This window comes from Variovorax sp. V35 (assembly GCF_041154465.1).
GTDB classification, from domain to species: domain Bacteria; phylum Pseudomonadota; class Gammaproteobacteria; order Burkholderiales; family Burkholderiaceae_C; genus Variovorax; species Variovorax boronicumulans.
In genome coordinates, this window is the sequence record NZ_AP028666.1 from 2,499,251 (window position 1) to 2,552,838 (window position 53,588).

Below are 53,588 nucleotides of genomic sequence, written 5' to 3' on the forward strand. Positions count from 1 at the left end.
ACTACACGACCGTGCTGTCGTGTACCGCCGACGGCGGCGCCACGGCCAACGCATTGAGCGGCACCAGCGGCCAGGCCAGCAACACGCTGGTGATCGGCGCGGGTGACGCCGGCAAGGCCATCGTCTGTACCTACAGCAACAACCGCCTGCCGACGGTGCAGATCCGCAAGCAGGCGCTGGGCGGCACGGGCACCTTCGCGTTCAGCGGCACCAACGGCTTCGGCTCGGACAGCATCAACGTCTCGGTGTCGGGCTCGACGGTGGTGGGCACGATCAAGACACTCACCACGGCCAACACCCAGACGGTGCTGACCGAAGTCGCGGCCTCGATGCCCGGCGGCTTTGCGTTCTCGGGCGCGACCTGCACGGGCCTGGCGGGCGGGGCGACGGCAGCCGTCGACCTGGTGGCGGGCACCGTCACGCTGCCCGCGGCCGGGCTGACGAACGGCACGGCGGTGGTCTGTACCTTCACCAACACGCTCGCAGCCATCGTGAGCGGCCGCGTGTTCCTGGACAACGGCGTGGGTGGCGGCACGGCCAACGACGGCCTCGTCAACGGCGGCGAGGGTCCGCTGTCGGGCGTGAGCGTGCGGCTGACCAACTGCGGCGCCACCGTGTACGCGAGCGCGCTCACGGACGCGTCGGGTGCCTACAGCCTGAGCGTGCCCGCCGGCACGGCCACAGGCTCGGCGATGTGCGTGGAAGAAACCAACCCGGGCACGCGCGTGTCCACGGGCGCCTCGGTGGGCAACGTCGCGCTGCCCTCGGGCTCGGCGGTTGCCGCGGCCGGTGGCACCTACACCTACACGCGCACCGGCACGCCCGACCGCATCGCCTTCAGCTGGAACGGCACAGGCCACGCCAATCTGAACTTCGGCGACGTCGACAACAGCGCCTTCGCGACCGACGGCGCCAAGACCGGCCTGCCGGGCAGCACCGTGACCTACGCCCACACCTTCACGGCGGGCACGGCAGGGCAGGTGCGCTTCAGCGTGGCGAACGAGACGGCCACGCCGGCCATCACCGGCTGGACGACGAAGGTCTTCGCGGATGTGGGTTGCACCGGCAGCCTGCAGGCCGGCGCGGCGCAGCTGTACCCGCCGAGCGCGGCGGCCACGCCCGTGGCCTTCGCGGGCAAGGTCTGCGTGATCGTGCAGGAGTTCATTCCCGCCACGGCCCCGCTGGGCTCGAACAACAAGGCGACGATCCGCGCCGACTTCACCTACACCAACGCGAGCCCGTCGCTCAGCGGCAGCTTCACGCTGGACGACCTCACGACGGTGTCGGGCGTGGCGCTGGAGCTGAAGAAGGAAGTGCGCAACATCACGCAAAGCGGCACCTTCGGCGTCAACAACCAGGCCAAGTCGGGCGAGACGCTCGAGTACCGCATCACCTACACGAACAACGGCGACGCGCCGATCCGCAGCATGGTGGTGAACGACATGACGCCGGGCTACACCACCTTCGTGAGCGCAACCACCGGAACCACGCCGGCGTCGCTCACGGGCTGCGTCAAGACCACGCCGGCGAACGCGCCGCCTGCGGGCGCGGTGGCCTGCACCACGGTTCAGCCCGCAGGCGGCACGGGTGCGATCGACTGGCGCTTCACAGGCACGGTCGAGCCGGGCGGCACGGGCTTCGTGCTGTTCCAGGTGAAGGTGGACTGAAGACCTGGCAGGGCCTTCAGGCCCGGCGCTTGAACAGTGCGGACGCGCCGCTGGCCCGCGCCACGTCGTCCGCCGCGGCCAGCAGCTGCGGGCCCAGCGCGAGCATGCGTTCTTCCGTGAGCCGCACCAGCGGCCCCGCGATGGTGATGACGCCGATCACGCCGCCGTGCGCACCGCGCACCGGCGCGGCCATGGCCGTCATCGCGGGGGCGAACACCTCGTTGATCATCGAGAAGCCGCGTTTGCGCGTGGCGCGCAGGAACACGAGCAGCGCCTTCACGGTGGTCGGCGCTTTCGGGCCGAAGTCTTCCGGCTGGCCGAAGCCCTGCTTCGCGACGAGTTGCAGCGCCTGTTCGTCCGTCATGGTCGAGAGCCAGGCGTGGCCCGCGGAGCTGCATGAGAGGTTCACCGACAGGCCCATGTCCGGGTCGTAGCGCAGCCCGCGCGTGGCGCCTTGCGCCTTCGCGACGAAGGTGAGCTCGTCGCCGTCGACCACCGCCAGCCGCACCAGCTCGCCCGACGCGACCGCGAGTCGGTCGAGCAGCGGCTGTGCCACGTCGACGATGCCGCTGTTGCTCAAGAAGCTCAGGCCCAGCGACACCAGCTTGATGGTCAGCATGTAGTCGCCATGGCTCTGGTCCTGCCGCACATAGCCGTAGCGCACCAGTTCGCTCAGCAGGCGGTGGGTGGCGCTCAACGGCATTTCCAGCTCGGCAGAAAGCGCGGAAAGCGCACGGCCCTCGGGGTGGCCGGAGAGGTGTTCGAGCACCTTGAAGCTGCGTTCGAGTATGGCTGTCATGAGACGACTCTAGCATTTTGCCAAGTGTTTTCACTAGTAGAAAGATTTTCCACTAAATCGATAAGATCGCGCCGCCAGGAGTCGGGGCGCGTGTGAAGCGCCCCGGCATGGACCGCTCAATCGCACGCTGGAGAACAACTTTGAGAACGCTTTACCGCTCGCTGGCCACCGCCGGCCTTGCCCTCGCCCTGGTCGTTCCTGCTGTTGCGCAGGCGCAGCAGGAGCGCGTGATCCGCTTCGGCCACCTGAACAACGCCGACCACCCCGTGAGCTTCGGCGTCAAGCGCTTTGCCGAACTCCTGTCGGCCAAGAGCGGCGGCAAGATGAAGGTCCAGGAGTTCCCTGCCTCCCAGTTGGGCAATGAGATGCAGCAGCAGTCGGCGCTGCAAGGTGGCGTGCAGCAGATGTCGGCGCCGGCCACCACGTCGCTCGCAGGCATCGTCAAGGAGTTCGGCCTCGTCGACTTCCCCTTCTCGGTGAACAACTTCGCGCAGGCCGATGCACTGCTCGACGGCCCGTTGGGTCAGGCCCTGATTGCCAAGCTCCCCGAGAAGGGCCTCGTCGCGCTCGGCTACTGGGACCTCGGGTTTCGCAACGTCACCAACAGCAAGCGTCCCATCACCAAGCCTGAAGACCTCGAGGGCTTGAAGATCCGCGTGATCCCCAACCCTGTGTTCCTCGAGACCTTCAAGGCCTTCAAGGCCAACCCGGTGCCGATGCCCTTTGCCGAGCTGTACGGCGCCCTCGAAGCCAAGGCGGTCGATGGCCAGGAGAACCCCTATGCGGTGATCCTGTCGAACAAGTTCTACGAAGTGCAGAAGTTCGTCAGCGCCACGAACCACGTGTACGCCGCCAACATCGTGCTGGTGAGCAAGAAGTTCTGGGACTCGCTCACGCCCGCCGAGCAGAAGATGATGAACGACGCGGCCAACGAGGCGCGCGGCTACCAGCGCCAGGTCAGCCGCGCCGCCGCGCAGAAGGCCGTGGGCGACCTGCAGGCCAAGGGCGCGCAGTTCAACGAACTCTCACCAGCTGAACAGAAGCGCATGCGCGACATCGCCAAGCCCGTCGTCGACAAGTTCGCCGCCCAGTACGACCCCGCCATCGTCAAGCTCTACAACGACGAGCTCGTGCGCATCCGCAAGTAGCGCGCCCCCACGGCTGACGACGAATTCCTTCTTCGTTCCCGCCGGCAATTTCCGTCACTCCCACGTCTGCGCCTGCCGCCACCCGCGGCGCAGCGACACGTGCTGGGCGCGTGCGCCCGTCCGATTCCGCCATTGACCACCAAGAGGAGACTCCGTTGACACATCCCAGATCCATTCCCTTCGGACTTGCATCGGCCGCCGCGCTCGCGCTGGCATTGACTGCCTGCGGCGGAGGCGACGGCGGAGGTGGCACGGCCTTGCCGTTCCTGCCCGTGGCGCCCGCGCCCGCTGCATCGGCGCCGCCGCCCGCACCGACGGACGAGGTGCCGGCAACGCCCACCGAACCGGTGGCCGAGGTCGACGACAGCTTCGACGAGTACTACAACGTCTGCCGCGGCACCAACCCCAAGTGCTACAACGACTGGGGCGCCTTCGCCACCACGCCCGACCGCGTGCTGATCTATTCGCGCACAGCCGGCCCGCGCCATGCCGTGCTCGGCACGCCGATGGCGGCCGGCCTGAACCCGACGATGAATACCGACAACGTGATGCAGGCAGGCCTCGTGCGCATGTTGTCCGCCGAGGGCATCACGGTCGACTGGACCGAGGACGTGGCCGTGCTGGGTAGCCGCATCAACAACTACAAGGCGATCATCTTCGCGAGCTCGAACCGCGACACCTTGTGGAACGGCGCCGTGAGCACCAGCCAGGACGCCGCGCGCACCGCACTGCGCAACTACATGCGCCGCGGCGGCGGCTTCGTCGGCCTGCACAACGCCTTCGGCGCCGAATACAACTGGCCTTACTACGAAGGCCTGCTGGGCAACGCGAACTTCTACAACCACGGACCGAACCGCGCGGGCGATGTCGAGATCGTCTCGGACGACCCTTCGACGAAGGACGTGCCCAAGCGCTTCTCGTTCCAGGACGAGTGGTACAACCTGATGCCCTTCCCGACGAAGGTGAAGTTCCTGGCCAAGGTCGACACCTCGACGCTGAAGCCGCTCACCTCCGCGCCGCATCCCGGCCACGCCGACTTCCATCCGGTCGCCTGGTGCCAGTACTACGACGGCGGTCGCGCATGGCTCACGACCCTCGGGCACAACGCGCACTCGTTCACCGCCGACCTGTCGGGCGTGGGCGCCATCGAGTTCCAGAAGCTCGTCGTGCAAGGCGTGAAGTCGGCGATGGGCCTGACGCCTTTCTGCACCACTGAATAACCACGACCTCCCGGGGCCGGTGCGGCGCCGTGTGCGCGCCACCGGTCGTTTCGAACACCCCTGTTCCAACGTTCACCGAGTAGAGACATCCATGAAGAAAAAATCATTGGTCACGCTGCTGATCTCGTGCGGCGTGCTTGCATCGCCGTTGCTGATCACCGCCTGCGGCGGCTCCAGCGGCGGTGGCGGCACGCCCGTGCTGCCCGTGGTGCCGGCCCCCGCGCCGCCGCCGTCTGCCGGCACACCGCCGCCCGCATCGCCACCGGCCGCCGCCGCACCCGCGGCCGACCTGTCGGACTGCTGCACCGCCGGCGACAAGGACTTTCCGAAGGTCGGCGGCAACCTGGGCAACCAGAACTATTCGAGCCTGCGCAAGATCAACAAGGGCCTGGTCACGCAACTGGGCGGCGCCTGGGTCAACCAGATCGAAGGCGGCATGACCACCGGCAACAACCAGAGCACCACCGTCGTCGTCGACGGCGTGCTCTACATCGAGTCCGCACTGGGCAACGTGGTCGCGGTGGACGGCAAGACCGGTGTCACGAAGTGGAAGTGGACCACGCCCTACGGCAGCATCACCCGCCGCGGCGTGGCCGTCGCCAAGGACCTGGGCCTGGTGTTCACCGTCGCCACCGGCAACCGCCTCGTGGCGCTGCGCACCGACACCGGCGCCGTCGAGTGGATCAAGCAGTACCCGACCAGCAGCACCGATCCCGACTACAAGGGCGCGCTGCAGAAGGTCGCGCTGGTCTACCACGACAAGCGCCTGTACCTGGGCACCAACGATGGCAACCGCGGCGCCGCGTTCTCGGCCGACGCGCTCACCGGCAAGGTGCTGACCACCTTCTGGGGCGTGCCCCGCGCGGGCGAACTCGGCTACGACACCTGGGGCGGTGCACCCGACACGGCACGCACCGGCGCCACGCCGTGGATCCATCCCGCGGTCGATCCCGAGCTGGGCCTGGTGTACTGGACCTTCGGCAACGTGCGCGGCGGCTCGTCGCAGGACGGTTCCTCGCGCCCGGGCCAGAACCTGTTCGCCAATTCCATCGTCGCGCTCGACCTGAAGAGCGGCGAATACAAGTGGCACTTCCAGTCGGTGCACCACGACATCTGGGACATGGACAACGTGATGTCGCCGGTGCTCGCCGATGTGAAGATCGACGGCAAGGACCGCAAGGTCGTCATCTACGGCAGCAAGACGGGCATGTACTACATCCTCGATCGCAAGGACGGCAGCGCGCCGCTGGGCATCGACGAAGTGCCCGTGAAGCAGGACGCCCGCCAGGCCAGCTGGCCCACGCAGCCCCTGCCGCGCCAGGGCGCCTGGACCGAGACCTGCATCGTCGACCAGCCGCTGGGCACGGCCATTCCGGGCGACCCCAACCGCGCGGTGCCCAACTACACCAAGGGCTGCCTGTACGACGCGCACTGGGACGTGCCGATTCTTTCCATCCCGGGCCACGGCGGCGGTGCCAACTGGAACCACCAGTCCTTCAGCCAGCGCACGGGCCTGGTCTACACGGGCATGGGCTACGTGTCGGCGGCGCACTCGCTCAGCGAGTCGAGCAACGGCCTGCGCCCGCCGGGCACCTACATGACCGGGGCGGTCGTGGCGGTGGACCCGAGCACCAACCTCGTCAAGTGGAAGAAGCCACTGCCGTACTCGGTGGCGCACGGCAACGGCATCCTGAGCACGGCCTCCGACCTGCTGTTCATCGGGCAGCCCGACGGCAACCTGCTGGCGCTCGATGCGCAGGACGGCACCGAGCTGTGGCGCTTCCAGACCGGCGCGGCGATCAGCGCGAGCCCGGTCTCCTACGAGATCGACGGCGAGCAGTACATCGCGGTGTTCTCGGGCGGCACCAGCATTCCGTACGGCGACTCGGCCCCGCGCGGCGACCGGCTGTGGGCATTCAAGGTCGGCGGCGCGGTGACCGCGGCCGCCACGCCGACACCGCCCGTGGTGCGTCGGCCCGTGTCGGGCGCGGCGGTGGAGGGCGCGGCACTGCCGACGCCGAACACCGTGTTCCTGGCGCGCGTGCAAACGGCGGCGAACGAGCCGGGTGCGACCGAATCGACGGCCGTCAACGCCATGACGCCGACCTTCATGCGCGTACCTGTCAACACCGCCGTGACCTTCACCAACCCCGCAGCCAACGCCAACACCCACTGCGCCACGCAGTTCTTCGAAGGGCGGTTCAATTTCAGGCTGAACCCGGGCCAGTCGCAGACCCACACCTTTGACACGCCGGGCGAATACTTTTACAACGACTGCCATAGCCCGCGCCCGACGGGAAAGATCGTCGTCTATTGATATGTCCTCAACCCCAACCACTGAAGGAGCAATGCGATGAAATGGTGCAAGCCTGAGTTCGAAGAAATGCGTTTCGGTTTCGAAATCACGATGTACATCTCCGCTCGCTGAGCGCGCAGACCCACGGCACCGGCCTTGCGCCGGTGCCGTGTTTTTTTGTTGGGCCCCCATGAAGATTCTGGTGCTGGGTTCGGGAGCGGGCGGTGGCTTCCCTCAATGGAATTGCAATTGCCGCCTGTGCGCCGGCCAGCGAAGCGGGCAGGTGCGGGCCACGCCCCGCACGCAGAGTTCGATCGCCGTGTCGGCTGATGGCGAACGCTGGATTCTGCTGAATGCCTCCCCCGACCTCGGCGCGCAACTGCGCGCCTCGCCGGCCCTGTGGCCGCGCCACGGACTGCGCCATTCGCCGATCGAGGCGGTGGTGCTGATGGACTCTCAAATCGACCACGTCGCAGGCCTGCTGAGCCTGCGCGAAGGGCAGCGGCTGCAGCTGTACTGCACGCCCGAGGCCCATGACGACCTCAGCGGCAGCCTGCCGCTGCTGCGCACGCTCGACAGCTACTGCGGCGTGACCTGGCACCCGTTGTCGCTCGAGCCCGGCGGCGGTGCCTGGCACGACATCGCCGGGCTGCGGCTGCAGGCCGTGCCGGTGCCCGGCAAGGCGCCGCCGTATTCGCCGCGCCGCCAGACCGAGGCGCGCAGCGAGAACGCCGCGGTGCTCATCGAAGACCCCGCCACCGGCAAGCGCGTGCTCTACGCGCCGGGCCTGGCGCAGGTCGGCGAGGCCGAGCGCCGCAGCCTCGACGCCTGCGACTGCGTGCTCGTCGACGGCACCTTCTGGACCGAGGACGAGATGGTCGCGGCCGGGCTCGGCAAGAAGCACGCGGCCGACATGGGCCACCTGCCGCAGTGCGACGGGCCGCACGGCCCCGGCATGCTGCAGGCGCTCGACGCCTGCGCGGCGCGGCGCAAGGTGCTCATCCACATCAACAACAGCAACCCCATCCTGGATGAAGACGGGCCACAGCGTGCGCAGCTCGTGCGCCGCGGCATCGAGGTCGCGTTCGACGGCATGGTCCTGGAGATCTGAACACGTGACACAAGAGACACAAGAGACACAAGGCCCATGGTCCCCGCAGGAGTTCGAAGCGAGGTTGCGCGCCATGGAGTCGCGCTACCACAGCCACCACCCGTTCAATCGCCGGCTCAACGCGGGCGAGCTGCAGCCCTTCCAGGTGCGCGGCTGGGTGGCGAACCGCTTCTACTACCAGTGCCGCATCCCAGTGAAGGACGCCGCCGTTCTGTCCAACTGCGACGACCGCGCCACGCGCCGGCGCTGGGTGGTGCGCATGCTCGACCACGACGGGCATGGCGACCATGAAGGCGCCAACGCGGGCGGCATCGAGATCTGGACCCGGCTGGGCATCGCCACCGGCCTGGCGCGCGAGGTGCTCGAGTCGCACGCGCTCGTCGTGCCCGGCGTGCGCTTCGCGGTCGATGCCTACGTCAACTTCGCGCGCACGGCGCCGTGGCAGGAGGCGGTGATTTCGTCGCTCACCGAGATGTTCGCGCCGCGCATCCACAAGGACCGGCTCGCGGGATGGCCCACGCACTACCCGTGGATCGACACCTCGGGCCTGGACTACTTTCGCAGCCGCATTCCGCTGGCCGACCGCGACGTCGAGCACGGCCTCGAAGTGGCGATGCAGTGGTGCACCACGCGCGAGCGGCAGCAGCGCGCGCTGCACATCCTGGGCTTCAAGCTCGACATCCTCTGGGCCATGCTCGACGCGATCGAGAAGGCTTATCCCGACGACCTTCCGAAAGACCAGCAACCATGACCGCGTGGACCGACGATGCCCAGCCGGCGCTCACCTCGATCTACCGCATGCAGTGGGAAGAGGCGCAGCAGTGCCACGTGCTGCTGTTCCCCGAGGGCATGATCAAGCTGAACGGGCCGGCGGCCGAAATCCTCCAGCGCTGCGACGGCAAGACCTCGGTGGCCGCGCTTGTGGCCGACCTGGAGCGCACCTTCGGCGAGAGCGACCTGCATGCCGACGTGCTCGAATTCCTGGAGCAGGCCCATGGACGCCACTGGATCCGCTGAGCTGCAACCCCGCGCGGTGGCCAAGCCGCCGCTGTGGCTGCTGGCCGAGCTGACCTACCGCTGCCCGCTGCACTGCGCCTTCTGCTCCAACCCGGTCGACTACACGCGCTACCGCGAGGAGCTGGACACGGCCGAATGGATTCGCGTGTTCCGCGAGGCACGCGCGATGGGGGCGGTGCAGCTGGGCTTCTCGGGCGGCGAGCCGCTGCTGCGCGACGACCTGCCCGAGCTGGTCGCGGCGGCGCACGAGCTCGGCTTCTATACCAACCTGATCACCTCGGGCGTGGGCCTCACGCCGCAGCGCGCCGAGACGCTGAAGCGCGCGGGGCTGGACCACATCCAGCTGTCGTTCCAGGACTCGAGCCGCGAGCTCAACGACTTCCTCAGCTCCACGAAGACCTTCGACCTCAAGCAGCGCGTGGCCCGCACCATCAAGGAGCTCGGCTACCCGATGGTGCTGAACTGCGTGATGCACCGCTACAACCTGCCGCACGTGGGTCGCATCATCGAGATGGCCGAGGCGATGGAGGCCGACTTTCTCGAACTCGCCAACGTGCAGTACTACGGCTGGGCCTGGCGCAACCGCGAGATGCTGATGCCCTCGCGCGACATGCTGGCCACGGCCGAGGCGGTGGTGCAAACCCATCGCCCGCGGCTGGACGGCCGCATGAAGATCCTCTGGGTGGTGCCCGACTACGCCGAGGGCAAGCCCAAGCCCTGCATGGCGGGGTGGGGCAGCGTGTTCCTCGTGGTCGCGCCCGACGGCGTGGCGCTGCCATGCCACAGCGCGCGCATGCTGCCCGGGCTCGACTTTCCCAATGTGCGCGAGCACAGCATCCGCAGCATCTGGCAGGAGAGCCCGGCCTTCGGCGCGTACCGTGGCACGGGCTGGATGAGCAGCACCTGCCAGAGCTGCGACGAGAAAGAGAAGGACCACGGCGGCTGTCGCTGCCAGGCCTTCCTGCTGACCGGCGACGCGGCGGCCACGGACCCGGTGTGCCCGAAGAGCCCGCGGCATGAGGAGGTGGAGGCGATGGTCAAGGCGGCGGGTGATCCGCGCGACGTCGGCACGCCGATCCGCTTCGTGCCGGGCGCGCGGCGTGCGGGCGAACTCGTCTTTCGCACCGACGCGAATGCGCTGAGCTGAGAGCACGCGCCAATGACGATCACCCATCGCCTGCCGCTGGACGGCGGGCATGTGATGCACGTCGAGGAGCACGGCAATCCGGCGGGCCTGCCCGTGGTGGTGTTGCACGGCGGGCCAGGCTCGGGCAGCTCGCCGCTGTTGCGCCGGGACTTTGATCCGGCGCACTACCGCATCGTCTGCCCCGACCAGCGCGGCTCGGGCCTGAGCACACCCACCGGATCGATCACGCACAACACGCTCGCTGATCTGGTGGCCGACTTGCGCTGCCTGCGCGCGCACCTGCACATCGATCGATGGCTGGTGGTGGGCGGCTCGTGGGGCGCTACGCTGGCGCTGATGCATGCGCTCGATGCGCCCGAGGCCGTCGCGGGCCTGCTGTTGCGCAACGTGTTCCTCGCGCGCCAAAGCGATATCGACGCGCTCTTCGCCGGAGCCCTGCGGCACGACAGTCCCGCATGGCAAGAACTGTGGGACGAGGCCAGTCGCCGGCAATGCCCGGTGACGGTGCCGATCGCCGAAGTCTTCGCGCACGGCACCTGGGCGCGGCAGTGCGAGCTGACGCGCCACTGGTTCGACTGGGAACAGCGCCTCGCCACCGGCGGCGCCGCGTCGCCGATCGACGAAGCGATGCTGCCGCGGCTCGTGGCGCGCTACCGCGTGCAGAGCCACTACCTGCGGCACGGCTGCTGGCTCGATGCGCCCTCGTTGTTGCAGCGCTGCGCCGCATTGCCTGCTGTGCCCACACTGATCGTGCATGGCACGCAGGACGCGCTGTGTCCGCCCGAGGGCGCTCAGGCACTGGCGCAGGTGTTGGGTGCGCCGCTGCAGTGGGCGCAGGGCGCAGGCCACGACCCGACGCACCCCGCCATTGCCGCGGCCATGCAGCAGGCCTTGCGCGACTACGCGGCCACGCAGGCCTTCGGTGTCAGCGCCGCCGCTCCTTGAGCGGGTCGCCGATCAATGTCACCTTGCCGTCCTTGCGATAGGACCACAGGCGGTCGTTGCCATGGCCGTCGTCGGCCACGAAGAGCACGGCGTCGCCGAGCGCACGAAAGCCCAACGGCATCGCGTGGCGTTCGCCCGCGGCCAGGTCGGCCACCGCGCGCGTGCCGGCGGGCGTGCCGTCGCTGATCCACGGCTCGACGCCCCGGCCACCGCCGCCGTTCGCCGCGAACCACAGGCGCGCCCCGATGACGGCGAAGCGCGCGGGTGAGCCGTTCTCCGCGCCCGGTGCGATGTCCTTCACGCGCACCGTGCCCGCCGCCGTGCCGTCGCTGCGCCACAGCTCCGCGCCCGACACGCCGTCGGTCGCGGCGAAGTAGAGCTTGCCGCCCATCACGGCGATCGCGCTCGACATGGAGCCGCCCGGGCCGGGGCGGATGTCCTTCACCAGCGCCGTGCCCTTCGCGGTGCCGTCGGTCTTCCACAGCTCGATGCCGTGCACGCCGTCGTCGGCCGAGAAGTACAGCGTGCGGCCCAGCACCGCCAGGTGCGTCGGCCGCGAGGGTGCGGCGCCCGGGCGCAGGTCCTTCACCAGCTGCGTGCCGTGTGCGGTGCCGTCGCTCTTCCACAGCTCGGTGCCGTGCTCGCCGTCGTGCGCGGTGAAGTAGAGGTCGTTGCCCACGGCCGTGAGGTTCTGAATGCCCGCGTCCTCGAGGCCCGGGCGGATGTCCTTCACGAGGCGCGTGTGCTCGGGCGTGCCGTCGGTCACCCAGAGCTCGTGGCCGTGCGTGCGCGTGGTCGCGGTGAAGAACAGGCGCGGACCGGCCACGGTGAGCTGGCGGGTGAGGGCGCGCGGCCCGGCGTCGATGGCGGACACGCGCGTGGTGCTCTTCGCGTCGCCCGTGGTCTTCCACACCTGGAAGCCGGTCTGGCCGTCGTCGGCCACGAAGTAGAGCGCGTCGCGGAACACGGTCAGCTCATTGGGCATCGCGCCTTCCTCGCCCGGGCGCAGGTCGATCACCTGCGTCGTGCCGGCGGCGGTGCCGTCGGTGCGCCAGAGCTCGAGCCCGCTCGCGCCGTCGGTGGCCGTGGTGTAGACGTGGCCCTTGAATGCGACCTGCCCGGCGGGGAATGAGCCCCGGAAGCCCGGCCGGATGTCCTTCAGCAAGGAGGTGCCGGCATTGCTGCCGTCGGTGACCCACAGCTCCTGGCCCGTCGTGACATGGAAGGCGCTGAAGACCATCTTGCCGCTGCCCAGCGGCGCGAGGCCGGAGGGCGCGATGAAGGCCAGCCGCTGGCGCTGCTCGGGCAGCACCTCGCGCTCGGGGTCTTGTGCGGCCGAGGGCAAAGCCGCGAGCAGGGCGAATGCGGTGAGGCAAATGGCGCGCATCGGCTCAGCCCCCAAACCATCGCGCCGGCACGATCACCAGCTGCGGAAACGCCACCATCACGAACAGGATCGCGAACTCGGCCAGCATGAACGGCACCACGCCGCGCGTGACGTCGTCCATCGAGATCTTGCCGACGCCGGCCACCACGTTGAGCACCGTGCCCACTGGCGGCGTGACGAGGCCGATCGAGTTGTTGATGATGAACAGCACGCCGAAGTACACGGGGTCGATGCCGGCCGCCTTCACCACGGGCATGAGCACCGGCGTGAGGATGAGGATGGTCGGCGTCATGTCCATCGCCGTGCCCACCACCATCACGAGCACCATGATCGCGATCATGAGCAGCATCTGGTTGCCCATGAACGGCTGCAGCATGCCCACGATCTTCGAGGGCAGGTCGGCCACCGTGATGAGCCAGGCGCTCACCATCGCCGCGGCGATCAGGAACATCACGATGGCGCTGGTCTTGGCTGCACTCACGAAGATGGCGTACAGGTCCTTCCAGGTGATCTCGCGGTACACCACCGTCGACACGAACAGCGCGTACACGGCGGCCACCACCGCGGCCTCGGTGGGCGTGAACACGCCCATGCGCAGGCCCACGAGGATGATCACCGGCAGCATCAGCGCCCACAGCGCGTTGCGGAAGGCGGCGGCAATCTCGGCCGACGACTTTCGCGGCGGCGGCACGATCTTTTCGCGCCGCACCAGCCAGGCCCAGGTGATCCACAGCGCGCCGCCGATCAGCAGCCCCGGCACGATGGCCGCGAGAAACAGCTTGGAGATCGACACGTTGGCCGCCACGCCGAAGATCACCAGGCCGATGCTCGGCGGGATCACGGGGCCGATCACGCCGGTGGCCGCAATGAGGCCGGCCGCGCGCGGCTTGTCGTGGCCCGCGCGCACCATCATCGGCAGCAGCAGTGCGGTGAGCGCGGCGGCGTCGGCCACGGCCGAGCCCGAGAGCGCCGACAGCAGGCAGCCGGCCATGATGGTCACGTAGCCCAGGCCGCCCTTCACATGGCCGACCAGCGCGAGCGCGAAGTCGACGATGCGCTTGGACAGCCCGCCCACGTTCATGATCTCGCCCGCGAGCATGAAGAAGGGCACGGCCAGCAGCGGAAAGCTGTCGGCGCCGCCGATCACGTTCTGCGTGAGGATCTGCGCGTCGAACAGGTCGAGGTGCCACATCAGCGCCACGCCGCTGGCCAGCAGCGAGAAGGCGATGGGAATGCCCATCGCCATGGCGAGCAACAGCGAGCCGACGAAAACAGCGATGGTCATGGCCGTGCCCCCGGTTCCTTGGCGTCTTGCGAACCCAGGATCTGCTGCAGCTGCACCGCTTCTTCCGACTCCTGCACCATCACCAACTCATGGTCGGCGATGCGGCCCGTGAGCAGGCGCAGCAGGTCGAGCGCCAGGATGAGCCCGGCCAGCACCGAGAACACGATGCCCGCGGCGTAGACGATGGCCATCGACGCGCCGGTGACGGGCGCCGTCACGTCCCAGTTGATGCGCGCCTGCGCGATGCTGCCTTGCAGCAGCAGCCAGACGATGTAGAGCATGACCACATGGCCGACGGCCAGGCAGATCTTCTTGCCGATGGGGGGCAGCTTCTGCACCACCATGTCCACACCCAGGTGCCCGTGCTCCTTCAGCGCCACCACGGCGCCCAGGAAGGTCATCCAGATGAAGAGCCAGCGCGAGATTTCCTCGGACACCGTGATGCCCGAGTTGAAGCCGTAGCGCAGCACCACGTTGCCGAACACGAGCACGACCATGACCGCGAGCGCGGCCGCGATCAGCGCCTCGATGCCGGTGCAGCACCGGTCGAGCCAGCGGGTCATGCGGCGGCCTGCGCCTGCACTTGAGCCTGGGCCTGGCGCTGCATGTCGACCAGCGCGCGCAACGCGGCCAGGTACGACAGCGGGCCCAGGCCCTGGACCGTGCCCTTCACCGCCGGCGAGATGATCGAATGCGCGCGCCATGCTTCGCGCGCGGCGATGTTGGACATGTGGACCTCGATGGTCGGGAACGGCATGGCCTTGATCGCGTCGTGCAGCGGCACGCCGTGCTGCGTGAGGCCGGCGGGGTTCACCAGCGCGCCCTGCGCATCGTCGATGTGGGTGTGCAGGAAGTCGATCAGGTCGCCTTCGTGGTTCGACTGGATGGTGTCCAGCGTCACGCCGAGTTCGACGGCGAGCGCCTGCAGCTGCGCGTTGATTTCGGCGAGCGTGGTCTTGCCGTAGATGTGCGGTTCGCGGCGACCGAACAGGTTGAGGTTGGGGCCGTGGAGAACGAGGATCTTCATGGGGAGCTTCGGTGAGGGACGGGCTGGCTTGCTGACTTACTTGCGGATGCGTGCGAGCTCGTCGTTGTAGAGCTTGACGATGGCGGGGTCGTACTGGGCGGCGAACTTGTCGACGACGGGTTTGGCGATGTCGCGCATGCGCTTTTGCTCGGCGGCGCCGAGTTCGTTGAACTGCGCGCCCTTGGCCTGCAGGTCGCCCACGGCCTTCTGCGCGGCGGCGCGACTCACTTGCCGCTGATAGCCGCGCGCCTCGTTGGCCGCGTCGTTCATCATCTTCTGCTCGGCGGGCGTGAGCGAGTCCCAGAACTTCTTGCTCACCAACACGATGTTGGCCGCGTACACGTGGTTGGTGGCGCTCACGAACTTCTGCACTTCGTAGAACTTGTTCGAGAGGATCACCGCATACGGGTTCTCCTGGCCGTCGACCGCCTTGGCTTCCAGCGCACCGTACAGCTCGGCGAAGGGCATCGGCACCGGGTTGGCCTTGAAGGCCTTGAAGGTCTCGAGGAACACGGGGTTGGGGATCACGCGGATCTTCAGACCTTCGAGGTCTTCAGGCTTGGCGATGGGGCGCTTGCTGTTCGTGACGTTGCGAAAGCCCAGGTCCCAGTAGCCCAGGGCGACGAGGCCCTTCTCGGGGAGCTTGGCGATGAGGGCCTGACCCAACGGGCCGTCGAGCAGTGCATCGGCCTGTGCGAAGTTGTTCACCGAGAAGGGGAAGTCGACGAGGCCGAACTCCTTGACGATGCCTGCGAGGGACGTGGTGGCCGGTGCCGACATCTGCTGCACGCCGCCCTGCAAGGCCGACTGCTGCTGCATCTCGTTGCCCAACTGGGAGGCGGGGAACTCCTGGACCTTCATCTTGCCGCCGCTCTTGGCCGACAGGAGTTCGGCAAAGCGCTTGACGCCGAAGCTCACGGGGTGGTCGGCGTTGTTCAGGTGGCCGAAGCGGATCACGCGCTCCTGCTGCGCCCACGACGGGGCGGTGAGGCCGGCGCACAGGCCGGCCACGGCAAGCATACGAAGAAGTTTCACGAAGGGTCCTCGGGCGGGAAGGAAGAAAGGGGGAAGGAAAAAATGCCGGACGGAGGCGATCGTATTTTTGTTGGAAAGAATTTCCATAATGGAAATCCCTTCCCCGAGTTCTGCTACGCTGGCGGACCCTGAGTGGCGGGCCGCATCGCCCGCGTTGACGAGACGACATCTGGAGGACGAAATGAGCGGAATACTGGAACGCAGCTTCAAGGTGCTGGAACATCTGGCGGAGCATCCCGAGGGGTGCGCGCTGTCGGCGTTGGCCAGCGAATTGCAGATTCCACTGAGTGCATCGCACCGATTGCTCGCGGAGCTCATCCGCTGCGGCTACGTGCGGCAGGAGGCGCGCGACGGCCACTACGTGCTGACCATCAAGCTGGTCTCGATCAGCCTGTCGTTCCTCAGCCGCTCGGGCATCGTCGACATCGCGCAGCCGCTGCTCGACCAGCTGGCCTCGACCTCGGGCGAGCTCGTGCGCCTGGCGGTGGTCGATGGCGAAGACCTGACCTTTGTCGCGAAGGCCCAAGGCGCCACGCATGGCCTGCGCTACGACCCCGACATGGGGCTGTCGGTGGCGCTCTCGTGCAGCGCCGCCGGGCACGCGTGGCTGTCCACCATGGGCGAAGACGACGCGATGGCGCTCGTCGCCAAGAAGGGGCTGGGCAAGCCCGAGGACTACGGCCCCAAGGCCCCCACGTCGCTCAAGGCCGTGATGGCTTTCGTGAAGGCGGCGCGCCAGCGCGGCTTCAGCATGATCAACGAGGTGTTCGCCCCCGCGATGACCGCCATGGCCGCGCCCGTGTTCGGCGCCGACGGCACGGCGATCGGGGTCGTCACCATCGCGGGCCCGTCGGTGCGGCTCACGCCGCAGCGGATGGAGGCGCTGGGACCTGCGCTGTGCCAGGCCGCCGAGGAGGTGGCGCGCGCCAGCGGAGCCTCGGCGTTGTTCAAGAAGAGGGCGTAGGCCCAGCCGTTTGCACCATCCCCAACAAAGAGAAGGAGACATCACCATGAAGACGAAGCATTCGAAGCGCACCGTGCTGCTGGCCGCCATGGCGGCGACCCTCGCGTTCGCGGCCCCTGGTGCGTTCGCGCAGCTCAAGGAGCGCACCATCAAGTTCGCGTTCCAGAACCAGGCCGGTCATCCGCAGGCGCAGGGCGCGCAGAAGTTCGCCGACCTCGTGGCCGCGAAGTCGGGCGGCAAGATCACCGTGAAGCTGTTCCCGGGCGGCACGCTGGGCGGCGACCTGCAGACCGTGTCGGCGCTGCAGGGCGGCACCGTGGAGATGACCGTGCTCAACGCCGGCATCCTGTCGGCGCAGGTGAAGGAGTTCGCGGCCTACGACTTCCCGTTCCTCTTCAACAGCGGCAAGGAAGCCGACGTCATCACCGACGGCCCCTTCGGCCAGAAGCTGATGGCCAAGCTGGAGGACAAGGCGCTGCACGGCCTGGGCTACTGGGACCTGGGCTTTCGCAACCTGACGAACAGCAAGCGTCCGATCGTCAAGGCTGACGACATCGCGGGGTTGAAGATCCGCGTGATCCAGTCGCCGATCTACATCGACATGTTCAGCGCGCTGGGCGCCAATGCCACGCCGTTGCCGTTCCCCGAGCTGTACCCCGCGCTCGACCAGAAGGCGGTCGACGGCCAGGAGAACCCGAACACGACCATCCTGTCGTCCAAGTTCGCGGAAGTGCAGAAGTACATCACCCAGACCCGCCACATCTACAACCCGCAGGCGCTGCTGATCAGCCGCAAGACCTGGGATGGCATGAGTGCCGACGAAAAGAAGATCGTCAACGAGGCCGCCGCGGAGGCGACCACGTTCCAGCGCCAGGCCTCGCGCGGCGCCGCCGACAGCGCGCTCGACGCGCTCAAGAAGGCCGGCATGACGGTTTCGGAGCTGCCGCCCGAAGAGATGGCGAAGCTGCGCGCCAAGGTGAAGCCGGTGATCGACAAGTACACGGCCTCGGTCGGCGAGGCCACCGTCAAGGAACTGATGGCGGAGATCGAGAAGGCGCGCAAGTAGCAGGCGGGCGCGCCCTGGATCCGGGGCGCCTTGCCTTCATCGTCCCCGGTTCCCGGTCAGAGCTCGCGATAGTCCCGGATGCGCGCGCGTGCCAGCTGCTGCGCCGCTGCAATGGCCGCCGGATCGGCCGCGGCCGCATCGGGCAGCCAGTGGAAGGCGTCCGGGCCGTGGCACAGCAGCAGGCCGTCCTTGAAGCGGCGGGCCTTGGTGTAGGCCTCCCAGCCGTGGCGCACCTCGCTGTGGCGGCCCCGTGCGTGGGAGCCGCTTTCCGACAGCGCGAAGTCGATCTCGTCGTTGTAGAAGGGGCTCTGCCTGAAGCGATGGAGGGCCAGCCGGGCGATGGCCGGCGCGCTCAGCAGCAGCGCGATGCCGACCGCGAAAACGACCGCCAGGACGGGAAACCCTTCGTGGACGCACACGGCCAGGGCCAGGGCGAACAGCAGCGCCAACGGCCACTTGAACCGGACCCACCAGACCTGCTGCAGGTTGCGCAGGAAGCCGGTGAGCACATGCGCCTGCGAGAACTGGAAGCGGTAGCTGATCTGCATCTTTGAATTCCGAGACGGGCCGTGCGGGAGGGCGCGCGGGGCGGGATTCTGACCGCTTTTGCGGCCGCCTGTGCGCCCCGGCGATGTTCCAAGTTGGGGCCTCGTCACGCCACGGGCCCCAAACAACGCACCTTGTTAGGGCTTTGCGCCTCAATCTGGTTCTCCTATCCGGCAAAATGCAGGATCCGCATAAGGTTATGCACCGTTTTGGAAAACAGAGGATTGATTGGAATGAAGCACGCATCCGTCGGGGGGTTCCTCGCACACGTCGCACAACGCAACCCCGGACAGCCCGAGTACCTGCAGGCCGTGACCGAAGTGATGGAGAGCCTGTGGCCCTACATCGAGAAGCACCCCAAGTACACGAGCCACAGCCTGCTGGAGCGGCTGGTGGAGCCCGAGCGCGTGATCATGTTCCGCGTGTCCTGGGTGGACGACCACGGCGAGGTGCAGGTCAACCGCGGTTTCCGCATCCAGCACAGCCTGGCCATCGGCCCCTACAAGGGCGGCATGCGCTTCCACCCCTCGGTGAACCTGTCGATCCTCAAGTTCCTGGCCTTCGAGCAGACCTTCAAGAACGCGCTGACCACGCTGCCCATGGGCGGCGGCAAGGGCGGTGCCGACTTCGATCCCAAGGGCAAGAGCCAGGGCGAGGTGATGCGCTTCTGCCAGGCCCTGGTGACCGAGCTGTTCCGCCACGTGGGCTCCGACACCGACGTACCGGCCGGCGACGTGGGCGTGGGCGGGCGCGAGGTCGGCTTCATGGCCGGCATGGTCAAGAAGCTCACCAACCGCGCCGACTGCGTGTTCACCGGCAAGGGCCTGAGCTTCGGCGGTTCGCTGATCCGCCCCGAGGCCACGGGCTACGGCAACGTCTACTTCGCGCAGGAAATGCTCAAGCGCAAGGGCCGCAGCTTCGACGGCCTGCGCGTGAGCGTCTCGGGCGCGGGCAACGTGGCGCAGTACACCATCGAGAAGGCCATGGCGCTGGGCGCGAAGGTGGTCACCGTGTCCGATTCGAGCGGCACCGTGGTCGACGAGGAAGGCTTCACGCCCGAGAAGCTGGCCGTGCTGATGGACGTGAAGAACCACCTCTACGGCCGCGTGAGCGACTACGCCGAGCGCACCGGCACCCGCTTCGTGGCCGGCGCCACGCCGTGGCACGTGCCAGTCGACGTGGCGCTGCCCAGCGCCACGCAGAACGAGCTCAATGAGGAAGACGCGCGCACGCTGGTGAAGAACGGCGTGGTGTGCGTGGCCGAAGGCGCCAACATGCCCTCGACCATCGAGGCCGTGAAGGTGCTCGAAGGCCACGGCGTGCTGTACGCGCCGGGCAAGGCCAGCAACGCGGGCGGCGTGGCCACGTCGGGCCTGGAGATGAGCCAGAACGCGGCCCGGCTGTCATGGACGCGCGACGAGGTCGATGCGCGCCTGCTGCAGATCATGCAGGGCATCCACGAGTCGTGCCTGCACTACGGTTCGCGCGCCGACGGCAGCGTGAGCTACGTGGATGGCGCGAACATCGCCGGCTTCGTGCGCGTGGCCGATGCGATGCTGGCGCAGGGCGTGGTCTGAGCGTTGCCTGAGCGTGCGGGCGCACCTCAGAGTTCGATGAACGAAGAGGTCGCCTTGTTCAGGGCCAGGCGGCCCTTCGCGGTGATCGATTCCACCTGGGCCAGCTGATGGATCGCGCGCTCGTCGGGCGCGTGCTCGGACGGCGGAATGAAGGCAGTCACGAGGTCAGCGGCACGCAGCACGCGCAGCCTGTCGATGTCTGCGGGCGTGTGGAGGACGTATGGCAATTTCTGCTCGGCGAGGGTCCGAAGAAATTCCATGGACATGGGGCGTCTCCTTGTGTTGAGGGGAGGGCGGTTCGGGCATTGTGCGCACAAACAATTAGCGCTGTCTAAACCCTGCGCCGCGCATGCCTTTCGAGGCGTGTACCGAAGTTTCCAGTTCTTTCTGCGGGCGCGAGGGACGTGCCACTTTGTTTCTGGTCGTAGCCATGCTTTCGGCCAGCGTGGCGGGGTCCATGCATTCGCCGGCGGCCCAGGTCTGGCGCAAGGTGGTGCGCAGGTCGGTCAGGTCGCGCCGCTGCGCGCGCAGGCTGGCCATGAGCTGGTCGATTTCGCGCACGCGGCCGTCGAGCCGTTCGAGCAGGTCGTCCCCCGAGAAGACCTCGCAGCCTGCGAAGGCGCTGCGCAGGCTGTCCAGCGAGAAGCCGAGGTTCTGCGCGATCTGGATCAGCTGCAGCCGCTTGAGCGCGGCCTCGGTGTAGACGCGGTACCCATTGGCGCCGCGCTCGGGCGCGGGCAGCAGGCCGCTTTGTTCGTAGAAGCGGATGGCCGAGGGCGCCATGCCGGTCTTGTCTGCCAGTTCACCGATCTTCATATCGCTTGACCTTCAAGTTGGCTTGAATCTTAGCATCGGGTTTTTCCACTCCACCACCCGGTCCTCATCGTGAACTCCTCGCCGCTTTTCCTGCCGCTGACCCTGCCCAACGGGAGCGTCCTGCCCAACCGCCTGGCCAAGGCCGCCATGGAGGAAAACATGGCCGACGCCGGGCAACTGCCGGGCGCGGCGCTGCACGACCTCTACCGCGTCTGGGCGCAGGGCGGGGCGGGCCTGATCCTCACGGGCAACGTGATGATCGACGGCCGCGCGCTCACCGGCCCGGGCGGCGTCGTGCTCGAAGCCGGCACGTCGCTCGAGCGCTTCAGCGAATGGGCCGCGGCCGCGCGCAGCGGCGGCGCGCAGGTGTGGATGCAGATCAACCATCCGGGCCGGCAGGTGCAGATCAACATGGGCGGCACGGCCTGGGCGCCGTCGTCGGTGGCGCTCGATCTGGGCAAGCACAGCAAGCTTTTCGTGCAGCCCAAGGCCATGAGCGAAGCGGAGATCGCCGAGACCGTCGACCGCTTCGCCGCCACGGCGCAGGCGGCCGAGCGCGCGGGCTTCACCGGCGTGCAGGTGCATGCGGCGCACGGCTACCTGCTCTCGCAGTTTCTGTCGCCGCTGACCAACCAGCGCACCGACGCCTGGGGCGGCAGCCTGGAGAACCGCGCGCGCTTCCTGCTCGACGTGGTGCGCGCCGTGCGGGCCCGCGTGGCGCCTGGCTTCGCCGTGGCCGTCAAGCTCAACTCCGCCGACTTCCAGCGCGGCGGCTTCTCGGAGAACGATGCGAAGCAGGTCATCCGCTGGCTCAACGACGAGGCCGTGGACCTGGTCGAGCTGTCGGGCGGCAGCTACGAGAGCCCGGCGATGCAGGGACGCACCGCCGACGGCCGCACGCTGGCGCGCGAGGCCTACTTCCTGGAGTTCGCCCGGGAGCTGGCCGCCGAGGCGCGCATGCCGGTCATGACCACGGGCGGCATCGTGCGCCGCGCCGTTGCCGAACGGGTGCTGGGAGAAGGCGTCGCCGTGGTGGGCATGGCCACCGCGCTGGCCGTGGCGCCCGACCTGCCGGCACGCTGGCGCGCGGGCGAAGACGCGGCGGCGCAGAGCCCGCAGGTCGACTGGAAGGACCAGGTCATGGCCGCGCTGGCGCGCATGGCGCTGGTGAAGCGCCGGCTGCGCACGCTGCGCCCGGGCCGCGACAGCGCGCCCGCGCATTCGCCGTTCCTGACCCTGGTGCTCGACCAGCTGCGCACGAAGCGGCTGACGAAGCGCTACCGGCGTTGGTTGGGGGCGCGCGCGGCGTGAACCGCCGCTATCGATTGGCTGGTTGAATGGGCCAGGCGGTGGTGTCGGGCCGCAGCAGGTGCCAGACCACGGGCGCGATGCCTTCGAAGGTGGCGCGGTAGCGGTCGGACAGCCGGTTCTCGTCGGTCACGTCGCGGATCACGATGCCGTCGATGCGCTGCGGATGCGCGCGGAACACCTGCGCATAGATCTCGGGATCGGCCTCGCCCGAATCGCCCACGAGCAGGAAGCGGCGCTGCGGAAATTCGGCCAGCAGCCGCTCGATCACGCCGAGCTTGTGGGCGCGCGATTCTTCGCCGCTGGGGATCAGCGTGCGCCAGGTCGTGCTCTCGCGCAGGTGCATGCTGCCGGCGGGAAAGTCGGCGTCGCGAATGAAATCGGTGAGCGCGGGGTACAGCTGGATCGGGCTGCCCGAGAGGTAGTGAAAGCGCGTGCCGGGCGCCTGCGCCAGCGCGCGGTAGTGCGCTGCCATGCCCGGCGCGGCCTCGAAGCGGCGCGCGAAGGTGTTCAGCAGCATCTCGCGCCGGTCGCGCACCTGCGTGCGCTTGATGGTGTCGTCGATGTCCGAGATGACCGACACGCCTTGCGCCGGCACGATCTGCGCGCGGCCGCGAAAGCGCGGCAGCAGCTCGCCCGGGCCGGTCACGCCATGGAACGGCAGCCACTCCTGCGACGCCGGGATGTGCGCGGCCTCGATGACCGCGCGCAGATTGCTGCGGCCGTCGGCGCCCGTGGGCGGCATCGTGAGGCGCGTGGCCGAACCGTCGAAGACGACGTCGATCACCTTGTCTTCTTCCGACTCGGCATGGAACAGTGCGGTGCGTTGGCTGAAGCGCAGCCGCGCGGCCGGCGTGAGCTTCTTCAGGTTCATGCCGAGGTAGCGCGCGAGCGCGGCGTCCAGGCCCCAGCGGTGCTCGCGCTCGAACACCCAGGCATGCACGTCGACCTCGAGCCGGCCATCGGCCGTGGGGCGCGCGGTGCCGGGCATGAACAGCGCCTCTTCGTCCGACTCCAGCGGCCCGGCGGCCTGCAGGGCCTGCAGCGGCGCAAGGCCGGCGAGCAGGGCGGCACCGGCGAGCACGGTGCGACGCGACAGTTGTGGCGAGGTACCGGGCGCGCGGTGCTTGATCGTCATGCAGTGACGCGTTCGTAGGTCACGAAGCTGAAGGGCAGGCCGTCCTTGACTGAGATGTGCGACTCGCGCTGCGTCTCGCGCCACACGGCGGCGTCGAGCACGGGGGCGTGCGCGTCGCCTTCGTAGTCGCGTGCGATCTCGGTGACTACCGCGCGCTGGGCCAGCGGCTCGGCCTCGGCGTAGATCTGTGCGCCGCCGATCACCCAGGCATCGGGCAGGTTCAGCGCGTCGCACAGCGCGATCGCCTCCTGCACGCTGCCCACACGCTGTGCGCCATCGGCGGCCCAGTCGGCCTGCCGCGTGATCACGATGTTCTGGCGGCCCGGCAGCGGACGAAAGCGCGGCGGCAGTGAGTCCCAGGTCTTGCGGCCCATGATCACCGGCGCGCCCAGCGTCTGCTGCTTGAAGTGCGCCATGTCCTCCGGCAGGTGCCAGGGAATGGTGTTGTTCGCGCCGATCACGCCATTGGCGGCGCGCGCGAAGATCAGGTGGATGTTCATGGCAGGTACGGCAGTTTCGTCGGAATCAGAGCGAATCGATCTTGATCAGGCCCACGTTGATCGGTACGGTCGGCGTGCGGATCTCGCAGCCGGGGACTTGTGCGAAGCGCTCCAGGAGGCGTGGACTCATGACTTCCGTGTCGAAGAACACGCGCACGCGCGCCAGTTCATTGTGAGGGAAAAGAGTCCCGAGGTAGGACGCGTACCGTTCGATGAGCACGTCTTCGTTGGCTTCTTCGACGGTCAGTTTTGCATGGCGCACGCGCACGACCAGGATGTTCACGGTGAACACCAACTCCGCCTCGTTTGCGATGTCGGTACGGACTGCCCAGCAGCCATCGATGGCGTCGTCTTCGTCGATCGCTTGGGAGAGCAGTTGCGCTGCCCAGAGCGGCAGCGGGCTCAGGGGCTCCTTCAGCAGATGGCGCCAGAGTTTCTCCCGGATCTTGTCCAGCTTTTCCGCGGCGAGGTCCAGTCGCTTGGTGAATTCGCGAATCTCGGCTTCGGTGCCATGCGCATGCAGATGCCCGAGGATCTCACCGTAGCCCGCCACGGCCAGGCGCTTGTCCAGACGGATGGCGCTGCGCACCTGCTCGATGCCCTCGGTGCGGGCGCGCTGGAGCAGCGCGCGGCCCAGCCCGTATTGCGTCAGCGCATCGGATGGGTGCGCTTGGGCGTGGCGCTCCAGACTCGCCAGGCTTTCGTCCGTTGCATTGATCGCATCGTCCGCGAGCAGACGCTCGAGCGCGTGGCCATCGCCGCCAGGCGCGCCCGTAGGCCATTGTTGTGCCTGCAGGGCCGCCAGCTTCAGATGCTGAAGCCGCCAGGTGGGCGCCGTCTTTTCGTGCCAGCGTGCGTTGGCGGCTGCCAGTTCGGTGGCCCAGTTGGCGCCGAACAGAAGTTCGCCGGCACAGACGGGTTCGGTCCAGTGGGGGATGGCGACCGATTGGCCGAGTGCCTGAGCGCGGTCGTCGAGCGCGGGATGGCTGTCGTTGCGCCGGGGCGGGCGGCGGCGCGCATCGGCGAGGGCTGCTTCCAGTTGAGCGGCGCCCGTGTCACGCACGAATTCCCGGACGACGTTCCAGAAGGTTCGTGGCGCATCGATCGATGTGGCCTGCAGCTCGCCCAATCGGGTACGCAGGTCCGATCGCATCAAGCTGCCGGTGATTTCGAGCTTGGTCAACGCTCGCGCGAGATCGGCACCGCTCGTGGCCTGGGCCGCGAGCGCATCGGCTTCGAACTCGCAGGCGCGCGACCAGCTCGCGGACATCCGGATGAAGCGCGGCAGGAAGGCCGACGCGATCCAGCGACGCAGCCGATCGATGCCCCCGTCGCGTGCGGGATTGCTGTCGAGATAGATGTCCCACTTGGCGCGCACGTTGTAGATCCAGTGCCCGAGCCGGCCATGGCGGCGCGAGAAGTGACCGAGCTCGTGCGCGACCACCGCCAGCAGTTCCCGATCGGACAGCAGCTTGAGCAGCGGCACGCCGAGCATCAGGGTGCGCCGGCCACCGGCCAGGGCCAGGAAGCCGCCGGACTGGTAGGCGGCGGCATTGGGTTCGTCGATCAGCACGACGTGGTCGATCGACGGTGCGTCGAGCTGCTGCCGGAGATCGTCGAGCGCGCGGAAGAAGGTGGGCGCCTTGTCCCGGGGCAGCGGCGTACCGGTGATCGAGACCGTCGGCTGGACGATCCACCAGGTCATGAGCGTGAAGGCAGCGCCGGTGGCGGTGGCTACCACGGGGCCGAGAAAGACGCCCTGCAGGATGATCAAGGGAAGCCAGCCCAGCATCGAGGCGCCGACGAAAGTCAGCTCGGCCAGCACGGCGAGCGTTGCCAGCGTCGCACGCTGGCTGAAAGGGTGGGGCTGAGCCTGGGCTGCCACCGTCACCGCGCGTCGCTCAGGCAGGGCGAGGCAGCCGCACGGCGCATCGGCATCACACCGCCACCGGCGCCTTGATCGGATCGCCGTGCTTGTAGTCCAGCACTTCGAAGTCTTCGTACTGGTAGTCGAAGATCGAGTCGGGCTTGCGCTTGATGTTCAGCGTGGGGTAGGGGAAGGGCGTGCGGCTGAGCTGCAGCTTCACCTGCTCGGCGTGGTTGCTGTAGATGTGGCAGTCGCCGCCGGTCCAGATGAAATCGCCCACGTCGAGGTCGCACTGCTGCGCCACCATGTGCGTGAGCAGCGCGTAGCTCGCGATGTTGAAGGGCACGCCCAGGAAGATGTCGGCGCTGCGCTGGTAGAGCTGGCAGCTGAGCTTGCCGCGCTCGCCCTCGGCCTGCGGCGGTGCCACGTAGAACTGGAAGAAGGCATGGCAAGGCATGAGCGCCATCTTCGACAGCTCGGCCACGTTCCAGGCGCTCACGATGATGCGGCGCGAATCGGGGTTGGTCTTCAGCGTCTTGATGACGTCGGAAATCTGGTCGATGTGGCCGCCGTCGGGCGTGGGCCAGCTGCGCCACTGCACGCCGTACACCGGGCCCAGGTCGCCGTCTTCGCGCGCCCATTCGTCCCAGATGGTGACGCCGCGTTCCTTGAGCCAGTTGTTGTTGCTGGAGCCGGTCAGGAACCACAGCAGTTCCTGGATGATGGACTTGAGGTGCACCTTCTTCGTGGTCACCAGCGGAAAGCCCTCGTTCAGGTCGAAACGCATCTGGTGGCCGAACACGCTCTTGGTGCCCGTGCCCGTGCGGTCGCTCTTGAACACGCCGTGCGTGTCGACGTGGCGCATGAAATCTTCGTACTGGGAGCGGACGGGGCGGGCAGGGAGGGTCATGTTGGGAATTTTACGGGGCGGCGCTAGCATCGGCCGATGACCGGCCATGACCATTCCCACGACCATTCCCACGACCACAGCGAACTCGGCGAGATGGACCTGCGCGTGCGCGCCCTCGAAAGCGTGCTCACGCAAAAAGGCTACATCGACCCCGCCGCGCTCGATGCGCTGATCGACACCTACCAGACCCGCATCGGCCCGCGCAACGGCGCACGGGTGGTGGCGCGGGCCTGGGTCGACCGCAAGTTCCATGAATGGCTGATGGCCGATGCCACGGCGGCCATCGCCTCGCTGGGCTACACAGGCCGCCAGGGCGAACACATGGTCGCGGTGGCCAACACCGACGACCAGCACCACATGGTCGTCTGCACCCTGTGCAGCTGCTACCCCTGGCCCGTGCTCGGCCTGCCGCCCACCTGGTACAAGAGCGCGCCCTACCGCTCGCGCGCCGTGAAAGACCCGCGCGGCGTGCTGGCCGACTTCGGCACCACCTTGCCCGAGACCACGCGCATCCGCGTCTGGGATTCGACTGCCGAAGTGCGCTACCTCGTGATCCCGCAGCGCCCGGCGGGCACCGAGGACTGGAGCGAGGACGAACTCGCCGCGCTGGTCTCGCGCGATTCGATGATCGGCACGCGCGTGGTCGAGGCACCGTCGGCAAGGAGCACGACATGACCTACACGACCCACGCCGACCTCGGCGGACAACCCGGCTTCGGCCCCGTCACGCCCGAACCCGAAGGCGAGCTGTTCCATGGCGCCTGGGAGCCGCGCGCGCTGGCGCTCACGCTGGCCATGGGCGCCACCGGCTCCTGGAACATCGACACCAGCCGCGCTGCGCGCGAGACGCTGCCCGATTACCGCGACCTGAGCTACTACCAGATCTGGCTCGGCGCGCTGGAGCAGCTGATGCTGCAGCGCGGCCAGGTCTTCGCGGACGAGATCGCGTCCGGGCAGATGCACCATCCGGCCGCGCCGGTCGCCCGCGTGCTGCAGGCCGCGAACGTGCCCGCCGTGCTCGCCAAGGGCTCGGCCACCGAGCGCCCCGCATCGGCGCCCGCGCGCTTTGCGGTCGGGCAGGCCGTGCGCATGCACCTCGGACGCGTCGACCACCACACGCGCCTGCCGGGCTATGTGCAGGGCAAGCGCGGCACGATCGAGCACATCCACGGCGCGCATGTGTTCGCCGATGCGAATGCGCAGGGCCTGGGCGAGCAGCCGCAATGGCTCTACACCGTGGTCTTCGACGAAGCCGAGCTGTGGGGCGACGCCGCGCCGCGCCAGAACCTCGCGGTATCGGTCGATGCGTGGGAAAGCTACCTGGAGCCCGCGGCATGAAGGCGAACGACATGCCACCGCTCGCACTCGCCCCGGGCATGCCGCGCGACGCCGACGGGCCGGTGTTCAGGGAACCGTGGGAGGCGCAGGCCTTTGCGATGACGCTCGCGCTGCACGAGCGCGGGCTGTTCAGCTGGGTCGAGTGGGCCGAGGCGCTGGCCACCCAGATCAGCGCCGCGCAAGCCGCGGGCGACCCGGACACGGGCGACACCTACTACCGCCACTGGCTCGCCGCGCTCGAAAACCTCGTGGCGCGCAAGGGTGCGAGTTCCGGCGACGAGCTGGCCCGCTACCGCCACGCCTGGGACCACGCGGCGGAGCGCACGCCGCATGGGCAGCCGATCGCGCTGCGCGGCGAAGACTTTCCAGGCTAGACGCGGATCACGCGCCCCGGGTTCAGGATGTTCTTCGGATCGAGCCCGCGCTTGATCGCCCGCATCATCTCCAGCGCCACCGGCGACTTGTGCTTCTCGAGCTTGTCGACCTTGAGCGAGCCCACGCCATGCTCGGCCGAGAACGAGCCGCCGAACTGCTCGACCGCGTCGTAGACCAGCGTGTTGATGCGCTCTTCCTCGTTCTTCAAAAACGCCTTGGTGTCGATGTTCTCTGGCGCCTGCACGTTGTAGTGCAGGTTGCCGTCGCCCAGATGGCCGAAGTTCACCAGCCGCACGCCGGCGATCTCGCGTTTCAGCAGCGCGTCGGTCGCTTCCACGAAGGCCGGGATGCGCGACACGGGGATCGAGATGTCGTGCTTGATGTTCAGCCCTTCCTCGGCCTGCGCGAGCGGAATGCTCTCGCGGATGTGCCAGAGCTGGTGCGCCTGCGTGAGGTTCTCGGCCACCACCGCGTCGGTGACGCAGCCGTCTTCGAAGGCGGTTTCGAGCAGCGCCTCGAAGCGCGCGCGGGCGTGGTCCTCGGACTCGCTGTCGGAGTTCTCGAGCAGCACGCAGTAGGGCACGGCCTCGTCATGGATGAAGGGCACGCGCAGTTGCGGCATGTGCTTGTCGACCAGGCTCAGCGCGAACTTGCCCATCACCTCGAAGCCCGTGAGGCCCGAGCCCAGGTGCTTGTGCGCCAGGCCCAGCAGCGTGACCGCGTGGTCGAGCGAAGGCACGGCCGCCCAGGCCGTGAGCTGCGCGGCGGGCAGCGGGTACAGCTTCATGGTCGCGGCGGTGATGACGCCCAGCGTGCCTTCGCTGCCGACGATCAGGTCGCGCAGGTCGTAGCCCGTGTTGTCCTTGCGCAGACCGCTCGTGCCTTCCCAGATCTCGCCCTGCGGCGTGACCACTTCCAGGCCCAGGCACAGGTCGCGTGTGTTGCCGTAGCGCACGACCTGCGTGCCGCCCGCGTTGGTCGCCAGGTTGCCGCCGATGGTGCAGCTGCCCTCGGCCGCGAGGCTCAGCGGGAACAGGTAGCCGGCCTTCTCGGCGGTCTCCTGCAGCGTCTGCAGGATGCAGCCGGCCTCGACGGTCATCGTGAGGTTGGCGGCGTCGATGTTGCGGATGGCGTTCAGGCGCTGCAGGCTCAGCACCACCTGCGTGCCGCTGTCGTCGGGAATGGAGCCGACCGCCAGGCCGGTGTTGCCGCCCTGCGGAATGACGGCCGTGCCGGCTGCGGCGCAGGCCTTGACCACGTCGGCCACCTGCTGTGCATTGGCCGGGCGCACCACGGCGAGCGACTTGCCGCGCGCGCGCTTGCGCCAGTCCTGCTCGTAGGCCGCGAGGTCGCCCTCGGTCAGCACGTGCGTGGCGCCGACGATGGCGCGCAGTTGGTCGAGGAGGGAAGAAGAGGTGGTCATTGGGCGGAAGCCTCCAGGGGACGGGCAGCAGCAGCGGCGGCCTTGGCGTGGCGCAGGCGAAGGCGCACATGCCACGCGCAGGCCGCGAAGAGCACGAGGCACAGCAGCACCTCGACGAGCGCGAGGATTTGTCCCACGCCGTTGGTGTCGCTCCAGGCGCGCACCACGCCCTCGGTGAAGTAGAGCCAGATCATCAGGCTGACCCAGCGGTAGGTGTACATGCGGTTCTTGTAGAGCCCCGCGAGCGGAATGACCAGCGGCAGCACCTTGAGCGCCAGCAGCGAGCCGCCCGGGCGCAGCGGCGCCAGCCACAGCTCCCAAGCCAGGCCCAGCACGATCAGGCCGACGAGGCTGCCCACGGCGGCCCATCGGGTGGCGCGGACGGAAGAGGGAGGAAGCGGCTGGTTGGCATTCATGAGCGGGATACCGCGAAACCGGCTTTGCCGGGCCGCTGGTATCGCCCCCGGTGAGGGGGTTGGCGCAGCGACACGAAGTGCGCGGAGACTGGGGGAGTGTTCAACTCCTATGATACCGGCCATGAATCGTCGGCAGCTTTGGAGGGATCTTTCGCGCTTTCCTTGGCGCAACACCGCAGCGGTATTGGGCGAGCGTTTCCGCGAAGACCGCCTCGGCCTCACGGCCAGCAGCCTGACCTTCACCACCACCATCGCCATGGTGCCGTTCTTCACGGTGGCGCTCGCGCTCTTCACCGTGTTCCCGATGTTCGCCACCATGCAGGGCCGCCTGCAGCGCTGGCTGATCGAGAGCCTGATTCCCGACAACATCGCGCGCCAGGTGCTGGGCTACCTGAACCAGTTCGCGAGCAAGGCCAGCGGGCTGGGCATCGCGGGCCTGGTGGTGCTGCTGATCACCGCCATCGCGCTGATCCTCACCATCGACAAGACGCTCAACAACATCTGGCGCGTGCGCACGCCGCGGCCGTTGGCGCAGCGGGTGCTGATCTACTGGGCCACCATCACGCTCGGGCCGCTGATCCTCGCGGTGAGCCTGTCGACCACCTCGTACGTGTTCGCCGCTTCGCGCGACGTGGTGGGTGGAGGCATCGTCAAGCTGGCCTTCGACACCCTGGAATTCCTGTTGCTCGCGGCCGGCATGGCCGGGCTGTACCACTACGTGCCGAACACCACGGTGCGCTGGTCGCACGCCTGGGCCGGCGGCCTCTTCGTGGCGGCCGCCATCGAGATCGCCAAGCGCGTGTTGGGCTACTACCTGAGCCTGGTGCCGACCTACTCGGTGCTGTACGGCGCCTTCGCCACCTTCCCGATCCTGCTGGTGTGGATCTACGTGGCCTGGGTGATCGTGCTGCTGGGCGCCGTCATCGCGGCCTACCTGCCGAGCCTGCTGACGGGCGTGGCGCGCCGGGGTGGGGCGGCGGGCTGGCCGATGCAGCTCGCGATGGAAGTGCTGCAGCACCTGGCGCGCGCGCAGGCCACGCCGGCCAAGGGCATGGGCGCGAGCGAACTGCTGACGCGCATGCGCGTCGACGGGCTGCAATTGGCGCCGGTGCTCGACACGCTGGTGCGGCTCGACTGGATCGCGCCGCTGGCCGAGGAGCCCGCCAACCAGGACCCGCGCTACGTGCTGCTGGCCGACCCGTCGACACCCATCGAGCCGCTGCTGCGCGAGCTGCTGATGCCGCGCGCCGAGCCGCTCGAAGACCTGTGGCAGAAGGGCCCGCTGCGTACGCTGCGGCTGGGCGACGTGCTATTGATCTAGGAGCATCCTGGCGCTCGGGCCGTCAGATCTTGACGCGGCCGGCCCAGATGTCCCGGTACATCCTCCAGTCGCCCATGAAGGAGTACAGCGGGCGCTTGAACGAGGCGGGCTTGTTCTTCTCGAAGCCGAAGTGCCCGACCCAGGCGAAGCCGTAGCCCGCCACCAGCCCGGCCAGCAGCCACCACGGATTGAGCGTGACCACCAGCGCCACGAGGCACAGCAGCGAGATCGTCGAGCCCGCGAAGTGCAGCCGCCGGCAGGTGATGTTGGCGTGCTCGGTCAGATAGAAGGGATAGAACTCGGCAAAGCTGGTGAAGCGGCGCGGATCGACCGCGGCCGGCGTGTCCGGTGCGGCAGGGGTGGAGGTGTTCATCGTGGGTCTCCTGCGCCCCGCAGGGGCTTTGTTGATAATAGCCACGACCCCGCGGCCGCACCACCCGGGTTCGCCATCCCACCTTCGCCGTATCCACCTTGAGCGCTGTTCCCGTCGTCCCCGTCGATTCTTCCGCCGATGCCAACGCGCTGTGGGTCGTCTGCCTGTGCGCCGAATGGTGCGGCACCTGCCGCGACTACCGGCCGCTGCTGGTCGAGCTGGCAAAGGCGCACCCGCAGTTCCGCTTCGCCTGGGTCGACATCGAGGACCACGCCGAGATCGCCGACGCCTTCGACGTCGAGACCTTCCCGACCCTGCTGGTGGCGGGTGCCGACGGCACGCGCTTTCTCGGTCCGCTGCTGCCGCACATCGAAACGCTGTCGCGCCTGCTCGGCGCGCTGCAGCCGCCGCAGCCTTCCAGCCTCGACGTCGACTTGCTGCTGGCCGTGCTCGAGAAAAAGCCCGCGGCCTTCGCGGTCTGACCGCTTCGGAGCTTCCTTCCCATGAACATCCTGATCTTTGGCGCCACCGGCATGGTGGGGCAGGGCGTGCTGCGCGAGTGCCTGCTGGCGCCCGACGTGGAACGCGTGGTGGCCGTGGGACGCAGCGCCACCGGGCAGCAGCATCCCAAGCTGCAGGACCTGGTCCACACCGACATGTTCGACTACCGCGCCATCGAGTCGCAGCTGACGGGCTTCGATGCCTGCTTCTTCTGCCTGGGCGTGTCTTCGGTCGGCATGAAGGAGCCCGAGTACAAGCGCATCACCTACGACCTGACGATCGCAGCCGCCACCGTGCTGGCGCGGCTCAACCCGGGCATGACCTTCACCTACGTGACGGGCGCCGGCACCGACAGCAGCGAGCGCGGCGAACGCATGTGGGCGCGCGTGAAGGGCGCGACCGAGAACGCGCTGATGCGCCTGCCGTTTCGCGCGTCCTACATGTTCCGGCCCGGGATGATCCAGCCGCTGCACGGCGTGCGCTCGAAGACGCCGCTGTACGACGCCGCGATCGTGGTGCTCAAGCCCGTGCTCGGGCTGGCCCACCGCTGGTGGCCCGACCGCGTGACCACCACCGAGAAGGTGGGCCGCGCGATGCTCGCGGTGGCGCGCCGGGGTGCACGCAAGGTGCTGCTCGATCCGGCGGACATCAACGCGCTGGGCAGCTAAGCGACCCAGCGTTCGTCGCAGCTTTTAGCCCGCGACGAAGTCGCGCAGCGCGAACAGCACCTCGTCCGGCGCCTCGCTCATCAGCGCGTGGCCGGCATGCACCGTCACCACCTTGGCGTTGCGCGCCTTGCTCACCAGTGCCTTGGTGGCGCGCGGCGGCGTCATCTGGTCGGCGTCGCCCAGGAGGAACAGCACGGGGCACTGCACCTTCTCCATCGCCGCTTCGCCGTTCGCGTAGTCGTTGCAGGCCCTGAAGCCGATGTGGAACACGTTGGCCTCGCGGTTGCTCGCGAGCACGCGGCGCATCAGCGCGCGCGAGCTGCCGTACAGCCACGTGCCCGGGCCGAGCGACGAAGGCGGCGGCGCCAGCAGCGAGTGCGAGAAGGTGTTGACCATCGCGATGGCGCGCTGCGGATCGCTCACCGAGCTTTCGAGCAGCGCGGGTGACACCACCATCGGGTAGGCCGTGCCGACCATCGCCAGCTGCGTGATGCGCTCGGGCGCGCGTGCCGCGGCTTCGAGCGCGATCAGCGAGCCGAAGCTGTGGCCGACCAGTGCGGCCTTCTGCACACCCGCCGCGTCGAGCAGCGCGATGACGAACTGCGCCGCCTCTTCCACGCTGGCCGGCGGCGCGCCGGCGCTCTTGCAGTGGCCCGGCAGGTCGACCGCCAGCACGTTCCAGCCGTGGTTGGCGAACCAGCGGCTTTGCAGGATCCACACGCTGTGGTCGTTGAGCACGCCGTGGATGAACACCACCGTGGGCTTGGCCGCATCGAAGGGCTTGCCGGCGGTGTAGCAGTAGGTGTCGTGGCCGTTGACGGTGTAGTTCATCTCAGGCACCCGCCTTTTCCGCGGCCTTCAGCGCGCGCTTGAGGTCGTCGATCAGGTCGGCCGGGTCTTCCAGGCCGATCGACAGGCGAATGGTGCCCTGCGAGATGCCCGCGCCCGCCAGTGCCTCGTCGGTCATGCGGAAGTGCGTGGTGCTGGCCGGGTGGATCACCAGGCTGCGGCAGTCGCCCACGTTGGCCAGGTGGCTGAACAGCTTGAGCGCCTCGATGAAGGCCTTGCCCTGCGTGCGGCTGCCCTTGATGTCGAAGCTGAACACCGCGCCGGCACCGCGCGCGCCGTGGCGCAGCAGCTTCTGCGCGAGTGCATGGCTGGGGTGCGACTCGATCAGCGGGTGGCCCACACGGGACACGAACGGGTGCGTGGCCAGGAACTCGACCACCTTCTGCGTGTTGTCGATGTGGCGCTCCATGCGCAGCGGCAGCGTCTCGATGCCCTGCAGGATCAGCCACGCCGTGTGCGGGCTCATCGAGGCGCCGAAGTCGCGCAGGCCTTCGCGGCGCGCGCGCAGCAGGAAGGCGCCGACGGTGCTTTCCTCGCTGAACACCATGTTGTGGAAGCCGTCGTAGGCCTGTGTGAGCTCGGCGAACTTGCCCGACTTCTCCCAGTCGAAGCTGCCGCCGTCGACCACCACGCCGCCGATGACGGTGCCGTGGCCCGACAGGAACTTGGTGGCCGAGTGGTAGACCAGGTCGGCGCCCCAGTCGAAGGGCTTGATGAGGTAGGGCGAGGTGAGCGTGGAGTCGACCAGCAGCGGCACGCCGGCTTCGTGGGCGATGTCGCTCACGGCGGGAATGTCGAGCACGTCCAGGCCCGGGTTGCCCACGGTCTCGCCGAAGAAGAGCTTGGTCTCGGGGCGTACCGCAGCGCGCCAGCCATCGAGGTCGCCGGGCTTCACGAAAGTGGTCTCGATGCCGAAGCGGCGCATCGTGTAGTGCAGCAGGTTCTGCGAGCCGCCGTACAGCGCCGTGCTGGCCACGATGTGCGAGCCCGCGCCCATCAGCGTGGCGATCGACAGGTGCAGCGCCGCCTGGCCGCTGGCCGTGGCGATGGCGCCGATGCCGCCTTCGAGCGCCGACACGCGCTGCTCCAGCACCGCGTTGGTCGGGTTGCTGATGCGCGAGTAGACGTGGCCGGCGCGTTCCAGGTTGAACAGCGCGGCTGCGTGGTCGCTGGATTCGAAGACGAAGGAGGTCGTCAGGTGGATGGGAACGGCCCGCGCGCCGGTGGTGGGGTCGGGGGCGGCGCCGGCGTGCAGCGCGAGGGTGTCGAAACCGGGGTCGGAATAACCGGGCATGAAGGCCTTTCTGTTGTCTCTTCGCAATGCCCCGTGACGCCGGCAATGCTTGCACAGGCGACAGGGGCGTTCGGGTCGGCGTCGATTGTGGGCTATATTCAAATCGGCACGACGCCGAGAACGACGAATCCCCGAGAGGAGCACCACCATGAAAGTCAGCGACATTCTTCGCGTCAAGGGCAACACGCTCTTCACCACCACGCCCGACGACCCGCTGGCGGAAGCCGCCAAGACCATGGCGGACAAGGACATCGGTTCGCTGGTGGTCATGGAGCACGGCGACCTGGTCGGCATGCTCACCTTCCGTGAAGTGATCGTGGCCGTCGTCAACAACGGCGGCCAGGTCGGGACCACGCTGGTGCGCAAGGCCATGGACGACGCGCCGGTCACCTGCACGCTCGAAACCGACCTCGACGAAATCCGCCGCATCATGCTGGAGCGCCACGCGCGCTACATGCCCGTGATGGACAAGCGCATGCTCATGGGCGTGATCAGCTTCTACGACGTGGCCAAGGCCGTGGTCGACGCGCAGAACTTCGAGAACAAGATGCTCAAGGCCTACATCCGCGACTGGCCGGAAGACGAGAGCAACGAAAAGGCCGGCTGAGCCTTTTCAGCCAGCCATGGCCGACTGACCGCTACTCTTTGATGTTGGCGGTCTGCACGATCTTCTGGTTGCGTGCGTATTCGGCCTGCACGAACTTCCCGAACGCCTCCGGCGTTCCGCTGCCCGGCAATGCGCCTTGCTCCGCCAGCTTGGCGCGCACGCCTTCTTCCTGCAGCACCGCATTCAGTTCCTGGTTGAGCCGCGCCACCACGGCCGGCGGCGTCTTCGCGGGCGCGAAGATGCCGGTCCAGCTCACCATGTCGTAGCCCTTGAGGCCGGGCATCTCGTTGAAGGTGGGCACCTGCGCGAGCGCCGGCAGGCGCTGGCTGCCGGTGATGCCCAGGGCCTTCAGGCGCTTGCCGTTCACGTGCGGGATGGCGCTGGTGCTCACCAGCATCGCGAGGTCGACCTGGTCGCCGATCACGTCGGTGGCGATCTGCGCACCGCCGCGGTAGGGCACGTGGGTCACGAAGATGCCGCTGTGTTCCTTGAGCAGTTCCATCGCCAGCTGCAGCACGGTGCCCACGCCCGAGGTGGCGTAGTTGTAGTGGCCGGGCTGGGCCTTGGCGAGCTTCACGAAGTCGGCGTAGCTGCGCACGTCCAGGCCGGGGCGCGCCACCAGCACCATCGGCGCGGTGTTGAGCAGGCCGACGGGCGCCAGGTCCTTGAGCGGATCGAAGCGGAAGGCCGAGGGGTTGACCAGCCGCCCGATGGCGATGGCGCTGTCGGGGCCGACCACCAGCGTGTAGCCGTCGGGCGCCGCGCTCACGGCCTTGGCCACGCCGATGGCGCCGCCCGCGCCGCTCACGTTCTCGATCACCACCGACTGCTTGAGCCGTTCGCCCAGGCGCTGCGCCACGAGGCGGGCGTTGACATCCACGCTGCCGCCGGCCGTGTAGGGAACGATCAGCGTGAGGGGCTTGGCAGCGGGCCACGCGGGCTGCGCGAGGGCACCGGTGGGCAGGGCGGCGCAGAGTGCGGCGGCAAGGATCAGGCGGCGGTTCGTGGTCATGGCGGGGTTCATCCGGGGAAGGGAGTGGCGGAAGGCGCGGGTTCGCAGGGCAGGCGGGCGCGCAGCGCGTCGAAAGCGGCGCTCCATTCGGCGCGCCACTGGCGGCGCTGCGTGTCGTCGATCCAGGCGCCGTCCAGGCCGTTGTGCATGAAGCCGCGCAGGTCGTCCAGGCCGAAGCCGAAGTCGTGCACCATCATCAGCCAGGCGCCCGTGGGCGTGACCTGGTGCAGCGTCGGGTCGTCGGTGTTCGGGTGGATGCGCAGGCCCAGGCCGGGCATGCGGCGGATGGGGTGATCGAGGGCCCAGCGCTCGGGCGGCAACGTGCGCAGGTAGTACGAGTTGGTCGGCACGACAGTGAAGATCACGCCGCGGTCGGCGCACTGGCGCGCGAAGTCGGGCTGGTCGACCACCGTGTAGCCGTGGTCGATGCGGTCGACCTGCAACAGCTCGACCGCGGTGCGCACGTTGGTCCAGGGCATGCCGAACTCGCCGGCGTGCGCGGTGGTCTTGAGGCCGGCCTTGTTCGCATCGGCGTACGCACGGGCGAACAGCTCGGGCGGCCGGTCGTTCTCGCGGTAGTCGATGCCGATGCCGATCACTTCGTCGCAGCGGTGGGCCTTGACCCACTCGACCATCTCCACGGCCGCTTCGGCGCTGGCCTCGCGGTCGATGGCGGCGATGAGCCGCCCGGTGATGCCGAACGCCTGCTGCGCATCGTGGATCGCGCGGACGATGGCGCCCTGCGCCAGCGGGTAGGCAATGCCCGAGCCGTGCACCGTGCCGGTCGGGTTCCAGAAGAACTCGGCATAGCGCACCTGGTGCGAAGCCGCGTCCTGCAGGTATTCGAGGGTGAGCTGGTACAGGTCGTCGGCGCTGCGCACCAGCTGGGCGTCGAGCGCGCGCAGCACGCGCAGCACGCCCACGGGCTTTTCGCCGCGCGTGTAGAAGCCGTCGATCTCCGCGTCGGCCAGCGGCGCACCGGCGCGCCGGTTGAGCTGGCGGAAGGTGTCGTGGCGCACGGTGCCGAAGAGATGGCAGTGCAGCTCCACCTTGGGAATGGCGCGCAGCATCGCTTCGAGCGTGAAAGGAGCGGCGGAGGGCGCAGGCGCGGCAAGGGTCATGCGGCGCAGTCTAGGCAGTGCATGCTCATAAGGAAAATTTTGAATTTCTATAATTTGATTCATTGAATCGATAACCAGGACGCCCATGGCCGCCTTGCCCCTGCGTGCGCTCACGCTGCGCCAGCTGCAGTGTTTCTCGGTGCTGGTCGAGGAAGGGCACTTCGGCCGCGCGGCGCGCCGCCTCGCCATTACGCAGCCCGCGCTGAGCAACGCGATCAAGCAGATGGAAAAGCTGCTCGGCGCCGAGCTGCTGACCCGCTCCACTCACCGGCTCGAACTTACGCCGGTCGGCGCCGAGGTGCTGGCGCGCACCGATTTCCTGGTCCACACCTTCGAGGTGGCGCTGCGCGACATCGAGAGCACGGTGCAGCGCGGCCGGGCCTACGTGCGCGTGGGCGTGATCCCCTCGGCCAGCGCGCGCGTCGCGGCGGCGGCGGCCGGCTTCCTGCAGCAGCGCGGCGAGGTGGAGCTGGCCTGGCGCGACGCGCCCTCCACGGTGCTGCTGGCCGAGCTGCGCAGCGGCCAGCTCGACATGGCCGTGGCCGCGATCACCGAGCCACCCGGCGGACTGACGTGCATCGACCTGTTCCGCGACCCGCTGGTGCTGGTGGTGCGCAGCGACCACGCGTTGGCGGCGGCCGGCGAGGCGCGCTGGGAGGCCATCGGCAGCGAGCGCCTCGTGCTGTTCGAAAGCGGCAGCATGCCGGCGCTGGGCGACCCGGCGCGCGCGCAGTTCGCGCAGGGCGCGCAGCCGTACCGCGTGAGCTATTCCGAAACGCTCTATGCATTGGTGCGCAGCGGGCAGGCGTTGGGGCTGATGCCGCAGCTGTACACCTCGTCGCTGCGCGACCCCGAACTGGCCGTGGTGCCGCTGTCGGCGCCGCGCATCGAGCGGCGCGTGGTGCTGGCCTACCTGCCAGGGCCGATGCGCAACGTGGCGGCGCAGGAGCTCATCGGGTTTTTGCGCGAGCGGTTGCCGCAGGCCTAGCTAGGCAGTCTCCAGCATCGCCATGCGCGTTTCGCTACTGAAACGCTCCAGCGTCCAGCCTTCGCCGAGCATGAACATGCGCGTGTGCAGCTGCGACAGCGTGTCGCCGTCCACTTCGTCGCCGAGGTAGCTCAGCCGCTTCTCGCGCAGGTCGACGAAGCCCGTCGTGTAGTCGCGCCCCAGGCGCAGCCACAGCGCGTGCGCGCCCGGCGACTGCCGCGCGCCGCTCATCAGGCACATGCCGCTGCCCAGTGCCCAGCGGTACACGGCCGTGGCCAGCCCGCGCCGCTGGTAGGCGGGGTCGTACTGCGAATGCGGCGCGCGGATGTGGCGGTCGGCGCGGCGGTCGAGTTCGATGAGGCGGTTGAACACGGTGTAGCCCACCAGCCGCTGGTGGCGCACGTCCTCGATGTACACGTAGGTCTCGCCGTCGGCCTCGCGAAAGCGCGCGCGCAGGTCGGGGTCGTCCAGGTGCAGCGCGGGCAGGTCCTGCACGCGCTCGCCCATGGCGCGCATGCGCTCGTACACGGGCGTCAGCGGCTCGCTCGGGCGGCCCTTCTTCGGATCGACGTCGATGCGCAGCTCGGCCGGCCGCAGCAGGCGGCGGCGCAGCGCGTCGAACGACAGCCAGGCGGGCCAGGGCGGCAGGGCAGGCGAAGGCGAAAAAGAGACGGAAGGGGAGCAGGCAAGAGCCACCACGGGGAAATCCTCACGACGAAACACGACGGCGAAGCGGGCGAGGTCCTTCCGCGCGGCACGGGGCCGGAGGCGGGAAGAAGGTCGGACGCTGGGGGAAGTGGTGCGTCGCCCGGGCGGATCAAAGCCAGGGCGCGCGACCGCGCGGGGCGGGTGCCCGACGGTCGATGTGCGCTGAAGAGAAAAGGAGGCTGACCGCCGGGCTCAGGGATGTGCGAGGGTCTGCTGCGACCTCGCCGTCATCGCCGCGGGTGCGCGCACGCGCGCATCGCCCGGGGCCGCAGAGGCCGCCGCGCGATCGAAACCGGGGATGAAAACCATGACGTTCATAGGGTCGATTGTAGGAAGCCGGGGGTGTTCGGGCAACCAAAGCCCCCGCGGTCTCTGCCAGATTGAACGCGGGTTGCGCTCAGTGCAGTTCGTCGGCCGCGTGGATCGTCTCGCGCACGCGCGGGTAGATCTGCGTGTTCCATTTGCTGCCGCTGAACACGCCGTAGTGCCCCACGCCGGCCTGCAGGTGATGCGTCTTGAGGTACGGGCGGATGCCGCTGCACAGGTCTTGCGCGGCCACGGTCTGGCCGACCGCGCAGATGTCGTCGCGCTCGCCTTCCACCGTGAGCAGCGCGGTGCGCCGGATGGCCGCGGGGTTCACCGTGCGCCCGGCTACGGTGAGCACGCCGCGCGGCAGGTCGTAGGTCTGGAACACGCGCTCGACGGTCTCCAGGTAGAACTCGGCCGGCAGGTCGTTCACCGCCAGGTACTCGTCGTAGAAGTCGGCGATGGTGCGGGCCTTGTCGAGTTCGCCTTCGACCAGCAGGCGCTCCATGTCCTCGAACTGCTTCTTGTGGCGCTCGGGGTTCATGCTCATGAAGGCCGTGAGCTGCAGGAAGCCGGGGTACACGCGCCGCATCGCGCCCGCATGCGGCCACGGCACGTGGCTGATGAGGTTGCGACGGAACCAGTCGATGGGCCGGTCGGTCGCGAGCTTGTTCACGGCGGTCGGGTTGATGCGGCAATCGACCGGCCCCGCCATCAGCGTGAGGCTGCGCGGCGTGGCCGGGTGGTCGTCTTCCGCCATGAGCGCGGTCGCGGCCAGCGCGGCCACGCAGGGCTGGCACACGGCCACCATGTGCGCGCCCGGGCCCACGGCCTCGACGAAGCGCATCAGCTGCAGCGTGTAGTCGTCCAGCCCGAAGCGGCCCTGCCACAGCGGCACGTCGCGCGCGTTGTGCCAGTCGGTCAGGTACACGTCGTGGTCGCGCAGCAGCGTACGCACGGTTTCGCGCAGCAGTGTGGCGAAATGGCCCGACAGTGGTGCGACCAGCAGCACGCGCGGATGCACCGCTTCGGTGTGCGCCTTGCGAAAGTGCAACAGCGTCCCGAAAGGCGAGACCAGCGCGACCTCTTCGTGCACGGGCACGTCGGCGCCGTCGACCACCACGCTGTCGATGCCGTAGGCCGGCCGCGTGTGGGTGAGCCGCATGCGCGAGAAGACCTCGCAGCGCGCGGCCATGCGCCGCAGCGCGGTGCGCTCGGTGCCGTCCTGCCAGAGGGCGCGGCCCAGGTACTGCGCGGTGAGCCGCCATGGCGAGAGCAGGTCGGCCTGGTTCTGGTAAGCGCGGTACAGCATGCCCCAGCTGCAGGCAAGTTGCGGGCCAACCGTGTGGCACGGCGCTTGCACACACCCCGCATCGTCCAAGGAGTGTCGCGATGGCCAAACCCGTTCTCACGATCAGCAGCAAGAACTACGGCGCTTGGGCGCTGCGCGGCTGGCTGATGTGCAGGCTCGCGGGGCTGGACTTCAGCGAGAAGGTCATTCCGCCCGACGATCCGGCCATGAAGGCCGAGATGCTGCTGCTGTCGTCGTCGATGCTGGTGCCCTCGCTGCAGCATGGCGGCATCAAGGTGTGGGACACGCTGGCCATCGGCGAGTACCTCAACGAGATCAAGCCCAAGGCCGGCCTGCTGCCCGCCGACGCCGCGGCGCGTGCGCACTGCCGCGCCATCTGCGGCGAGATGCACTCGGGCTTTGCCTCGATGCGCGGCGCGCTGCCGATGAACATCAAGGCCCGCTTCAAGAACTTCAAGGTGTGGTCGCGCGCGCAGGGCGACATCGACCGCATCGTCGCCATCTGGCGCGAGTGCCTCAAGGCCTACGGCGGCCCCTTCCTGTTCGGCAAGCAGCTCGGCATGGCCGACGCGATGTACGCGCCCGTGGTCACGCGCTTCCTGAGCTACGACGTGGCGCTGGACAGCGTGTGCGCCGCGTACTGCAAGCGCGTGATGGAGCTGCCCGCCATGAAGGAATGGGTGGCCGCCGCGCTGCAGGAGCCCGACGAGATCGACGAGCTCGACGCGGAGTTCTGAGGCTGCTTCAGGGGCTTGTGGGCGGTAGGCCGAGCCCGTCCTGCCGCAGCCGGCGTTCGATGCTTTGCGCGGCCTGCTGCAGGTCGCCCAGGTGCGCCGACACGATCTCGCGCTCGCTCTTCACCGATGGCAGCCACGCGCAGCTGAGGCAACCCACCACCTGCTCGCCCAGCCGCACCGGCACCGACACCGCGCCGAAGCGGTCGGGCGAATCGAGGCTGGTGGACGTGGGGTCGCGCGCCGCGTAGCCCTGGTCGCGCGCATGCGCCACCATGCGGCGGATGCTGTCGGGGCGTCGCGCGCCGCGGTCGAAATCGTTCGGTGAACGCGCCAGTGCGGCAACGATTTCTCGCCGCTCGTCCTCGGGGCAGAACGCGAGGTAGCAGCGCCCGAGCGAGGACAGCAGCATCGGCGGGCGAAAGCCCAGCGCGCGGTAGTTCACCGCGAGGCCATTGCGCGGCCGGTCGGTGTCGAGGATCAGCATGGCCGTGCCGTCGCGCACGCCCAGGTCGATGGGCCACGGCACCAGCCGCTGCAGCGTGGCGCGCGGCGACGCCGCCAGGGCCGTGAGCCGCGTGCGCCACGCCGCCGCAGCGCCCGACTGGCCGGCGGCCGAGGTGGGCACATAGCGTTTTTCCAACTCGTTTCGCTCTACCCAGCCGGCCTGCTGCAGCGTCTTCAGGATGCGCAGCAGCGTGGCCTTCGACAGGCCGGTCTGCCGGTGCAGCTCCTGCAGCGTGACGGCCGACGAACGCTGGATGGCCAGCATCACATCGAGCCCACGGCGCAGGGCGTCGATCGACTTCACGCTGTGCGCGCCGCTGGTGTCCGACATGTCGCCTCCGAAGAAAAAAGGTTCACTCAGTGAAACTATATCTTCTGGCCGCGCGACGCCGTTCCTACAGTCCGACGACACCCCCACGTCGTCCCACCGAGAAGGAAAACGCAAGATGTTCCACCAACGAAACATGGTCCGTGCCGCTGCAGGAGCCATTCTTTTGCTGTGCACCGCGACAGCGGCGCTGGCGCAATCGTGGCCTGCGAAGCCGATCACCCTGGTCGTCGCCTACCCGGCCGGCGGCGACACCGACGCCATCGCGCGCACCTACGCCGAGAAGCTCGCGCAGCGCCTGGGCCAGCCGGTGCTGGTCGACAACCGCCCCGGCGCGAGCGGCATGATCGGCAACGCCTGGGTCGCGAAGGCGCCGGCCGACGGCTACACGCTGCTCTTCACGCCCAGCACCTTCCCCATCGCGCAGCACGTGCTCAAGGCCGGCCCCGGCGTGGCGCACGACGTGGTGAAAGACTTCACCTCCATCGTCAAGACCGGCAACATCCCGGTGCTGATGGTCACCGCGCCCACGAGCGGCATCCAGACCGTGGCGCAGCTGGTGGCCGGCGCCAAGGCCGGCAAGGCCTTCACCTACGGCACGCCGGGCGCGGGCTCGCCGATGCACATCGCGGGCGAGCTCTTCAACAAGGACGCCGGCGTGGCCATTGCACACGCGCCGTACCGCGGCGTGGCGCCGGTGGTCAACGACACGCTGGGCGGCCACGTGAGCGTGGGCTGGATCACGCCCGGCGCGGTGGCGGGCCACATCGCCGCCGGCAAGCTGGTGCCGCTGGCCGTGGCCGAGCGCCAGCGCACGAAGCTCATGCCCAACGTGCCCACCTTCCTGGAGCTGGGCTACCGCGACATGGACGTGAGCGCCTGGATGGGCCTGCTCGGCCCGAAGGCGATGCCGGCCGAGGTCGTGCAGACGCTCAACCGCCACGTCAACGAGATCCTGAAGATGCCCGACGTGCAGGCCCGCATGGCCGCGCTGGGCATCGAGCCCGTGGGCGGCGAGCCGGCCGTGCTGGCCCGCCAGATCGCCGACGACGACCAGCGCTTCGGCAAGCTGGTGCGCGAGTTCGGCATCCGCGCCGACTGACCCCCGACACCGAAGGAGATGATGCATGTTGAGCGAAGAAAAGAACCGCCTGCTGACCGAAGTGGGTCCGGGCAAGCCCATGGGCGACTACCTGCGCCGCTACTGGCACCCGATCGCCGGCGCCAGCGAGTTCGACGACAAGGCCGTGAAGCCGCTGCGCATCCTCGGCGAGGACCTCGTGCTCTACAAGGACCTGAGCGGCAACTACGGCCTCGTCGATCGGCGCTGTCCGCACCGCAACGCCGACATGTCGTACGGCTACGTCGAGAAGTGCGGCCTGCGCTGCAGCTACCACGGCTGGCAGTACGACACCAGCGGCCAGTGCATCCACCAGCCGTTTGAAGAAACGCTGGACCCCGACGCGCGCATGCGCAAGAACACGAAGATCAAGGCCTACCCCGTGCAGGAAAAGGCCGGCCTGCTGTGGGCCTACATGGGCCCGCAGCCCGCGCCGCTGCTGCCCGACTGGGAACTCTTCAACTGCAAGAACGGTTTCGCGCAGGCCGTGTTCGCCGAGATTCCCTGCAACTGGTTCCAGTGCCAGGAGAACTCCATCGACCCCGTGCACTTCGAGTGGACGCACAACAACTGGACCACGCGCCTGCAGGGCGACGAGGGCCCCTACGTGCCCACGCACCTGAAGCTCGCCTTCGAGGAGTTCGAGCACGGTTTCGTCTACAAGCGCCTGCGCGGCGGCGAGCGCGAAGACAACGTGATGTGGACCACGGGCCGCGTCACGCTGTGGCCCAACGGCTTCTTCCTCGGCCACCACTTCGAATGGCGCGTGCCCATCGACGATCACCACACGCTGAGCGTGCTGTGGGTGCTCAGCCGCGTGCCGACCGAGCAGGAGCCTTATGTGCAGGAACGCATTCCCTCGTGGTACGGCCCCATCAAGGACCCGGCCACGGGCCGCTGGATCACCAGCCACGTCGCCAACCAGGACTTCGTGGTCTGGGTGGGGCAGGGCACCGTGACCGACCGCACGCGCGAGAAGCTGGGCCAGAGCGACAAGGGCATCGTGATGATGCGCCGGCGCTTCTTCGAAGAACTCGAGTCGATGCAGTCCGACCCGGCGCACGAGCCCAAGGGCCTGATCCGCGACCCCGGGAAGAACCGCGACGTGTTCCTGCCCTCGGCCTGCCGCGACGAGATGCTGCACGGCCTGCCGCGCGAGGAACTGGCCGCGCATCCGCTGCTGGGGCCGTACCTGAAGGACTTCTTCGGGCAGGCCGGGCAGCCCGACGATGTGCGCGCGGCGTATGAGCAGGCCATCGGGCAGAAGGTCGAAGGGGCGCAGTTCTTCAAGGTCCACGGCGGCACATCGGACACCGAGGTGGAAACGCAAGAGGCTGCGTAACGCACGCCGCGATCCGGGTCTTTGCGCCGGGGCTCGCCTCGACGCGAACAGCGTGTGAACATCCCATTTCGGGAGCACACGCCGTGAAGTTTCGTGATCGCGCACAGGCCGGCCGCCAGCTCGCTGCCTTGCTGCAGCGGCGCGGCGGTCTTGCGGACGCCGTGGTGCTGGCGCTGCCGCGCGGCGGCGTGCCGGTGGCCTTCGAGGTGGCCCGCGCGCTGCGGCTGCCACTCGACGTGCTGGTGGTGCGCAAGCTGGGCCTGCCCGAACAACCCGAGTACGCCTTCGGCGCGCTCGCGGGCGACGGCGTGCCCGAGATCGACGAACACCTGGTGCGCACGCTGGATCTGCGGCCGTCGGAGATCGATGCCGTGGTCCGTGCTGAACTCGCCGAGTTGGCGCGCCGCACGCAGGTCTATCGCGGTGATCGCCCGGCGTGCGAGGTGCAAGGCCGCACGGTGCTCGTGATCGACGACGGGCTTGCCACCGGCGCCACCATGCGCGCGGCCGTTCGCGGGCTGCGACGGCAGAGCGCCGGCAGCGTGATCGCCGCCGTGCCCGTGGCGTCGCCCGAGGCCTGCGAGGCCTTGCAGCGCGAAGCCGACGACGTGCTGTGCGTGCACTGCCCCACGGTGTTTCGCGCGGTCGGCGCCTGGTATGAAGACTTCTCGCAGACGACAGACGAGGAGGTCTGCGCGCTGCTGGCGCAGGCCTAGCGCCTGAACATCCGCAGGTCGAGCGCGCTCTCTTCGCCCAGCCACATCGCATGCGCCGTGTGGTCCGCGAAGTCGTCGCCGGTCACGCCGTGCACGAACACGTCGAGGCCGTTGCGATTCGCGTCGAGCCAGCCGATGACTTCGTCGAACTCGGCGGCGTCGAAGGCGAGCTGGCAGCTCCAGTGCGGGTGCGGGCCGACGAGGCGTTCGTGCACGCGGCCCACCACCACCATCAGCTCGCGGCCGGCGCGCTCGCTGAGTTCACGCGCCTGCGCCAGCGTGGCGGGGGCGAAGTAGATGTGGGCGTGGTACTGGGCGTAGAGGTTTTCGGGGCGGCGCGGCATGGGGCTCATTGTGAACCGAGGCGGAAGCGTCCGCTGTAGCGAAACACACCGCCGAACCAGCGGTGGCGCAGCAGCATCTTCATCGTGAAATGGTCGGGGTCGGACGGATCGGGTCGCTCCTCGACGTAGGCGGTGCCGAGCAAGAGGCCCAGCGGCAGCGGAATGCGCAGCCCCGCGAGGCGCCAGATGTAGCCCCGGTCGCGGAACACCAGCGCGCCGTCTTCCGCGCTCACCGCCAGGCGCATGCCGATGCCGAAGCGCACGTATTCGATCACCTCGCTGCCTTGCGCCGCGTCATGTTCCATGTGCGAACGGAAATGAAAAGGCGGCCTGCCCGGGAAATGGAAGACGCGGTCCCAGTAGAGGTGGGCGTTGCCGGGTTGGCAGCGGTAGTGCACCTCGATCGGCACCTGGGTACCCTGGTGCGGAACCAGCGCGCCGAACAGCCGGCCGAAGGGCATCAGCAGCGTGGCCCAGGGGGCGTGCCAGACCTCGCTCATGGTCCCGCGCACGCAGACGTAATCGTCGGAGAACGGCGCCATCGTGTAGTGCCGGCGGATGACGTCGCCGAGCTGGCTCCATGCGGGGCCAAGCGCCTGCTGGAAGACGGGCGGCGCGCTCATCCCGCCACCGCCCCAGTGGCTTCGCTGCGCGCCTTGTAGAAGCGCAGGATGTTCTCGGAAGCGTCGCCAAGCAGGAACTGCATGACCGGGTCCGCATACCAGTTGAAGCGCGTGCTCAGCCGCCACGACACCGCGACGCGCAGCTCGGTGCCACCGTCGCGCGGGGTCAGGGTGTAGGTGGCATCGCGCAGGTCGAAATACTGGCCGCCGATCATCACGTGGTCGTCGAGTGCGCCGGCGGGGAAGGAGTCGGGCGTGAAGCGAAAGCGCCACTTCAGCAGGCGATCGGGCTGCCACTCGGTGACGACCTCTTCGAAATGCACGTTCTTCTGCCATTGCACCTGGCGCACGCGGCCCTCGGGCGTGTCGACGGTCACGCCCGACACCGGCATCGGCACGCCGACGCGGTAGGCCCACGCGTCGCCGACTTCGCTGGGGCGGATGTCGCGCGCGGCGTTGAGCTCGTGCCACACGCGTTCGGCCGGCGCCGCGATGAAGAGGGTGCGCGAGGTGTTCGAGAACTGGTCGGGGTTGGGCCATTGCGGCTCGATGCCGCCGAGCAGCAGCGGCACCAGGGCGACGCTGTACAGCGCGGGCTTGGGCCAGTTGGTGATGCGGCACACGATGCCCATGGCCAGCCCGCCGACGCTGCCCATCACCGCGAACAGCGGCACGATGAAGGCGGCGCAGATGATGCCCTCGATGAAGACCATCAGCGTACCGCCGACGAATAGCGCGGTGGCCACCCACGGCGCCCACAGGTAGTAGCCCCAGCTGCGCCGCTCGATGCGCTCGGCCAGGTACACCGTGACCGCGCCGCACGCCGCGGGCGCGAAATAGACGAAGGAGCCCAGCATGGCCGAGAAGGGCTCGCCGGGGCCGCCGCTGAAGACGAGGCGCAGCACGAGCGCCAGCGCCGCGCCGGCGAACATGGGCCAGAACCAGCCGAAGGGCATGCCGCGCACGGGCTTTGGGGTCGGCACTTCTTCGTTGGGGGCAAGGTCAGCGAGCCTGCTTTCTTTGGGATCGGTGCGCATGGAAATCTCTTCTCCTCTTTTTGTGATGTCTCAGCTGGCGCTGCGCCGGGCCGTCACCATGGCGTAGTCGAAGTCGCGCCAGAACATGCCCAGCGCGAGCGCGCAGTAGCTGGCGACGATGTGCTTGCGGCGCCAGGGGCTGAGCCTGCCGCGCGCCTTCCACAGTTCGGCCAGCGTGAAGCGCGTGGCCAGCACGGGGATGTGCAGCGCGCTCGGTGCCACGCGCCAACGCAGCGAGGTGAACTCGATGTCCTCGAAGCCGTGCGCGCGCAGCGCGGCCGTGAAGTCGTCGCGCACCGCCAGTGTGGGCACGGCCCAGCTGTCGGCCCACAGGCGGTGCAGCCAGCCCGCGAGGCGGCCCGGCCGGCGGCGCAGCAGGAAGCCGTCGACCACCACCAGCCGCGCGCCGGGCTTGAGCAGCCGCGCGGCCTCGCGCACGAAGTCGGCCTTGGCGGTGCCCTCGGCGTAGCAGGCGCTTTCGAGCGCCCAGGCACCATCGGCCTGGGCGGCGGGCAGGCCGGTGCGGGTGTAGTCGGCCTCGACGTGCGCCACGCGGTCGGCCACGCCGGCGCGGGCGTCGAGCCGCGCGGCGATGCCGTTCTGCACCGGCACGTTGGTCACGGTGACCGCATGCAGCGCGGGGTCGTCGCCGACCAGCGTGCGCGAGGTGGCGCCGGCGCCGCAGCCCAGGTCGAGCACGCAGCGCGGTCCGGTGGTGGCCGTGTCGAGCCGCAGTGCGCGGCCGACGGTGCGGTTCATCTCGATCAGCATGCCCTCGCGCCGCAGCGGGTTCAGGCCCAGGCGCCAGAAGCCGAAGTGCATGTTGTAGCTGGGGCTCCAGGCGCGGTAGTCGTCGGCGACCTCGGTGAAATAGTCCTGCGTGTCCTCACGGCTCACGTGGCCTTCGACGGCAGGCGGCGCAGGCCGCGCGGTGCCGGGCAGGCGGAAGTCGGGCTGGAAGACGTCGGGCATCGAAAACTCCTTCAGGCGTGAGCGGGTGATGTGTGACAGCGTGAGTTTTTTAGAGCTTGCAGTGGTCGTCGGCACAAGTGGCCGGCGCGATCGCACCGTGCCCCGCGAGCCGCAGCACCAGCCAGCGCGGCAGCCGGTAGCGGTTACGGGCCAGCACCGCGTAGGCGCGATCGGCCAGCCGGCCGACCACCGGCAGGTCGAGCACCGCGCCACCGGCCGGCAGGCCCACCGCGGCGCGGCAGGCGCGGATGGCGTCGACGCCCACGCGCAGCCGGCCTGCGGCATCGACCGCGTGCAGCGAGCGCATCAGCACCTCGCGCGGCGCCGGGCCGTTTGCGAAACCGATGGGCGAGCAGTCGACCAGGCGCAGCCGCTTCGCACTGTCGCGCGCCTGCATGGCGCCCATCTCGGCCATGCACAGCGGGCAGGTAGCGTCGAAATAGACCGTGAGCGGGTAGGTGGCGGGAGCGAAGCGGGGCATGGTGCTTTTGGTTCTCGATATTTCAGTCAAAACAGAAATAAGAAGGCAAAAAAAAGGACGCGGCCTTTCTCAGATCATGGGCAGGCTGGCGTGGTGCGCGTCGGGGTCGTCGCCCTTGCCGGCGCCAGGTGGGGCAGGGGGCGGTGCGCTGTCGCCGCGCACGAATTTCTGCACGCTGGCGCCGAGCGTGAGCACCTTGTCGAGCGTGCCGGGCGACAGCCGCAGCATCTCGTCGGCCCAGGTGGCGAGCTTGGTCATGAGGTCCATGGTGGAGCGGATGCGGTCCTGCGCATCGGGCGGCTCCTTCTGGAAATCGGGGCTGGCGACGATCTCGCGCAGCACGCGGATGGTGGGGTCGAACTCGCGCTCCTTGCGCTCGCGCACCACGGTGCGGAACAGCTCCCACACGTCGACGCTGGTCTCGAAGTAGTCGCGCCGGTCGCCCAGCGTGTGGGTGACGCGCACGAGGTTCCAGGCCTGCAGTTCCTTCAGGCTGTTGCTGACGTTGGAGCGGGCCACGCCCAGCGTTTCGGACAGCTCCTCGGCGTGCATCGGCTTGCCGTGCGCGAAGAGCAGGGCGTGGATCTGCGAGACCGTGCGGTTCACGCCCCACATGGAGCCCATCTCGCCCCAGTGCAGGACGAACTTGCGTTGAATGTCGGTGAGTTCCATGGCGTCGAGTTTAGGAATTCCTGAATTTCTGTCAAGACAGAAACAAAAAACTGTGCATGTCGGGATTAAAAGTGAAATACTGTATTAATAAACAGTTGTTCGACTTGTTTCCTGTTTCCTTCCAAGGACTCGCCATGCCCGCCGCCCAGGTTCCCATCCACATCATCAAGGGCCGAGGCGCGGCCACGCGGCTCGCGCACCGGTTCTCCAAGGACGAACGCGACGCCTTCGACGACGGCTGGGGCACGCTGGAAGACGGCGAGGCCGAAGCCGCCGGGCTGTTGCCACTGGCCACCGAGGTGCGCTTCGAGGACGTGAAGTCGGTGCTCAGCAGCAACGAGTCGCCCGACATCCCCTTCGACCGTTCGCTCAACCCGTACCGCGGCTGCGAGCACGGCTGCATCTACTGCTTTGCGCGGCCCACGCACAGCTACCTCAACCTCTCGCCCGGCCTCGACTTCGAGACCAAGCTCATCGCCAAGCGCAACCTCGTCGAGGTGCTGCGCGCCGAACTCGGGCGCAAGGGCTACCGCCCCAGCAACCTTGCCATCGGCACCGCCACCGACTGCTACCAGCCCATCGAGCGCGAACTGCGGCTCACGCGCGGCGTGATCGAGCTGCTGAGCGAGGTGCGGCATCCGTTCGCGCTGGTCACCAAGTCGAGCGCGGTCGAACGCGACCTCGACCTGATCGCGCCGATGGCCGCCGACCGGCTCGCGGCCGTGTACGTCACGATCACCACGCTCGACGGCGAACTGGCGCGCAAGCTCGAGCCGCGCGCCGCCGCGCCGCACCGGCGGCTGCGCACCATCCGCACCCTGGCCGAGGCCGGCGTGCCGGTGGGCGTGAGCGTGGCGCCGCAGATTCCGTTCATCACCGAGGACATGGAGCAGGTGCTCGAAGCCGCCTGGGAGGCCGGCGCGCGCAGCGCCTTCTATACGGTGGTGCGGCTGCCGTGGGAGGTGGCGCCGCTCTTCAAGGAATGGCTCGAACTGCATTACCCGCAGCGCGCCGAGCGCGTCATGGCGCGCATCCACGAGATGCGCGGCGGCAAGGACTACGACGCCGACTTCGCCACGCGCATGAAGGGCAGCGGCCTGTGGGCCGACCTGATCCACCAGCGCTTCCAGAAGGCGACGCACCGGCTGGGCTTCAACCGCGAGCGGATCGCGCTGGACACCGGGGCCTTTCGCCCGCCCGGCGCCGTGGGGCAGGGCAGCCTGTTCTGAACATCGCGCCGACGCGGTAGATTCGTGGCCGTGCCGGCTTCGGCACGCATTCGGCATCGGCTGCTTCAAACAAGGTCAAGGGCGCGCATGAACAGGGTCTGGCTCGTGGTGATGGGGGTTTCGGGCTGCGGCAAGTCCAGCATGGGCGCGGCGCTGGCCATGGCGTTCGGGTTGCCGCTGATCGAGGGCGACGACCACCATCCGCCCGCCAACGTCGACAAGATGAGCCGCGGCATCGCGCTCACCGACGCCGACCGCGCCGGCTGGCTGGCCACGCTGGGCCGTGCCCTGGCCGACGCGCCGCAGGGCGCCGTCATGACCTGCTCCGCGCTCAAGCGCAGCTACCGCGACCAGTTGCGCGCCGCCGCGCCGGGCCTGCGTTTCGTGTTCATGCAGATCGACCGCGCCGAGGCCGAGCGCCGCGTGGCCGCGCGCGCGGGCGCCGGGCTGCACATGTTCCCGGCCAGCCTCGTGGACAACCAGTTCGCCACGCTCGAATCGCCGGTGGGCGAGGCCGGCGTGCTGGCGGTGGATGCGACGGCGCCGCTGGCGCAGTCGGTCGGCGTGGTGCGCGACTGGCTGGCCGACGCCGGCTGAGGCGCATCACCTGAAGAGGCGGCGAGCGGGCATTCACCAGAAACACCGCGGAACCGGCTTTGTCGGGCCGCTGGTGTTGCCCCCGGTAGGGGGTTGGCGAAGCGACACGAAGTGCGCGAAGCCTGGGGGCGAGCCCAATTTATTTATTCGATGACTTCGGGCCAGTCGGTATGGAAGAACTGGCCTTCGGGCTTGTCCACGCGTTCGTACGTGTGGGCCCCGAAGAAATCGCGCTGCGCCTGCAGCAGGTTCGCGCTCAGGCGCGCCGTGCGGTAGCTGTCGTAGTAGGCCAGCGAGGCGCTGAAGGCCGGCACCGGGATGCCGTTGCTGACCGCCAGCGCCACCACCTCGCGCCAGTTCTGCTGCGTGCGGTTCAGCAGGTCTTGAAAGAACGGGTCGAGCATCAGGTTGCCCAGCGCCGGGTCGCGGCGGAAGGCGTCGGTGATGCGGTTCAAAAAGCGCGCGCGGATGATGCAGCCGCCGCGCCAGATCGAGGCGATGCCGCCCAGGTCGAGCTGCCAGCCCTTCTTCTCGCCCATGGTCTGGATCAGGTCGAAGCCCTGCGTGTAGCTGATGACCTTCGAGGCGTAGAGCGCGTCGTGCACCTTGGCCACCAGCGCCTTTTTCTCCAGCGACAGTGCGATCTTCGGCCCCTGCAGCAGCTGGCTGGCCGCCACGCGCTGCTTCTTCTGCGACGACAGCACGCGCGCCTCGACGGCGGCGTTGATGGTGCTGATGACCACCGCGTTCTCGGCCGCGTTCAGCAGCGTCCACTGGCCCGTGCCTTTCTGGCCGGCCTTGTCCAGGATGAGGTCGACCACCGGCTGGCCGGTTTCCGGGTCTTTCTGCTCGAGCGCCTTGGCGGTGATCTGGATCAGGTAGCTCTGCAGCTCGCCCTCGTTCCATTCGTTGAAGATCGCGGCCATCTCGTCGGTCGTGAAGCCGGCCGCCTTGAACAGGCTGTAGGCCTCGCAGATCAGCTGCATGTCGCCGTACTCGATGCCGTTGTGCACCATCTTCACGTAGTGCCCCGCGCCGCCCGGGCCGATGTGGATCACGCAGGGCTCGCCGTCCACCTTGGCCGCGATGCTCTCGAAGATCGGCTTCATCACCTCCCAGGTCGACGCCGGGCCGCCCGGCATGATCGACGGCCCCTTGCGCGCGCCTTCCTCGCCGCCCGACACGCCCGCGCCGATGAAGCGCAGGCCTTTGCTGCTCAGGTAGGCGTCGCGCCGTTCCGTGTCGGTGTACAGGCTGTTGCCGCCGTCGATGACGATGTCATCGGTGTCGAGCAGGGGAATCAGCTGCTCGATCACCTGGTCGACCGGCGCGCCGGCCTTCACCATGATCTGGATCTTGCGGGGCTTGGCCAGGCTCTGGACGAACTCTTCGAGCGTCTTCGCGCCCACCAGCTGCTTGCCGGGGTGGGCGGCAATGAAGGCCTCGGTGGTGGCCTCGGTGCGGTTGTAGACGCTGACCTGGAAGCCGCGGCTTTCCAC

Annotated in this window: 59 protein-coding genes (2 of these 59 running past the window's edge); 28 read left to right on the forward strand and 31 right to left on the reverse strand. The window is 68.5% G+C overall.

The features are described 5' to 3' along the window. On the forward strand, window positions 1-1,667 hold the 3' end of the coding sequence (locus ACAM42_RS11450) for a hypothetical protein (protein ID WP_369632073.1). It extends 5,503 nt beyond the left edge of the window; 1,667 of the gene's 7,170 nt are visible here — the last part of the coding sequence; its start codon lies beyond the left edge, outside the window; it ends in the stop codon at window positions 1,665-1,667. Between the two features lie 16 nt (window positions 1,668-1,683). On the opposite strand, the gene ACAM42_RS11455 is transcribed toward ACAM42_RS11450, so the two are convergent. Continuing rightward, a complete protein-coding gene (locus ACAM42_RS11455; protein WP_062481672.1) occupies window positions 1,684-2,466 on the reverse strand; it encodes an IclR family transcriptional regulator in 783 nt (260 codons plus the stop codon). A gap of 140 nt (window positions 2,467-2,606) precedes the next feature. Between ACAM42_RS11455 and ACAM42_RS11460 the strand changes: the two genes are divergently transcribed. The 9 genes from ACAM42_RS11460 (at window position 2,607) to ACAM42_RS11500 (ending at window position 11,350) form a co-directional block, all read left to right on the forward strand. Further along, entirely contained in the window at window positions 2,607-3,614 is a 1,008-nt protein-coding gene (locus tag ACAM42_RS11460; RefSeq protein WP_369632074.1) for a TRAP transporter substrate-binding protein, read from the forward strand. A 155-nt stretch (window positions 3,615-3,769) separates the two neighbouring features. Then, the gene (locus tag ACAM42_RS11465) at window positions 3,770-4,834 is read left to right on the forward strand and encodes a ThuA domain-containing protein (protein WP_369632075.1); all 1,065 of its coding nucleotides are present in this window, start codon (window positions 3,770-3,772) and stop codon (window positions 4,832-4,834) included. Between the two features lie 91 nt (window positions 4,835-4,925). Beyond that, entirely contained in the window at window positions 4,926-7,151 is a 2,226-nt protein-coding gene (locus tag ACAM42_RS11470) for a PQQ-binding-like beta-propeller repeat protein (RefSeq protein WP_307694324.1), read from the forward strand. Between the two features lie 36 nt (window positions 7,152-7,187). Further along, on the forward strand, window positions 7,188-7,262 hold the full coding sequence (gene pqqA, locus ACAM42_RS11475) for a pyrroloquinoline quinone precursor peptide PqqA (RefSeq protein ID WP_013539171.1): 75 nt from the start codon (window positions 7,188-7,190) through the stop codon (window positions 7,260-7,262). A 58-nt stretch (window positions 7,263-7,320) separates the two neighbouring features. Further along, window positions 7,321-8,241 carry a pyrroloquinoline quinone biosynthesis protein PqqB gene (gene pqqB, locus ACAM42_RS11480; RefSeq protein WP_369632076.1) on the forward strand — a complete coding sequence of 307 codons (921 nt, stop codon included), beginning with the start codon at window positions 7,321-7,323 and terminating at the stop codon, window positions 8,239-8,241. Window positions 8,242-8,314: 73 nt separating this feature from the next. Further along, window positions 8,315-8,992, forward strand: coding sequence for a pyrroloquinoline-quinone synthase PqqC (gene pqqC / locus ACAM42_RS11485; protein ID WP_235926691.1), 678 nt, complete (start codon window positions 8,315-8,317; stop codon window positions 8,990-8,992). Further along, on the forward strand, window positions 8,989-9,258 hold the full coding sequence (gene pqqD / locus ACAM42_RS11490; RefSeq protein WP_070059765.1) for a pyrroloquinoline quinone biosynthesis peptide chaperone PqqD: 270 nt from the start codon (window positions 8,989-8,991) through the stop codon (window positions 9,256-9,258). Before pqqC ends, pqqD begins: the two co-directional genes overlap by 4 nt. Next, a complete protein-coding gene (gene pqqE, locus ACAM42_RS11495) occupies window positions 9,236-10,405 on the forward strand; it encodes a pyrroloquinoline quinone biosynthesis protein PqqE (RefSeq protein WP_369632077.1) in 1,170 nt (389 codons plus the stop codon). The genes pqqD and pqqE overlap by 23 nt, the downstream gene beginning before the upstream one ends. 12 nt (window positions 10,406-10,417) lie before the next feature. Next, window positions 10,418-11,350, forward strand: coding sequence for an alpha/beta fold hydrolase (locus ACAM42_RS11500; protein ID WP_369632078.1), 933 nt, complete (start codon window positions 10,418-10,420; stop codon window positions 11,348-11,350). Here the strand turns inward: ACAM42_RS11500 and ACAM42_RS11505 are convergent. The 5 genes from ACAM42_RS11505 to ACAM42_RS11525 are packed head-to-tail and all read right to left on the reverse strand — an operon-like array spanning window position 11,331 to window position 16,069. Continuing rightward, window positions 11,331-12,737 (reverse strand): ELWxxDGT repeat protein, encoded by a 1,407-nt coding sequence (locus tag ACAM42_RS11505; RefSeq protein WP_369632079.1) that lies wholly within the window; start codon window positions 12,735-12,737, stop codon window positions 11,331-11,333. The two genes, ACAM42_RS11500 and ACAM42_RS11505, sit on opposite strands and share 20 nt — an antisense overlap. A 4-nt stretch (window positions 12,738-12,741) precedes the next feature. Beyond that, entirely contained in the window at window positions 12,742-14,022 is a 1,281-nt protein-coding gene (locus ACAM42_RS11510; RefSeq protein ID WP_062476564.1) for a TRAP transporter large permease, read from the reverse strand. Next, window positions 14,019-14,585 carry a TRAP transporter small permease gene (locus tag ACAM42_RS11515; RefSeq protein ID WP_095951047.1) on the reverse strand — a complete coding sequence of 189 codons (567 nt, stop codon included), beginning with the start codon at window positions 14,583-14,585 and terminating at the stop codon, window positions 14,019-14,021. The genes ACAM42_RS11510 and ACAM42_RS11515 overlap by 4 nt, the downstream gene beginning before the upstream one ends. Next, a complete protein-coding gene (locus ACAM42_RS11520) occupies window positions 14,582-15,049 on the reverse strand; it encodes a type II 3-dehydroquinate dehydratase (RefSeq protein ID WP_369632080.1) in 468 nt (155 codons plus the stop codon). The genes ACAM42_RS11515 and ACAM42_RS11520 overlap by 4 nt, the downstream gene beginning before the upstream one ends. 36 nt (window positions 15,050-15,085) lie before the next feature. Then, a complete protein-coding gene (locus tag ACAM42_RS11525) occupies window positions 15,086-16,069 on the reverse strand; it encodes a TRAP transporter substrate-binding protein (protein ID WP_070094999.1) in 984 nt (327 codons plus the stop codon). A gap of 196 nt (window positions 16,070-16,265) precedes the next feature. Here ACAM42_RS11525 and ACAM42_RS11530 point away from each other — a divergent pair, with 196 nt between their 5' ends. Both ACAM42_RS11530 and ACAM42_RS11535 read left to right on the forward strand, forming a co-directional pair. Next, entirely contained in the window at window positions 16,266-17,048 is a 783-nt protein-coding gene (locus ACAM42_RS11530; RefSeq protein WP_062476577.1) for an IclR family transcriptional regulator, read from the forward strand. Between the two features lie 88 nt (window positions 17,049-17,136). Continuing rightward, window positions 17,137-18,114 (forward strand): TRAP transporter substrate-binding protein, encoded by a 978-nt coding sequence (locus ACAM42_RS11535; RefSeq protein WP_369632757.1) that lies wholly within the window; start codon window positions 17,137-17,139, stop codon window positions 18,112-18,114. Window positions 18,115-18,170: 56 nt separating this feature from the next. On the opposite strand, the gene ACAM42_RS11540 is transcribed toward ACAM42_RS11535, so the two are convergent. Further along, window positions 18,171-18,662, reverse strand: coding sequence for a hypothetical protein (locus ACAM42_RS11540; RefSeq protein ID WP_369632081.1), 492 nt, complete (start codon window positions 18,660-18,662; stop codon window positions 18,171-18,173). 231 nt (window positions 18,663-18,893) lie between these two features. Here ACAM42_RS11540 and gdhA point away from each other — a divergent pair, with 231 nt between their 5' ends. Further along, entirely contained in the window at window positions 18,894-20,237 is a 1,344-nt protein-coding gene (gene gdhA / locus ACAM42_RS11545) for an NADP-specific glutamate dehydrogenase (RefSeq protein WP_070059733.1), read from the forward strand. A 26-nt stretch (window positions 20,238-20,263) separates the two neighbouring features. On the opposite strand, the gene ACAM42_RS11550 is transcribed toward gdhA, so the two are convergent. Both ACAM42_RS11550 and ACAM42_RS11555 read right to left on the reverse strand, forming a co-directional pair. Next, the gene (locus ACAM42_RS11550; RefSeq protein ID WP_095951069.1) at window positions 20,264-20,503 is read right to left on the reverse strand and encodes a hypothetical protein; all 240 of its coding nucleotides are present in this window, start codon (window positions 20,501-20,503) and stop codon (window positions 20,264-20,266) included. Window positions 20,504-20,558: 55 nt separating this feature from the next. Then, window positions 20,559-21,053 (reverse strand): MerR family transcriptional regulator, encoded by a 495-nt coding sequence (locus ACAM42_RS11555; protein ID WP_369632082.1) that lies wholly within the window; start codon window positions 21,051-21,053, stop codon window positions 20,559-20,561. A 69-nt stretch (window positions 21,054-21,122) separates the two neighbouring features. On the opposite strand from ACAM42_RS11555, the gene ACAM42_RS11560 reads away from it, so the two are divergent. Further along, entirely contained in the window at window positions 21,123-22,364 is a 1,242-nt protein-coding gene (locus tag ACAM42_RS11560; RefSeq protein ID WP_369632083.1) for an NADH:flavin oxidoreductase/NADH oxidase family protein, read from the forward strand. A gap of 7 nt (window positions 22,365-22,371) precedes the next feature. Here ACAM42_RS11560 and ACAM42_RS11565 read toward each other — a convergent pair whose 3' ends face one another. Genes ACAM42_RS11565 through ACAM42_RS11580 form a run of 4 tightly spaced genes read right to left on the reverse strand, consistent with a single transcriptional unit; the run spans window position 22,372 to window position 26,776 of the window. Beyond that, the gene (locus ACAM42_RS11565; protein WP_369632084.1) at window positions 22,372-23,499 is read right to left on the reverse strand and encodes an App1 family protein; all 1,128 of its coding nucleotides are present in this window, start codon (window positions 23,497-23,499) and stop codon (window positions 22,372-22,374) included. Further along, a complete protein-coding gene (locus ACAM42_RS11570) occupies window positions 23,496-23,999 on the reverse strand; it encodes a dihydrofolate reductase (protein WP_369632085.1) in 504 nt (167 codons plus the stop codon). The genes ACAM42_RS11565 and ACAM42_RS11570 overlap by 4 nt, the downstream gene beginning before the upstream one ends. Before the next feature lie 25 nt (window positions 24,000-24,024). After that, entirely contained in the window at window positions 24,025-25,890 is a 1,866-nt protein-coding gene (locus ACAM42_RS11575) for a M48 family metalloprotease (protein ID WP_369632086.1), read from the reverse strand. Window positions 25,891-25,936: 46 nt separating this feature from the next. Then, the gene (locus ACAM42_RS11580; protein ID WP_070059729.1) at window positions 25,937-26,776 is read right to left on the reverse strand and encodes a thymidylate synthase; all 840 of its coding nucleotides are present in this window, start codon (window positions 26,774-26,776) and stop codon (window positions 25,937-25,939) included. 36 nt (window positions 26,777-26,812) lie between these two features. Between ACAM42_RS11580 and nthA the strand changes: the two genes are divergently transcribed. The 3 genes from nthA to ACAM42_RS11595 are packed head-to-tail and all read left to right on the forward strand — an operon-like array spanning window position 26,813 to window position 28,487. After that, entirely contained in the window at window positions 26,813-27,451 is a 639-nt protein-coding gene (gene nthA / locus ACAM42_RS11585; protein WP_369632087.1) for a nitrile hydratase subunit alpha, read from the forward strand. Continuing rightward, a complete protein-coding gene (nthB, locus tag ACAM42_RS11590) occupies window positions 27,448-28,113 on the forward strand; it encodes a nitrile hydratase subunit beta (protein WP_369632088.1) in 666 nt (221 codons plus the stop codon). Before nthA ends, nthB begins: the two co-directional genes overlap by 4 nt. Beyond that, window positions 28,110-28,487, forward strand: coding sequence for a nitrile hydratase accessory protein (locus ACAM42_RS11595; RefSeq protein ID WP_369632089.1), 378 nt, complete (start codon window positions 28,110-28,112; stop codon window positions 28,485-28,487). The genes nthB and ACAM42_RS11595 overlap by 4 nt, the downstream gene beginning before the upstream one ends. On the opposite strand, the gene ACAM42_RS11600 is transcribed toward ACAM42_RS11595, so the two are convergent. Both ACAM42_RS11600 and ACAM42_RS11605 read right to left on the reverse strand, forming a co-directional pair. Then, on the reverse strand, window positions 28,484-29,911 hold the full coding sequence (locus ACAM42_RS11600; protein ID WP_369632090.1) for an FAD-binding oxidoreductase: 1,428 nt from the start codon (window positions 29,909-29,911) through the stop codon (window positions 28,484-28,486). The genes ACAM42_RS11595 and ACAM42_RS11600 overlap by 4 nt on opposite strands. After that, window positions 29,908-30,327 carry a DUF2069 domain-containing protein gene (locus tag ACAM42_RS11605; protein ID WP_369632091.1) on the reverse strand — a complete coding sequence of 140 codons (420 nt, stop codon included), beginning with the start codon at window positions 30,325-30,327 and terminating at the stop codon, window positions 29,908-29,910. Before ACAM42_RS11605 ends, ACAM42_RS11600 begins: the two co-directional genes overlap by 4 nt. Window positions 30,328-30,436: 109 nt before the next feature. Here ACAM42_RS11605 and ACAM42_RS11610 point away from each other — a divergent pair, with 109 nt between their 5' ends. Beyond that, the gene (locus ACAM42_RS11610; protein ID WP_139705771.1) at window positions 30,437-31,648 is read left to right on the forward strand and encodes a YihY family inner membrane protein; all 1,212 of its coding nucleotides are present in this window, start codon (window positions 30,437-30,439) and stop codon (window positions 31,646-31,648) included. Between the two features lie 22 nt (window positions 31,649-31,670). Here ACAM42_RS11610 and ACAM42_RS11615 read toward each other — a convergent pair whose 3' ends face one another. Then, on the reverse strand, window positions 31,671-32,021 hold the full coding sequence (locus tag ACAM42_RS11615; protein WP_369632092.1) for an Mpo1-like protein: 351 nt from the start codon (window positions 32,019-32,021) through the stop codon (window positions 31,671-31,673). 98 nt (window positions 32,022-32,119) lie between these two features. Here ACAM42_RS11615 and ACAM42_RS11620 point away from each other — a divergent pair, with 98 nt between their 5' ends. Both ACAM42_RS11620 and ACAM42_RS11625 read left to right on the forward strand, forming a co-directional pair. Continuing rightward, complete coding sequence (locus tag ACAM42_RS11620) at window positions 32,120-32,503, forward strand: thioredoxin family protein (protein WP_139705773.1); 384 nt, start codon at window positions 32,120-32,122, stop codon at window positions 32,501-32,503. 21 nt (window positions 32,504-32,524) lie between these two features. After that, on the forward strand, window positions 32,525-33,190 hold the full coding sequence (locus tag ACAM42_RS11625; protein WP_369632093.1) for an NAD-dependent epimerase/dehydratase family protein: 666 nt from the start codon (window positions 32,525-32,527) through the stop codon (window positions 33,188-33,190). Between the two features lie 24 nt (window positions 33,191-33,214). Here ACAM42_RS11625 and ACAM42_RS11630 read toward each other — a convergent pair whose 3' ends face one another. Together ACAM42_RS11630 and ACAM42_RS11635 are read right to left on the reverse strand one after the other, a co-directional pair. Continuing rightward, window positions 33,215-34,021: an alpha/beta fold hydrolase gene (locus ACAM42_RS11630; protein WP_369632094.1), complete on the reverse strand. Its 807-nt coding sequence runs from the start codon at window positions 34,019-34,021 to the stop codon at window positions 33,215-33,217. 1 nt (window position 34,022) lies between these two features. After that, window positions 34,023-35,333, reverse strand: a complete 1,311-nt coding sequence (locus tag ACAM42_RS11635) for an O-acetylhomoserine aminocarboxypropyltransferase (protein WP_369632095.1) — start codon at window positions 35,331-35,333, stop codon at window positions 34,023-34,025. 148 nt (window positions 35,334-35,481) lie between these two features. Between ACAM42_RS11635 and ACAM42_RS11640 the strand changes: the two genes are divergently transcribed. After that, entirely contained in the window at window positions 35,482-35,940 is a 459-nt protein-coding gene (locus ACAM42_RS11640; RefSeq protein WP_062476634.1) for a CBS domain-containing protein, read from the forward strand. A 31-nt stretch (window positions 35,941-35,971) separates the two neighbouring features. On the opposite strand, the gene ACAM42_RS11645 is transcribed toward ACAM42_RS11640, so the two are convergent. Both ACAM42_RS11645 and ACAM42_RS11650 read right to left on the reverse strand, forming a co-directional pair. Further along, complete coding sequence (locus tag ACAM42_RS11645; RefSeq protein ID WP_369632096.1) at window positions 35,972-36,952, reverse strand: Bug family tripartite tricarboxylate transporter substrate binding protein; 981 nt, start codon at window positions 36,950-36,952, stop codon at window positions 35,972-35,974. A gap of 8 nt (window positions 36,953-36,960) precedes the next feature. Next, on the reverse strand, window positions 36,961-38,073 hold the full coding sequence (locus ACAM42_RS11650) for an adenosine deaminase (RefSeq protein WP_369632097.1): 1,113 nt from the start codon (window positions 38,071-38,073) through the stop codon (window positions 36,961-36,963). Between the two features lie 85 nt (window positions 38,074-38,158). Here ACAM42_RS11650 and ACAM42_RS11655 point away from each other — a divergent pair, with 85 nt between their 5' ends. Continuing rightward, a complete protein-coding gene (locus tag ACAM42_RS11655) occupies window positions 38,159-39,061 on the forward strand; it encodes a LysR family transcriptional regulator (RefSeq protein ID WP_369632098.1) in 903 nt (300 codons plus the stop codon). Here the strand turns inward: ACAM42_RS11655 and ACAM42_RS11660 are convergent, their stop codons facing one another. The 3 genes from ACAM42_RS11660 to ACAM42_RS11670 all read right to left on the reverse strand — a co-directional run bounded on the left by ACAM42_RS11660 (window position 39,062) and on the right by ACAM42_RS11670 (window position 41,387). Beyond that, complete coding sequence (locus ACAM42_RS11660) at window positions 39,062-39,760, reverse strand: N-acetyltransferase (RefSeq protein ID WP_369632099.1); 699 nt, start codon at window positions 39,758-39,760, stop codon at window positions 39,062-39,064. It lies immediately after the preceding gene. A 201-nt stretch (window positions 39,761-39,961) separates the two neighbouring features. After that, complete coding sequence (locus ACAM42_RS11665) at window positions 39,962-40,087, reverse strand: hypothetical protein (RefSeq protein WP_301179195.1); 126 nt, start codon at window positions 40,085-40,087, stop codon at window positions 39,962-39,964. A gap of 79 nt (window positions 40,088-40,166) precedes the next feature. Further along, a complete protein-coding gene (locus tag ACAM42_RS11670; RefSeq protein ID WP_369632100.1) occupies window positions 40,167-41,387 on the reverse strand; it encodes a polyhydroxyalkanoate depolymerase in 1,221 nt (406 codons plus the stop codon). Between the two features lie 80 nt (window positions 41,388-41,467). On the opposite strand from ACAM42_RS11670, the gene ACAM42_RS11675 reads away from it, so the two are divergent. Further along, a complete protein-coding gene (locus ACAM42_RS11675) occupies window positions 41,468-42,124 on the forward strand; it encodes a glutathione S-transferase (protein WP_369632101.1) in 657 nt (218 codons plus the stop codon). A 7-nt stretch (window positions 42,125-42,131) separates the two neighbouring features. Here ACAM42_RS11675 and ACAM42_RS11680 read toward each other — a convergent pair whose 3' ends face one another. Beyond that, window positions 42,132-42,959, reverse strand: coding sequence for a helix-turn-helix domain-containing protein (locus ACAM42_RS11680; protein ID WP_369632102.1), 828 nt, complete (start codon window positions 42,957-42,959; stop codon window positions 42,132-42,134). 133 nt (window positions 42,960-43,092) lie between these two features. Here ACAM42_RS11680 and ACAM42_RS11685 point away from each other — a divergent pair, with 133 nt between their 5' ends. The 3 genes from ACAM42_RS11685 to ACAM42_RS11695 all read left to right on the forward strand — a co-directional run bounded on the left by ACAM42_RS11685 (window position 43,093) and on the right by ACAM42_RS11695 (window position 46,134). Next, window positions 43,093-44,058 carry a Bug family tripartite tricarboxylate transporter substrate binding protein gene (locus tag ACAM42_RS11685; protein WP_369632758.1) on the forward strand — a complete coding sequence of 322 codons (966 nt, stop codon included), beginning with the start codon at window positions 43,093-43,095 and terminating at the stop codon, window positions 44,056-44,058. A 25-nt stretch (window positions 44,059-44,083) separates the two neighbouring features. After that, on the forward strand, window positions 44,084-45,418 hold the full coding sequence (locus ACAM42_RS11690; RefSeq protein WP_369632103.1) for a Rieske 2Fe-2S domain-containing protein: 1,335 nt from the start codon (window positions 44,084-44,086) through the stop codon (window positions 45,416-45,418). Window positions 45,419-45,501: 83 nt separating this feature from the next. Next, a complete protein-coding gene (locus ACAM42_RS11695; protein ID WP_369632104.1) occupies window positions 45,502-46,134 on the forward strand; it encodes a phosphoribosyltransferase in 633 nt (210 codons plus the stop codon). Here ACAM42_RS11695 and ACAM42_RS11700 read toward each other — a convergent pair. The 6 genes from ACAM42_RS11700 to ACAM42_RS11725 form a co-directional block, all read right to left on the reverse strand. Next, the gene (locus ACAM42_RS11700; protein WP_095744544.1) at window positions 46,131-46,478 is read right to left on the reverse strand and encodes a DOPA 4,5-dioxygenase family protein; all 348 of its coding nucleotides are present in this window, start codon (window positions 46,476-46,478) and stop codon (window positions 46,131-46,133) included. The genes ACAM42_RS11695 and ACAM42_RS11700 overlap by 4 nt on opposite strands. Before the next feature lie 5 nt (window positions 46,479-46,483). Beyond that, the gene (locus tag ACAM42_RS11705) at window positions 46,484-47,101 is read right to left on the reverse strand and encodes a DUF4166 domain-containing protein (RefSeq protein ID WP_369632105.1); all 618 of its coding nucleotides are present in this window, start codon (window positions 47,099-47,101) and stop codon (window positions 46,484-46,486) included. Continuing rightward, window positions 47,098-48,138 carry an SRPBCC domain-containing protein gene (locus tag ACAM42_RS11710; RefSeq protein WP_369632106.1) on the reverse strand — a complete coding sequence of 347 codons (1,041 nt, stop codon included), beginning with the start codon at window positions 48,136-48,138 and terminating at the stop codon, window positions 47,098-47,100. Before ACAM42_RS11710 ends, ACAM42_RS11705 begins: the two co-directional genes overlap by 4 nt. A gap of 30 nt (window positions 48,139-48,168) precedes the next feature. Continuing rightward, the gene (locus ACAM42_RS11715; RefSeq protein WP_369632107.1) at window positions 48,169-49,110 is read right to left on the reverse strand and encodes a cyclopropane-fatty-acyl-phospholipid synthase family protein; all 942 of its coding nucleotides are present in this window, start codon (window positions 49,108-49,110) and stop codon (window positions 48,169-48,171) included. 49 nt (window positions 49,111-49,159) lie between these two features. Next, window positions 49,160-49,591 (reverse strand): thiol-disulfide oxidoreductase DCC family protein, encoded by a 432-nt coding sequence (locus ACAM42_RS11720; protein WP_369632108.1) that lies wholly within the window; start codon window positions 49,589-49,591, stop codon window positions 49,160-49,162. Window positions 49,592-49,660: 69 nt separating this feature from the next. Further along, window positions 49,661-50,263, reverse strand: coding sequence for a GbsR/MarR family transcriptional regulator (locus ACAM42_RS11725; protein WP_062476691.1), 603 nt, complete (start codon window positions 50,261-50,263; stop codon window positions 49,661-49,663). Between the two features lie 134 nt (window positions 50,264-50,397). On the opposite strand from ACAM42_RS11725, the gene ACAM42_RS11730 reads away from it, so the two are divergent. Next, window positions 50,398-51,492, forward strand: coding sequence for a PA0069 family radical SAM protein (locus ACAM42_RS11730; protein WP_139705804.1), 1,095 nt, complete (start codon window positions 50,398-50,400; stop codon window positions 51,490-51,492). An 87-nt stretch (window positions 51,493-51,579) separates the two neighbouring features. Then, window positions 51,580-52,089, forward strand: a complete 510-nt coding sequence (locus ACAM42_RS11735; RefSeq protein ID WP_369632109.1) for a gluconokinase — start codon at window positions 51,580-51,582, stop codon at window positions 52,087-52,089. 143 nt (window positions 52,090-52,232) lie between these two features. Here ACAM42_RS11735 and gnd read toward each other — a convergent pair whose 3' ends face one another. Continuing rightward, window positions 52,233-53,588, reverse strand: partial view of a decarboxylating NADP(+)-dependent phosphogluconate dehydrogenase gene (gene gnd / locus ACAM42_RS11740; protein ID WP_369632110.1) — the 3' portion only. 66 nt of this gene lie beyond the right edge of the window; 1,356 of the gene's 1,422 nt are visible here — the last part of the coding sequence; its start codon lies beyond the right edge, outside the window; the stop codon is at window positions 52,233-52,235.

Coding starts and splice junctions, on each gene's coding strand:
- ACAM42_RS11455 (WP_062481672.1), bottom strand. CDS start 2,466: ATGACAGCCATACTCGAACGCAGCTTCAAGGTGCTCGAACACCTCTCC.
- ACAM42_RS11470 (WP_307694324.1), top strand. CDS start 4,926: ATGAAGAAAAAATCATTGGTCACGCTGCTGATCTCGTGCGGCGTGCTT.
- pqqB (WP_369632076.1), top strand. CDS start 7,321: ATGAAGATTCTGGTGCTGGGTTCGGGAGCGGGCGGTGGCTTCCCTCAA.
- pqqC (WP_235926691.1), top strand. CDS start 8,315: ATGGAGTCGCGCTACCACAGCCACCACCCGTTCAATCGCCGGCTCAAC.
- pqqD (WP_070059765.1), top strand. CDS start 8,989: ATGACCGCGTGGACCGACGATGCCCAGCCGGCGCTCACCTCGATCTAC.
- pqqE (WP_369632077.1), top strand. CDS start 9,236: ATGGACGCCACTGGATCCGCTGAGCTGCAACCCCGCGCGGTGGCCAAG.
- ACAM42_RS11500 (WP_369632078.1), top strand. CDS start 10,418: ATGACGATCACCCATCGCCTGCCGCTGGACGGCGGGCATGTGATGCAC.
- ACAM42_RS11505 (WP_369632079.1), bottom strand. CDS start 12,737: ATGCGCGCCATTTGCCTCACCGCATTCGCCCTGCTCGCGGCTTTGCCC.
- ACAM42_RS11510 (WP_062476564.1), bottom strand. CDS start 14,022: ATGACCATCGCTGTTTTCGTCGGCTCGCTGTTGCTCGCCATGGCGATG.
- ACAM42_RS11515 (WP_095951047.1), bottom strand. CDS start 14,585: ATGACCCGCTGGCTCGACCGGTGCTGCACCGGCATCGAGGCGCTGATC.
- ACAM42_RS11520 (WP_369632080.1), bottom strand. CDS start 15,049: ATGAAGATCCTCGTTCTCCACGGCCCCAACCTCAACCTGTTCGGTCGC.
- ACAM42_RS11525 (WP_070094999.1), bottom strand. CDS start 16,069: ATGCTTGCCGTGGCCGGCCTGTGCGCCGGCCTCACCGCCCCGTCGTGG.
- ACAM42_RS11530 (WP_062476577.1), top strand. CDS start 16,266: ATGAGCGGAATACTGGAACGCAGCTTCAAGGTGCTGGAACATCTGGCG.
- ACAM42_RS11535 (WP_369632757.1), top strand. CDS start 17,137: ATGGCGGCGACCCTCGCGTTCGCGGCCCCTGGTGCGTTCGCGCAGCTC.
- ACAM42_RS11540 (WP_369632081.1), bottom strand. CDS start 18,662: ATGCAGATCAGCTACCGCTTCCAGTTCTCGCAGGCGCATGTGCTCACC.
- gdhA (WP_070059733.1), top strand. CDS start 18,894: ATGAAGCACGCATCCGTCGGGGGGTTCCTCGCACACGTCGCACAACGC.
- ACAM42_RS11550 (WP_095951069.1), bottom strand. CDS start 20,503: ATGTCCATGGAATTTCTTCGGACCCTCGCCGAGCAGAAATTGCCATAC.
- ACAM42_RS11555 (WP_369632082.1), bottom strand. CDS start 21,053: ATGAAGATCGGTGAACTGGCAGACAAGACCGGCATGGCGCCCTCGGCC.
- ACAM42_RS11565 (WP_369632084.1), bottom strand. CDS start 23,499: ATGACGATCAAGCACCGCGCGCCCGGTACCTCGCCACAACTGTCGCGT.
- ACAM42_RS11570 (WP_369632085.1), bottom strand. CDS start 23,999: ATGAACATCCACCTGATCTTCGCGCGCGCCGCCAATGGCGTGATCGGC.
- ACAM42_RS11580 (WP_070059729.1), bottom strand. CDS start 26,776: ATGACCCTCCCTGCCCGCCCCGTCCGCTCCCAGTACGAAGATTTCATG.
- nthA (WP_369632087.1), top strand. CDS start 26,813: ATGACCGGCCATGACCATTCCCACGACCATTCCCACGACCACAGCGAA.
- nthB (WP_369632088.1), top strand. CDS start 27,448: ATGACCTACACGACCCACGCCGACCTCGGCGGACAACCCGGCTTCGGC.
- ACAM42_RS11595 (WP_369632089.1), top strand. CDS start 28,110: ATGAAGGCGAACGACATGCCACCGCTCGCACTCGCCCCGGGCATGCCG.
- ACAM42_RS11600 (WP_369632090.1), bottom strand. CDS start 29,911: ATGACCACCTCTTCTTCCCTCCTCGACCAACTGCGCGCCATCGTCGGC.
- ACAM42_RS11605 (WP_369632091.1), bottom strand. CDS start 30,327: ATGAATGCCAACCAGCCGCTTCCTCCCTCTTCCGTCCGCGCCACCCGA.
- ACAM42_RS11610 (WP_139705771.1), top strand. CDS start 30,437: ATGATACCGGCCATGAATCGTCGGCAGCTTTGGAGGGATCTTTCGCGC.
- ACAM42_RS11615 (WP_369632092.1), bottom strand. CDS start 32,021: ATGAACACCTCCACCCCTGCCGCACCGGACACGCCGGCCGCGGTCGAT.
- ACAM42_RS11625 (WP_369632093.1), top strand. CDS start 32,525: ATGAACATCCTGATCTTTGGCGCCACCGGCATGGTGGGGCAGGGCGTG.
- ACAM42_RS11630 (WP_369632094.1), bottom strand. CDS start 34,021: ATGAACTACACCGTCAACGGCCACGACACCTACTGCTACACCGCCGGC.
- ACAM42_RS11635 (WP_369632095.1), bottom strand. CDS start 35,333: ATGCCCGGTTATTCCGACCCCGGTTTCGACACCCTCGCGCTGCACGCC.
- ACAM42_RS11640 (WP_062476634.1), top strand. CDS start 35,482: ATGAAAGTCAGCGACATTCTTCGCGTCAAGGGCAACACGCTCTTCACC.
- ACAM42_RS11645 (WP_369632096.1), bottom strand. CDS start 36,952: ATGACCACGAACCGCCGCCTGATCCTTGCCGCCGCACTCTGCGCCGCC.
- ACAM42_RS11650 (WP_369632097.1), bottom strand. CDS start 38,073: ATGACCCTTGCCGCGCCTGCGCCCTCCGCCGCTCCTTTCACGCTCGAA.
- ACAM42_RS11655 (WP_369632098.1), top strand. CDS start 38,159: ATGGCCGCCTTGCCCCTGCGTGCGCTCACGCTGCGCCAGCTGCAGTGT.
- ACAM42_RS11665 (WP_301179195.1), bottom strand. CDS start 40,087: ATGAACGTCATGGTTTTCATCCCCGGTTTCGATCGCGCGGCGGCCTCT.
- ACAM42_RS11670 (WP_369632100.1), bottom strand. CDS start 41,387: ATGCTGTACCGCGCTTACCAGAACCAGGCCGACCTGCTCTCGCCATGG.
- ACAM42_RS11675 (WP_369632101.1), top strand. CDS start 41,468: ATGGCCAAACCCGTTCTCACGATCAGCAGCAAGAACTACGGCGCTTGG.
- ACAM42_RS11680 (WP_369632102.1), bottom strand. CDS start 42,959: ATGTCGGACACCAGCGGCGCGCACAGCGTGAAGTCGATCGACGCCCTG.
- ACAM42_RS11685 (WP_369632758.1), top strand. CDS start 43,093: ATGGTCCGTGCCGCTGCAGGAGCCATTCTTTTGCTGTGCACCGCGACA.
- ACAM42_RS11690 (WP_369632103.1), top strand. CDS start 44,084: ATGTTGAGCGAAGAAAAGAACCGCCTGCTGACCGAAGTGGGTCCGGGC.
- ACAM42_RS11700 (WP_095744544.1), bottom strand. CDS start 46,478: ATGCCGCGCCGCCCCGAAAACCTCTACGCCCAGTACCACGCCCACATC.
- ACAM42_RS11705 (WP_369632105.1), bottom strand. CDS start 47,101: ATGAGCGCGCCGCCCGTCTTCCAGCAGGCGCTTGGCCCCGCATGGAGC.
- ACAM42_RS11710 (WP_369632106.1), bottom strand. CDS start 48,138: ATGCGCACCGATCCCAAAGAAAGCAGGCTCGCTGACCTTGCCCCCAAC.
- ACAM42_RS11715 (WP_369632107.1), bottom strand. CDS start 49,110: ATGCCCGACGTCTTCCAGCCCGACTTCCGCCTGCCCGGCACCGCGCGG.
- ACAM42_RS11720 (WP_369632108.1), bottom strand. CDS start 49,591: ATGCCCCGCTTCGCTCCCGCCACCTACCCGCTCACGGTCTATTTCGAC.
- ACAM42_RS11725 (WP_062476691.1), bottom strand. CDS start 50,263: ATGGAACTCACCGACATTCAACGCAAGTTCGTCCTGCACTGGGGCGAG.
- ACAM42_RS11730 (WP_139705804.1), top strand. CDS start 50,398: ATGCCCGCCGCCCAGGTTCCCATCCACATCATCAAGGGCCGAGGCGCG.
- ACAM42_RS11735 (WP_369632109.1), top strand. CDS start 51,580: ATGAACAGGGTCTGGCTCGTGGTGATGGGGGTTTCGGGCTGCGGCAAG.